The 57,671-nt window shown below is 61.4% G+C and carries 55 protein-coding genes and 2 pseudogenes (2 of these 57 only partly in view); 35 read left to right on the plus strand and 22 right to left on the minus strand.

Annotated features, from left to right (window positions below; translation table 11 throughout):
- From H6851_21010 to H6851_21020, 3 genes are all read left to right on the plus strand, one after another.
- Positions 1–355: the final stretch of a GMC family oxidoreductase N-terminal domain-containing protein gene (locus tag H6851_21010; protein MCB9946088.1), read on the plus strand. Its footprint begins 1,292 nt before the window's first position; the window shows 355 of its 1,647 coding nt (coding positions 1,293–1,647); its start codon lies off the left edge, out of view; it ends in the stop codon at positions 353–355.
- Between the two features lie 102 nt (positions 356–457).
- Positions 458–2,581 carry a hydantoinase/oxoprolinase family protein gene (locus H6851_21015; protein ID MCB9946089.1) on the plus strand — a complete coding sequence of 708 codons (2,124 nt, stop codon included), beginning with the start codon at positions 458–460 and terminating at the stop codon, positions 2,579–2,581.
- Positions 2,574–4,277, plus strand: a complete 1,704-nt coding sequence (locus tag H6851_21020; protein ID MCB9946090.1) for a hydantoinase B/oxoprolinase family protein — start codon at positions 2,574–2,576, stop codon at positions 4,275–4,277. Before H6851_21015 ends, H6851_21020 begins: the two co-directional genes overlap by 8 nt.
- Positions 4,278–4,303: 26 nt before the next feature.
- Here the strand turns inward: H6851_21020 and H6851_21025 are convergent, their stop codons facing one another.
- The 8 genes from H6851_21025 to H6851_21060 form a co-directional block, all read right to left on the minus strand.
- Complete coding sequence (locus H6851_21025) at positions 4,304–5,506, minus strand: hypothetical protein (GenBank protein MCB9946091.1); 1,203 nt, start codon at positions 5,504–5,506, stop codon at positions 4,304–4,306.
- Positions 5,503–6,285 carry an SDR family oxidoreductase gene (locus H6851_21030; GenBank protein ID MCB9946092.1) on the minus strand — a complete coding sequence of 261 codons (783 nt, stop codon included), beginning with the start codon at positions 6,283–6,285 and terminating at the stop codon, positions 5,503–5,505. Before H6851_21030 ends, H6851_21025 begins: the two co-directional genes overlap by 4 nt.
- Positions 6,282–7,277, minus strand: coding sequence for an ABC transporter permease (locus tag H6851_21035; GenBank protein MCB9946093.1), 996 nt, complete (start codon positions 7,275–7,277; stop codon positions 6,282–6,284). The genes H6851_21030 and H6851_21035 overlap by 4 nt, the downstream gene beginning before the upstream one ends.
- A 61-nt stretch (positions 7,278–7,338) precedes the next feature.
- Positions 7,339–8,382, minus strand: coding sequence for a sugar ABC transporter substrate-binding protein (locus H6851_21040; protein MCB9946094.1), 1,044 nt, complete (start codon positions 8,380–8,382; stop codon positions 7,339–7,341).
- A 24-nt stretch (positions 8,383–8,406) separates the two neighbouring features.
- On the minus strand, positions 8,407–9,180 hold the full coding sequence (locus H6851_21045) for a sugar ABC transporter ATP-binding protein (protein MCB9946095.1): 774 nt from the start codon (positions 9,178–9,180) through the stop codon (positions 8,407–8,409).
- The gene (locus H6851_21050; GenBank protein MCB9946096.1) at positions 9,177–10,325 is read right to left on the minus strand and encodes an ROK family transcriptional regulator; all 1,149 of its coding nucleotides are present in this window, start codon (positions 10,323–10,325) and stop codon (positions 9,177–9,179) included. The genes H6851_21045 and H6851_21050 overlap by 4 nt, the downstream gene beginning before the upstream one ends.
- Before the next feature lie 98 nt (positions 10,326–10,423).
- Positions 10,424–11,224 (minus strand): glucosamine-6-phosphate deaminase, encoded by an 801-nt coding sequence (gene nagB / locus H6851_21055; protein ID MCB9946097.1) that lies wholly within the window; start codon positions 11,222–11,224, stop codon positions 10,424–10,426.
- A gap of 46 nt (positions 11,225–11,270) precedes the next feature.
- Positions 11,271–12,071: a GntR family transcriptional regulator gene (locus tag H6851_21060; GenBank protein ID MCB9946098.1), complete on the minus strand. Its 801-nt coding sequence runs from the start codon at positions 12,069–12,071 to the stop codon at positions 11,271–11,273.
- Between the two features lie 145 nt (positions 12,072–12,216).
- Here H6851_21060 and ugpC point away from each other — a divergent pair, with 145 nt between their 5' ends.
- The 9 genes and pseudogenes from ugpC to H6851_21105 all read left to right on the plus strand — a co-directional run bounded on the left by ugpC (position 12,217) and on the right by H6851_21105 (position 20,377).
- Complete coding sequence (ugpC, locus tag H6851_21065; protein MCB9946099.1) at positions 12,217–13,275, plus strand: sn-glycerol-3-phosphate ABC transporter ATP-binding protein UgpC; 1,059 nt, start codon at positions 12,217–12,219, stop codon at positions 13,273–13,275.
- Between the two features lie 89 nt (positions 13,276–13,364).
- On the plus strand, positions 13,365–14,603 hold the full coding sequence (locus tag H6851_21070) for an extracellular solute-binding protein (protein MCB9946100.1): 1,239 nt from the start codon (positions 13,365–13,367) through the stop codon (positions 14,601–14,603).
- 186 nt (positions 14,604–14,789) lie between these two features.
- Complete coding sequence (locus H6851_21075) at positions 14,790–15,749, plus strand: sugar ABC transporter permease (GenBank protein MCB9946101.1); 960 nt, start codon at positions 14,790–14,792, stop codon at positions 15,747–15,749.
- Positions 15,746–16,600, plus strand: a complete 855-nt coding sequence (locus H6851_21080) for a carbohydrate ABC transporter permease (protein MCB9946102.1) — start codon at positions 15,746–15,748, stop codon at positions 16,598–16,600. Before H6851_21075 ends, H6851_21080 begins: the two co-directional genes overlap by 4 nt.
- A complete protein-coding gene (locus tag H6851_21085; GenBank protein MCB9946103.1) occupies positions 16,597–17,271 on the plus strand; it encodes a putative N-acetylmannosamine-6-phosphate 2-epimerase in 675 nt (224 codons plus the stop codon). Before H6851_21080 ends, H6851_21085 begins: the two co-directional genes overlap by 4 nt.
- The gene (locus H6851_21090) at positions 17,268–18,173 is read left to right on the plus strand and encodes an N-acetylglucosamine kinase (GenBank protein ID MCB9946104.1); all 906 of its coding nucleotides are present in this window, start codon (positions 17,268–17,270) and stop codon (positions 18,171–18,173) included. Before H6851_21085 ends, H6851_21090 begins: the two co-directional genes overlap by 4 nt.
- The gene (locus tag H6851_21095) at positions 18,170–19,054 is read left to right on the plus strand and encodes an N-acetylmuramic acid 6-phosphate etherase (protein MCB9946105.1); all 885 of its coding nucleotides are present in this window, start codon (positions 18,170–18,172) and stop codon (positions 19,052–19,054) included. The genes H6851_21090 and H6851_21095 overlap by 4 nt, the downstream gene beginning before the upstream one ends.
- A 235-nt stretch (positions 19,055–19,289) precedes the next feature.
- Positions 19,290–19,691: pseudogene (locus tag H6851_21100) on the plus strand (hypothetical protein).
- Positions 19,688–20,377: an MOSC domain-containing protein gene (locus H6851_21105; GenBank protein MCB9946106.1), complete on the plus strand. Its 690-nt coding sequence runs from the start codon at positions 19,688–19,690 to the stop codon at positions 20,375–20,377. Before H6851_21100 ends, H6851_21105 begins: the two are co-directional and overlap by 4 nt.
- 60 nt (positions 20,378–20,437) lie before the next feature.
- On the opposite strand, the gene H6851_21110 is transcribed toward H6851_21105, so the two are convergent.
- The 4 genes from H6851_21110 to H6851_21125 are packed head-to-tail and all read right to left on the minus strand — an operon-like array spanning position 20,438 to position 22,125.
- A complete protein-coding gene (locus tag H6851_21110; GenBank protein ID MCB9946107.1) occupies positions 20,438–20,845 on the minus strand; it encodes a DUF488 family protein in 408 nt (135 codons plus the stop codon).
- Entirely contained in the window at positions 20,845–21,189 is a 345-nt protein-coding gene (locus tag H6851_21115; GenBank protein ID MCB9946108.1) for a carboxymuconolactone decarboxylase family protein, read from the minus strand. The genes H6851_21110 and H6851_21115 overlap by 1 nt, the downstream gene beginning before the upstream one ends.
- Complete coding sequence (locus tag H6851_21120) at positions 21,182–21,667, minus strand: hemerythrin domain-containing protein (GenBank protein MCB9946109.1); 486 nt, start codon at positions 21,665–21,667, stop codon at positions 21,182–21,184. Before H6851_21120 ends, H6851_21115 begins: the two co-directional genes overlap by 8 nt.
- Positions 21,664–22,125 carry a group III truncated hemoglobin gene (locus tag H6851_21125; protein ID MCB9946110.1) on the minus strand — a complete coding sequence of 154 codons (462 nt, stop codon included), beginning with the start codon at positions 22,123–22,125 and terminating at the stop codon, positions 21,664–21,666. Before H6851_21125 ends, H6851_21120 begins: the two co-directional genes overlap by 4 nt.
- A gap of 86 nt (positions 22,126–22,211) precedes the next feature.
- Here H6851_21125 and H6851_21130 point away from each other — a divergent pair, with 86 nt between their 5' ends.
- From H6851_21130 to H6851_21170, 9 genes are read left to right on the plus strand one after another with little or no spacing between them, the layout of a single operon-like run.
- Positions 22,212–22,628 carry an Rrf2 family transcriptional regulator gene (locus tag H6851_21130; protein MCB9946111.1) on the plus strand — a complete coding sequence of 139 codons (417 nt, stop codon included), beginning with the start codon at positions 22,212–22,214 and terminating at the stop codon, positions 22,626–22,628.
- A 19-nt stretch (positions 22,629–22,647) separates the two neighbouring features.
- Positions 22,648–24,273, plus strand: coding sequence for a cytochrome-c oxidase, cbb3-type subunit I (gene ccoN, locus H6851_21135; GenBank protein ID MCB9946112.1), 1,626 nt, complete (start codon positions 22,648–22,650; stop codon positions 24,271–24,273).
- Positions 24,274–24,277: 4 nt separating this feature from the next.
- Positions 24,278–25,006: a cytochrome-c oxidase, cbb3-type subunit II gene (gene ccoO, locus H6851_21140; protein ID MCB9946113.1), complete on the plus strand. Its 729-nt coding sequence runs from the start codon at positions 24,278–24,280 to the stop codon at positions 25,004–25,006.
- Complete coding sequence (locus H6851_21145; GenBank protein ID MCB9946114.1) at positions 25,003–25,167, plus strand: cbb3-type cytochrome c oxidase subunit 3; 165 nt, start codon at positions 25,003–25,005, stop codon at positions 25,165–25,167. Before ccoO ends, H6851_21145 begins: the two co-directional genes overlap by 4 nt.
- Positions 25,160–26,071, plus strand: a complete 912-nt coding sequence (gene ccoP, locus H6851_21150) for a cytochrome-c oxidase, cbb3-type subunit III (protein MCB9946115.1) — start codon at positions 25,160–25,162, stop codon at positions 26,069–26,071. The genes H6851_21145 and ccoP overlap by 8 nt, the downstream gene beginning before the upstream one ends.
- A complete protein-coding gene (locus tag H6851_21155) occupies positions 26,068–26,226 on the plus strand; it encodes a hypothetical protein (protein MCB9946116.1) in 159 nt (52 codons plus the stop codon). The genes ccoP and H6851_21155 overlap by 4 nt, the downstream gene beginning before the upstream one ends.
- Before the next feature lie 12 nt (positions 26,227–26,238).
- Positions 26,239–27,036 carry a DUF2189 domain-containing protein gene (locus H6851_21160; GenBank protein MCB9946117.1) on the plus strand — a complete coding sequence of 266 codons (798 nt, stop codon included), beginning with the start codon at positions 26,239–26,241 and terminating at the stop codon, positions 27,034–27,036.
- Positions 27,033–27,233, plus strand: coding sequence for a cbb3-type cytochrome oxidase assembly protein CcoS (gene ccoS / locus H6851_21165; protein MCB9946118.1), 201 nt, complete (start codon positions 27,033–27,035; stop codon positions 27,231–27,233). The genes H6851_21160 and ccoS overlap by 4 nt, the downstream gene beginning before the upstream one ends.
- Complete coding sequence (locus H6851_21170; protein MCB9946119.1) at positions 27,193–27,423, plus strand: peroxidase; 231 nt, start codon at positions 27,193–27,195, stop codon at positions 27,421–27,423. Before ccoS ends, H6851_21170 begins: the two co-directional genes overlap by 41 nt.
- On the opposite strand, the pseudogene H6851_21175 reads toward H6851_21170, so the two are convergent.
- Together H6851_21175 and H6851_21180 are read right to left on the minus strand one after the other, a co-directional pair.
- A pseudogene (locus tag H6851_21175) lies at positions 27,351–27,854 on the minus strand (IS6 family transposase). The gene H6851_21170 and the pseudogene H6851_21175 overlap by 73 nt on opposite strands.
- A gap of 4 nt (positions 27,855–27,858) precedes the next feature.
- Positions 27,859–29,106, minus strand: coding sequence for a LacI family DNA-binding transcriptional regulator (locus tag H6851_21180; GenBank protein ID MCB9946120.1), 1,248 nt, complete (start codon positions 29,104–29,106; stop codon positions 27,859–27,861).
- Here H6851_21180 and H6851_21185 point away from each other — a divergent pair.
- From H6851_21185 to H6851_21235, 11 genes are all read left to right on the plus strand, one after another.
- Entirely contained in the window at positions 29,062–31,416 is a 2,355-nt protein-coding gene (locus H6851_21185; GenBank protein MCB9946121.1) for a CoA transferase, read from the plus strand. The genes H6851_21180 and H6851_21185 overlap by 45 nt on opposite strands.
- Positions 31,413–32,213: a MaoC family dehydratase gene (locus H6851_21190; protein MCB9946122.1), complete on the plus strand. Its 801-nt coding sequence runs from the start codon at positions 31,413–31,415 to the stop codon at positions 32,211–32,213. The genes H6851_21185 and H6851_21190 overlap by 4 nt, the downstream gene beginning before the upstream one ends.
- A 115-nt stretch (positions 32,214–32,328) precedes the next feature.
- On the plus strand, positions 32,329–33,492 hold the full coding sequence (locus tag H6851_21195; protein ID MCB9946123.1) for a mandelate racemase/muconate lactonizing enzyme family protein: 1,164 nt from the start codon (positions 32,329–32,331) through the stop codon (positions 33,490–33,492).
- A gap of 53 nt (positions 33,493–33,545) precedes the next feature.
- The gene (locus H6851_21200; GenBank protein MCB9946124.1) at positions 33,546–35,144 is read left to right on the plus strand and encodes an ABC transporter substrate-binding protein; all 1,599 of its coding nucleotides are present in this window, start codon (positions 33,546–33,548) and stop codon (positions 35,142–35,144) included.
- 149 nt (positions 35,145–35,293) lie between these two features.
- On the plus strand, positions 35,294–36,916 hold the full coding sequence (locus H6851_21205) for an ABC transporter substrate-binding protein (protein ID MCB9946125.1): 1,623 nt from the start codon (positions 35,294–35,296) through the stop codon (positions 36,914–36,916).
- A 39-nt stretch (positions 36,917–36,955) separates the two neighbouring features.
- Positions 36,956–39,481, plus strand: a complete 2,526-nt coding sequence (locus tag H6851_21210) for a hypothetical protein (GenBank protein MCB9946126.1) — start codon at positions 36,956–36,958, stop codon at positions 39,479–39,481.
- Between the two features lie 32 nt (positions 39,482–39,513).
- Positions 39,514–40,449 (plus strand): ABC transporter permease, encoded by a 936-nt coding sequence (locus tag H6851_21215; protein ID MCB9946127.1) that lies wholly within the window; start codon positions 39,514–39,516, stop codon positions 40,447–40,449.
- The gene (locus H6851_21220) at positions 40,446–41,363 is read left to right on the plus strand and encodes an ABC transporter permease (GenBank protein ID MCB9946128.1); all 918 of its coding nucleotides are present in this window, start codon (positions 40,446–40,448) and stop codon (positions 41,361–41,363) included. The genes H6851_21215 and H6851_21220 overlap by 4 nt, the downstream gene beginning before the upstream one ends.
- Positions 41,360–42,364: an ABC transporter ATP-binding protein gene (locus H6851_21225; protein ID MCB9946129.1), complete on the plus strand. Its 1,005-nt coding sequence runs from the start codon at positions 41,360–41,362 to the stop codon at positions 42,362–42,364. The genes H6851_21220 and H6851_21225 overlap by 4 nt, the downstream gene beginning before the upstream one ends.
- A complete protein-coding gene (locus H6851_21230; GenBank protein ID MCB9946130.1) occupies positions 42,361–43,362 on the plus strand; it encodes a dipeptide ABC transporter ATP-binding protein in 1,002 nt (333 codons plus the stop codon). Before H6851_21225 ends, H6851_21230 begins: the two co-directional genes overlap by 4 nt.
- A gap of 37 nt (positions 43,363–43,399) precedes the next feature.
- The gene (locus H6851_21235; GenBank protein MCB9946131.1) at positions 43,400–45,586 is read left to right on the plus strand and encodes a Tat pathway signal protein; all 2,187 of its coding nucleotides are present in this window, start codon (positions 43,400–43,402) and stop codon (positions 45,584–45,586) included.
- Between the two features lie 27 nt (positions 45,587–45,613).
- On the opposite strand, the gene H6851_21240 is transcribed toward H6851_21235, so the two are convergent.
- The 8 genes from H6851_21240 to H6851_21275 form a co-directional block, all read right to left on the minus strand.
- Complete coding sequence (locus H6851_21240; GenBank protein MCB9946132.1) at positions 45,614–47,176, minus strand: alpha-N-arabinofuranosidase; 1,563 nt, start codon at positions 47,174–47,176, stop codon at positions 45,614–45,616.
- A 16-nt stretch (positions 47,177–47,192) separates the two neighbouring features.
- Entirely contained in the window at positions 47,193–48,008 is an 816-nt protein-coding gene (locus tag H6851_21245) for an ABC transporter ATP-binding protein (GenBank protein ID MCB9946133.1), read from the minus strand.
- Positions 48,005–49,003 (minus strand): ABC transporter ATP-binding protein, encoded by a 999-nt coding sequence (locus tag H6851_21250; protein MCB9946134.1) that lies wholly within the window; start codon positions 49,001–49,003, stop codon positions 48,005–48,007. Before H6851_21250 ends, H6851_21245 begins: the two co-directional genes overlap by 4 nt.
- On the minus strand, positions 49,000–49,866 hold the full coding sequence (locus H6851_21255) for an ABC transporter permease (GenBank protein ID MCB9946135.1): 867 nt from the start codon (positions 49,864–49,866) through the stop codon (positions 49,000–49,002). The genes H6851_21250 and H6851_21255 overlap by 4 nt, the downstream gene beginning before the upstream one ends.
- Positions 49,867–49,869: 3 nt before the next feature.
- Positions 49,870–50,874 (minus strand): ABC transporter permease, encoded by a 1,005-nt coding sequence (locus H6851_21260; GenBank protein ID MCB9946136.1) that lies wholly within the window; start codon positions 50,872–50,874, stop codon positions 49,870–49,872.
- Positions 50,875–50,950: 76 nt separating this feature from the next.
- A complete protein-coding gene (locus H6851_21265) occupies positions 50,951–52,840 on the minus strand; it encodes an ABC transporter substrate-binding protein (GenBank protein ID MCB9946137.1) in 1,890 nt (629 codons plus the stop codon).
- Positions 52,841–52,958: 118 nt separating this feature from the next.
- A complete protein-coding gene (locus tag H6851_21270) occupies positions 52,959–53,960 on the minus strand; it encodes a helix-turn-helix domain-containing protein (protein ID MCB9946138.1) in 1,002 nt (333 codons plus the stop codon).
- A gap of 474 nt (positions 53,961–54,434) precedes the next feature.
- The gene (locus tag H6851_21275; protein ID MCB9946139.1) at positions 54,435–55,364 is read right to left on the minus strand and encodes a nucleoside hydrolase; all 930 of its coding nucleotides are present in this window, start codon (positions 55,362–55,364) and stop codon (positions 54,435–54,437) included.
- A 178-nt stretch (positions 55,365–55,542) separates the two neighbouring features.
- On the opposite strand from H6851_21275, the gene H6851_21280 reads away from it, so the two are divergent.
- The 3 genes from H6851_21280 to H6851_21290 all read left to right on the plus strand — a co-directional run.
- Positions 55,543–55,881, plus strand: a complete 339-nt coding sequence (locus H6851_21280) for a hypothetical protein (protein MCB9946140.1) — start codon at positions 55,543–55,545, stop codon at positions 55,879–55,881.
- Positions 55,882–55,977: 96 nt separating this feature from the next.
- Entirely contained in the window at positions 55,978–56,985 is a 1,008-nt protein-coding gene (locus H6851_21285) for a LacI family DNA-binding transcriptional regulator (protein ID MCB9946141.1), read from the plus strand.
- A 61-nt stretch (positions 56,986–57,046) separates the two neighbouring features.
- Positions 57,047–57,671: the beginning of a sugar ABC transporter substrate-binding protein gene (locus H6851_21290; protein ID MCB9946142.1), read on the plus strand. 641 nt of this gene lie beyond the right edge of the window; the window shows 625 of its 1,266 coding nt (coding positions 1–625); its start codon is at positions 57,047–57,049; the stop codon falls past the right edge of the window.

The raw sequence follows: 57,671 nt of genomic DNA on the forward strand, positions 1-57,671 counted from the left end.
TCTGGATGAACTCGTCGAGGGAGCAGCGATGCTTCGGCGGATCACCGCGACGGAACCGCTTGCGAGTTCGGTCCGCTGCGAACGGCTGCCCGGCCCGCAGGCCGGTTCGCGCGAGGCCATCGCCGAGGACATCCGTCAGCGTTCGGGCAGCGTGTTCCACCCCTGCGGGACGTGCGCAATGGGATCCGATATCTCAAGAGGTGCGGTGGTCGACGCGAAGTTGCGGGTTCATGGTATCGAAGGCCTGAGAATCGCCGATGCTTCCATATTCCCCAAGATCACATCGGGCAATCTCAACGCACCGGCGATCATGGTCGGCGAGAAGGCCGCCGCGATGATCCTCGAGGATCGTTAACGGGAGACTCTGCGATGAGGACCCGTCTTGCGGGAACAAACCGTTTCCCCGAATTCCGTCGAGGCCGCTAGACTTGCATCCACGATGACATGCGAGGAAGCGATGGCGAACAATGCAATCCGGCTTGGGGTGGATATCGGCGGTACCTTCACCGATGTGGTGCTGGAGGTTTCCGGTACCCGCCACTCGACCAAGGTCCTGACGACCCATTCCGCGCCGGAACACGCCATTGCCGAGGGGATGCACAGGGTCTGCGGAAAGGCAAAGATCACCCCTGCCGCCGTGGATCAGATCATCCATGGAACGACCCTTGCCACCAATGCCCTGATCGAGCGGCGAGGTGCCAGGACCGCGCTCGTTACCACACGCGGCTTTCGCGACGTGATCGAGATGCGTACCGAGAGCCGGTTCGAGCAGTACGACCTCAATCTGGTGCTGCCCGAACCATTGCTCGCGCGCAACCGGCGTTACGTCGTCAGCGAGCGAATGGATGCCAGCGGCAACATTCTCATTCCGCTCGATATCGCTGAAGTCGAAAAGCTGGCCGACCAACTGGCGCAAGCCGGATACGAGAGCATCGCCATCGGTTTATTGCATTCCTATGTCAACGATGCCCATGAAAGGAAAGTTGCCGAGATCCTTGCCCGACGCCTGCCCGGCGCAATGATCTCGCTCTCATCGCAGGTCTCGCCGCAGATGAGGGAATACGAACGTTTCAACACGACCATAGCCAATGCCTACATCAAGCCGCTGATGAAGTCCTATCTGGGTCGTCTGGCCGGGCGTCTGCGGCATGAAGGAGCGGATTGCCCGGTCTTCCTCATGCATTCGGGCGGCGGCATCATCGATATCGATACCGCTGCCGAGTTTCCCGTTCGCCTGGTGGAATCGGGTCCGGCCGGAGGTGCCGTATTCGCCGCCGACATCGCGGCGCGCCACGGCATCGGTAAGGTGCTCAGCTTCGACATGGGTGGCACGACCGCCAAGATCTGTCTCATCAAGAACCATACGCCCAAGACGGCGCGTGTCTTCGAAGTGGCCCGCAGCTATCGCTTCAAGAAGGGGTCGGGCATGCCGATTTCGATCCCGGTGATCGACATGGTCGAGATCGGTGCCGGAGGTGGCAGCCTTGCCCATGTGGACTCGATGAACCAGATCAGGGTCGGCCCGGAGAGTGCAGGTTCGGAGCCGGGGCCTGCGTGCTACGGGCGTGGCGGCAAGCGGCCGGCGGTGACCGATGCCGACCTCCAGCTTGGCAAGCTCGATCCGGAGAATTTCGCTGGCGGGTCTATCAAGCTTCATGCGGAGAATTCGCGGGCGGTTCTGGATCGCGCATTGGGCGAGCCGCTCTCGATGACGACCATGGAGGCCGCCTGGGGGCTGGCGGAGGTGGTGGACGAGAACATGGCCAACGCTGCCCGCATGCACGCGGTCGAAAATGGTGAAGACCTTGCCGAATACACCATGATTGCCTTTGGCGGAGCAGCACCCCTGCATGCCGGACGGCTCTGCGAGAAGCTCGGGATCGATCGCTGCCTGATCCCCGAGGGGGCGGGCGTCGGTTCGGCCATAGGGTTCCTGCGCGCGCCGTTCAGTTTCGAGGCCAGCCGGTCGGTGTTCATGAAGATCGGTGACTTCAGTGCAGAGGTGGTCAAATCGCTGTTTGCAGAAATGGAGGGCGAGGCGAGGCGCTTCGTCCGAGGATGTGATGGCGAGGCGGAAATTCTCACAGAGCACAAGATCTACATGCGATATAGCGGGCAGGGGTGGGAAATTCCCGTTCCGCTGGAACCGGCGCATGTGCGCGATCCCAGAGCGGATACATTCCTGCAGTTGTTCGAACAGGGATATGTCAAACTCTTCGGCCGTTCAGTGGAAGGTCTCGAAGCCGAGATTGCTGTCTGGTCGGTTAATGCCTTTACCTCGCCGGTGGCCGTGACACCGGTAACTGCGGTTTCCGGGGAAGGCATGGCTTCGGCAACGGCGTGTCGGGAACTGTTCGATGCCGCCATGGGCAAGGTCAATGACGCTGCCGTCGTCCCGCGCGAAGGAATGACGGCCGGTCAGCATGTCGACGGTCCTGCAGTAGTCATCGAAGCCGAGACGAGCGTTGTCCTCCCGGCGAGCAGGACGCTCGTCATGCAGGCCGACGGTTGTCTCGACATGCGGGTCAGGAATCCTGCAACGACCCGATCCGCGATCGAAGGGGAGTCCGCTCATGTCTGAGGTTGGCAAGGTCGCCCGACAGGTGATGTGGAACCGGCTCGTTTCCGTGGTCGAGGAACAGGCACAGACGCTCGTGCGGACCTCGTTCTCCACCAGCGTTCGCGAGGCAGGCGATCTTTCGGCGGGCGTATACAACGACATGGGACAGATGCTGGCCCAAGCCGTCACGGGCACACCCGGCCATGTCAATGCGATGGCTGACGCCGTACCCCATTTCATCCGCCGTATCGGCCGCGACAACATTTTCGAAGGCGATGTCTATATCACCAACGATCCGTGGGAAGGTACCGGTCACCTGCATGACATCACGGTGGTAACGCCGTCATTCCACAAGGGCCGGCTGGTGGGGTTCTTTGCCTGCACCGCCCATGTCGTCGACATCGGAGGACGCGGTTTCGGCGCCGATGGCAATTCGGTCTATGAGGAAGGTCTCCACATTCCGATCATGAAGCTGGTGGAGCGCGGCCAGCTCGACCGGACGCTGATCCGCATCGTGCGAGGCAATGTTCGCGAACCGGATCAGCTCGTCGGCGACATCCATGCGCTGGCAACATGCAACGAGGTCGGTCACCGGAGACTGATTGGCATGATCGAAGAATTCGGTCTGGCGGACCTGGATGGAATCAGCGACTTCATCCTCACCAGTTCGCGCCTCGCCACGCTCGAACGGATCAACGCCCTGACTCCGGGCGAGGCCGATGGGCATATGCGCATCGATGGCTATGATCGGCCGATCGACCTGCGGGTCCATCTCAGGATCGAAAAAGACCGGATTCTATGCGACTGGACGGGAACTTCCGGCGTCGACAGGAAGGGCATCAACGTACCGCTGGTCTACACCAAGGCCTATGCCTGCTACGCGTTGAAATGTGCGATTGCCCCCGATATACCGAACAATGCGGCAAGCCTTGAGCCCTTCGAGGTCACGGCTCCCGAGAACACCATCGTCAATGCCCTTCATCCTGCACCCGTGGCCCTGCGCCATGTGATCGGACACATGGTTCCCGATACGGTCTATGATGCTCTCGACAAGCTGCTGCCCGAGACCCTGCCGGCCGAAGGAGCGGGGTGCCTGTGCAATTTCCAGTTGTCGATCCGTCCGCGCAGCGATGCTCCTGCACCGCCCGGGGCGCGGCGAGCGGAAGTGCTTACCTTCAATTCGGGCGGATCGGGTGCGCGGCCGGGATTCGATGGCATGAATGCCACGGCCTTTCCTTCGGGCGTGATGACCATGCCCGTGGAAGCCACCGAGCAGGTCGGGCCGGCGATCATATGGCGCAAGGAGCTGCGGCCGGATTCAGGCGGTGCGGGCCGTCGGCGTGGCGGTCTCGGACAATACATGGTGGTCGGAGTCCGCGAGGGCCATGAGTTCGATCTTCAGGCCATGTTCGACAGGGTCAACCATCCGGCCCGGGGCCGTCGAGGCGGCCATGACGGTGCACCGACAACCATAGCCATGGATGACGGAACGCCGATGAAGGGCAAGGGCAAGCAGTTCGTGGCACACGGGCACAGGGTCGAGATGGCCTTTCCTGGCGGTGCCGGTTACGGTGACCCGTCGCAGCGGCCCCGGGACGATGTGATTCGCGATCTCGCGCAAGGCTACATCACGGCAGAGACTGCGCGTCTCCATTACGGTCTGAGCGACGGGGAAATCGATGAGGTGCTCGCCCGGGCCCATCTCGCCGAGATATGAATGTCCAGTGCCGGCGACGCTCGGCATCAGGCGACAGGACTGTTCCATTTGAGGATCTGCCGTTCCCGATCACGCTTGACCACGCTCCAGCTTCGTTGCAGGCCTGTCCCGTTCCGGCGGAAGTCCTCGACTTCCACCCTTATGGCTTCGGCAACCATGTCCGCCTCGTCGTCATTGAGGTTGCACGGATCGAGATGAAATTCTCCGTGCTCGATCAGGTCGTCGCGGACGATGATGCGTGGCGTGCGGGCTGCGAGCCGGTCGCGCAGTTCCCAGGCGTAAGCCCGTGCAACCTGTGCATCGACCCTCACTCTGATACGTGTCACAGGATTCCCGGTCCAGTCGGCGAGATGTGTCAGGTGGAGACCCGGGACATCGGCAAGAGTTCTCGTCCAATGATCGATCCGGGCATTCTCGTGGTCGCGGTGCGCATCGTGGTCGAGTTGCTCGAAACGTTCAAGGGCAGCCATGGCACCGACGATACCTTCCTTGCCCACCTTCATTGTTCGGGCAATGCCGCGGTGCTGGAGGTAGGCGGCCCGCACGAGATCGGCCGATCCGGCAACAATACCACTGGTAACACCACCGAGGAATTTGTGGCCCGAATGGATGACCAGTGATGCGCCGAGCGCCACGGGCCCCCTGAGATCGTATTCGGCGGCCATGTCGACGATCACCGGAACGGTATGTTGTTGGCAGAGCTCGATGAAGAGGTCGAGTGGCAGTTCGTTTTCACGAACGGTATGGTGTGAAACGACATACATCGCCGCTGCGGCGCCATCTTCGAGCGCTTGTCGAAGATGCCATGTCTCGCATTGTGCAGCCGTACCAATGGGAACCACATGGGCACCAGCCAGGCGAATGGTCTGGTCGACGGGAGCACCATAGTTGACCATATGTCCCATCGGCAGGATGACCCGCCGCTCTCCATCGCACATGGGGAGCTTCTCGATGCGGGCAAGATCGCTCTCGGTGAGGCAGGCGGCCACCGACTGGGTCATTGCCGCAGCCGAACAGGCCGTGACGCAGCCGGCCTGCGCACCTGTCAGGCGGGCAATGATTGCACTGGCCCGGGACTGGAGTTCGTCGATATCGACAAACGAATCGAGAATATGATCGACAAGCTCGCGAATTTCGGCAGGCACACGCGACGCGCCCAGACTGGTCATCGTACCCGAGGCGTTGATGATCCGCGTCAGGTTCCATCGTTCGAACGGGTCGTTCCTCAAGGGGAGGTATCCTGCGGCCCGATGCGGAAATCGGCACCTTCGGGAATGAGCTGGCCTCCGTCGACGACAATGGTCGTTCCGGTCACATAGCTCGCCTCGTCCGAGGCCAGATAGACGAAGGCGTTGGCGACGTCGTGAACCGTTCCAAGCCGACCGAGAGGAATGGCAGCTTCCATGCTGGCAATGTACTCCGGTCCACGGTGAAGCTGGATGGCCTCGGTCATGATGTTGCCGGGTTCGACGCCGTTGACGGTGATGCCGTATTGCGAGAATTCAAGCGCCGCGGCGCGGATGAAACCATTGATGCCCGCCTTGCTGGCCGCGTAATGCCCGTGTCCGGGATTGCACACGCGTGGCCCGGTAATGGACGATGTGAAGAGGATCCGCCCGGACCGCCGGGACTTCATGTGCCGGACGGCGGCCCGTGCGGCATTGAATGCGCCCCGCAGATTGACGCCGAGGACAGTATCCCAGTCCTCCGGCGTCGTCCGTTCGATCAACTGCCATGGATAGATGCCCGCATTCTGCACGACGATATCGAGTTGTCCGTGCATGGAAACGGCCAGGTCAGCAAGTTTGTCGGCTTCGGCGAGACATGAGATGTCACAATGGGCGAATGTGATGCCCAGTTCCCTCGCCGTGGCCTTTCCGGCATCGCTCTCGGTATCGGCAATGATGACGCGCGCGCCTTCCTCGACGAAACGTTCGGCCACACCCCTGCCGATACCGCGCGCGGCACCGAAGATCACAGCCGATTTGCCTTGCAGTCTTCCGGTCATGAAATCTTCTTTCGTATCGTTTGCTTGAACGTGTCGAGCAACACTGCCGCCAGCACCAGGAAGCCATGGATGAGCTGGGTCAGGCTGGCGGGCAGGGCCATGAGGTTGATGGCCGTGTTGATCGAGGAAAGGATCAGCGCACCGGCATAGACGCCGGGCAGGGTGCCCACGCCGCCCTTGAGGCTGACGCCACCGATGACGACGGCGGCGAAGGCGTTGAACAGCAGGCCGATACCCAGATTGGCCGTTGCGCCCGAAGTGCGGATCGCCAGAAGCCATCCTGCGAGGCCGGCAATGGCCCCTGCAAGGATGAAGGCGATGATGAGATAGCGGACGACCGGAATGCCTGCCCGATAGGTCGCGGTCTCGTTGCCGCCGATCATCTTCAGGCGTCGTCCGAACGGTGTCCGCGCGGCGATGAAGGAAAAGGCGAAGAAGCAGGCAATGGCGATCCACGCCGTCAGCGGCAGGCCCAGGAAACGCTGGATGCCGAACCAGCGGATGGCCGGTGCGAGGTCCTGGGCGGAGCGCCCGCCGGATACGGCCAGTACCAGTCCGCGAACCCAGATGTAGGAGGCGAGTGTGATGATGAATGCGCTCATCTTCAGTTTCACGACGAGAAAGCCGTTGATCGCACCGATGGCACCGCCGACGGCCAGTGCGGCCGCCAGCGAGATCGGCACCGCCAGCCACGCGGGCTGGACATCGAGACCAAGACCGATGCCCGCGGAACAGAACAGGATGCCGACGGTCATGGCGGAAAGGGCCGACACCGACTCCACGGACAGGTCCATGTGTCCGGCAATGATCACGAGAGCCAGCCCGATCGACAGGACGCCGAGCACGCTCGATGCTTCAATGATATTGGCGAATATCCCGATCTGGAAATAATTGGGGATGAAGATCGAGAAGACGACAAGAACGAGAAGCAGCATGAACCAGACGAGGTTGTCGAGCGCGAATTCGATCAATCGACGATAACGTGCCGTCATGGATTTGTCCGGGAGTTGCCGGACTCCGGGCATGAAGTCCGGAGTCCGATAGAATTAATTCTTATTTTATCGAAGTAATACTTGCCGTCGGCATCTTCAGGTTTCCCCAGAAGGACGTATCATCGACATTGCCGGCGGTGATGGCCGCTCCGGGGATCTTGATGTTGGGTCCCCAGTCCTCGATCGTCAGTTCCGACTTGAGGCCGAGCACATCGTATTCGCCCGGCTCGATGGTCTCCTTGGCCACGATCTTGTCCATGAACATGGCCACCGCCGCTGCCTGCGCATAGAGTGGCTGTTCGATCTCGACATTCAGCCAGCCCTTGCGGATCAGGTCGAGGCCGACGGGAGCGCCGTTGGAACTCATCATCATGATGTCGCCGGGTTGCTTGCCCGCGGTTTCCAGAGCAGCCACCGCTGCGACGGAAAGGTGTGCCGCGTGGCTGAAGATCAGGTCGATATCGGGATTCGCCACCACCGCATCGGCAACGATGGTCCCGGCATTGCTGGCCTCCCACTGCATGGCCGGCTTGGAGATGATGGTGACCTCGGGAAAGTCCGCCATCTTCTCCTCGAAGCCCTTCTGGATATCGAGCGTGTAGGGATCGCCAGGATCACCAAGCACCTGCAGGATCTTGCCCTTGACGCTGCCATTCCTTTCCGTGAGCAGCCTTTGCGCTTCCCCGGCGGCCAGATGACCGATTTCGATGGTGCCGGCGACCGAAGTGAAATCGGAAGGGGTCGAGGTGATCTGGCGGTCGAACTCGACCACCGGGATACCGGCTGCGCGCGCACTCTCGATGGAAGGCTTGAGGGCATTGAAATCGACGGCCGCCAGAATGACCGCATCGGGACCGAGCGCGATGACATCGTTCATCTGGGTTTGCTGCAGGTCGGTCTTGTTATCGGCGTTGAGCGTTTTCATGTCGTAGCCGACCTGACCCAGAAAGGCCCCGAGCGCGTCGACCGAACCGGTCTGGAATTCGTCGAGCAGGGTCGGTACCAGATAGTAGACCGTACCCTTGGACTGCTGGGCCGATGCCGGCCCGGCCATGCCGACGGCCATGGCAAGCAGTCCCAACATGGACAAGGCAAGACGTCTCATGACGTTGGCTCCTCTGCCGGATGGTCAGTGATCGCCCTCAGCCGGTCCGGCACCGGCATCGGCCTCCCCCGTGATCATGGCGATCACGGCATCGGGTGTCGTCTCATGGGCGGGAACATCGCCAGCCACCACTCCTTGCCGGATGACGATGATCCTGTCAGCGACCTTGAACGCCTGCTGCATGATGTGGGTGATGATGATGACGCCTATTCCACGGCCGGCGACCTGGCGGATCATGTCGAGACCACGACGGGTCTGCTCGACGCCAAGTGCGGCGAACGGTTCATCGAGCAGGACCAGCTTGCCGCCCCAATGGACAAAACGGTTCAGCTCGATGGCCTGGCGTTGCCCGCCGGACAGATGTTCCACATTGGTGCGCAAGGACGGAATGCGGGTTCCCGCATGAGCAAGGGCCGTGCCCACTTCGGCTTCCATCGCCTTCTCGTCAAGCACCGGGATCCCGAGCACGCGCCGGGTCAGTTCCCGCCCCATGAAGAAATTCGCCACGACATCCACGTTGGTGCAGAGGGAAAGGTCCTGATAGACGGTTTCGATTCCCTTCGCCTTGCCTTCGGCCGGTGTCGTGGCGCGGTATTCGCGGCCTTCGAAATACATGCGCCCCGAGCTCGGTTCTTCCCCGCCGGCAATGATCTTGACGAGTGTCGATTTGCCTGCGCCGTTATCTCCGAGAAGGGCTACGACCTCGCCCTTGGCAATGGAGAAACTAATCCCCTTGAGTGCCTGAATGGCACCGAAATTCTTGGTGATCCTGTCGAGCACGAGCAGCGGCTCGCTCATTGCAGCTCTCCTGAATGCCCGCGATGCGTTCTCGAGAAGGCCTTGCCGCCATGTGGTGCAAGCGCTCCATTGACCGCGAGCGCAGCCGCGCCGCGGAGTACCGAGTTTGGACCGCCGTGCGCGACGAGGATACGTGGCACCGTCCGGTCCGGTCGGGCACCAAGGGCATTGCCGACCGATGTTGCCGTGGCCGCTAGTCTGGCGAGCAGCCGTGACGGTGCGATCCCGCCCAGAACGACCGCTTGCGGATCGAACAGGTTCTCGATTGATCGGATTGCACGGGCGAATATGGGCGATATATCGCAGACCCACTCCTCTTCGGGAACATCCCGGCGATGTAACGCTTCCAGCGAGACATAACGCTCCAGGCAGCCACGATTGCCACATGAACATGGCTCGCCGTCGGGAACGACCGGCAGGTGGCCGATTTCGCCGGCATTGCCCCAATGGCCGCGCAGGACTTCACTTCGACGGACCATGGTTCCCCCGAGCCCGTGACCAAAGAAGAGATAGTAGTAATCCTCCAGTTCGGTACCGTAACCGTAGAGCTGCTCATCCATGGCTGCTGCCGCGGTATCGATCTCGATGAAGGCGGGGAGACGGGTGACCTCCTGCAGATGTCGCCGGATGTCGACGTCTGCCCATCCAGCGAGCGTCGTCGAGCCGGTGAAGCTCATCGACTCGACACCGAATGGGCCGGGCACTGCCAGACCGACCCCGAACAGCCAACTGTCGGCGCAACGGGACTTCAGATCGTCGACCAGTTCGCCGATGATGGCGAATGCCTGATCGGGACCGGGCCGGACCGCCGCCCGTCGACCACTGGCGACGATCTCGCCACCGAGATTGACAAGAGCGCCGGAAATTTCGAGGGGAGTGATCTGTATCCCGATGGCATATCCACCAGCCGGGTTCACTCTCAGCCTGGCGGGGGGGACACCCCGCCCGACCGGCGCATCGCGCGACGCCACGAGCAGTCCCTCACGCTGAAGTTCGCGCACGATCGTCGAAACGGTCTGTACCGTCAGTCCGATTTTCGACGCGATCTCCGTTCGCGCAATCGGCCCCTCAAGGCGGATGGTTTCCAGCACGATCCGTCTGTTGAAAGGCCGCCCGACATCCTGGTTGGTCCCTCTCAGCGTCACTCAATTCCTCCCGCTAGGGGAAAGCCTGACATTAATTGATTATTTGGTCAAACGGTTTTCAGAAACCATGCCCCTTGCAAGTTGCAAGGCGCGTCCCGTCAATGACTGGCCAGCGGCAACGGCACGATGGCTTCGCTGCCGGCAGGATGGACGAGTTCGTAGTAGTCGCGCAATTGGAGCGTCGAGGCGGCATCGGGGTCAAGCAGTATGGTGGCACGTGGGTGAAGCTGAAGCACCGAGGCGGGGCAGGCCGCCGACAGCGGCCCCTCGACGGCGGCGGCTACCGCCTGGGCCTTGCCGGTACCGGTGGCCAGCAACATGCAGTACCGTGCTTCCAGGATCGTGCCGATTCCCATGGTCAGCGCAAAAGCGGGGACGGTTTCGTCCTCTGCGAAATAGCATCTGTTGGCCTCGCGGGTACTTGCAGTCAGCGTCTTGATCCGGGTGCGCGAACCGAGGCTGGAGGTAGGCTCGTTGAAACCGATATGTCCATTCCGGCCAATGCCGAGGATCTGCAGATCGATCCCTCCCGCAGCGGCAATGGAGGCTTCATAGCGGCGTGCTTCCTCGTCGGGGTCGGCTGCCTTGCCGTTCGGCAGACAAGTCAGTTGCGCGTCCATGTGCAGGGGCGCGAACAGGCGGGTGCGCATGTAGTGGGCATAAGACGCCGGATGATCGGCATCGATACCCCAGTATTCGTCGAGATTGAAGCTGCGTACCCGGCTGAAATCGGTCTTTTGCGCCAGAGCCATCGACACCAGTCGTTCGTAGACCCGATCCATGGTGCCGCCCGTCGCAAGGCCCAGAACGGCATCCGGTTGTCCGCTGACAGTTCGAAGCAGTTCGGCAGCCATGCAGGTTTCAGCCTCGGCTCTGGTCGGGAAGATCAGCACTTTCATCGACTGTTACCACTTCTTGAATTTCGCTGAAGCGCAGGGATTTCGTTCATTTCAGCTCGCTGACAAAATCGTAGGCGTCGCCGCGATAGAGCGACCGGGTGAGTTCGACGGTCTGCCCCGACGCGAGATAGGAGATGCGTTCGACCTTGAGCACGGCGTCGCCGACGAGGATTTCGAGCAGCTCGGCATCGCGCGGCGTGGCGTTGATCGCCGATATCCGCTGGATAGCCCGTGTCGGCCGCGTACCACGCGAATCCAGCAGCCTGTACAGCGACTGGTCGACCGCTTCCGGATCGGGAAGGACCGAGCCCGGCAGGCTGGACCGCTCGATGGCAATCGGCAGCTTGTCCGCATAACGGATACGGCTCAACCTCGCGACCTGATCGGAAATGGACAATCCCAGCATCATGAGCTCATCATTGGATGGTGCATGCAGACCGCGTGACAACCATCTCGAATGGCAGATCATCCCGCGCCGCGACATGTCCTCGGTGAAGGATGTCAAGTGTCGCAAGGGTTGTTCGAACCTCGACGGGTTGGACGCGACATAGGTGCCGGATCCCTGCTTCTGCACGAGCTGGCCGGCATGAACGAGCGACTGGATGGCCTTGCGGACCGTGACCCGGCTGATACCGGTCGCGCGAGCGAGATCGCGTTCCGAAGGCAGGCTGGATCCGGCCGACAGGGAGCCGGAGGCTATCAGATCCGCGATGCTTTGGGTCAGCTGACGATAGAGCGGGCCCTGGTCGCGGTGGCGGGTCAGTGCGTCGCGAAAGAGTTCACCATCGGCTCCCGGGCCGGTGGTGTCTGTTCGCTGGAAACCATTAGTAGACCTTTCTGATACCATTCCCATCCATCTGTCGTCCTCAGGGAACCAAGACTTGCGCCATTGCAAGGTGTGCATGTTCAGCATGGCATATTAAAGGTATTATAATGGTTTGACAATGGTATGTAATTGGGATAGGCAATCGGCATTGCCGGGGAGAATGCCAATGGCGCGACTGTCGCTGCGCGGAATTCGCAAGGATTTCAGGGACGTACAGGTCCTGCGCGGAATTGATCTCGAAATCGCCGATCGCGAGCTTGTCGTGTTTGTAGGGCCGTCCGGTTGCGGCAAGTCCACCTTGCTGCGCCTCATCGCCGGACTGGACGAAATCACCGCTGGCGAGCTTGCCGTCGATGACAAGCCCATGACGCGGGTGGCCCCGTCCAAGCGCGGCATGGCCATGGTATTCCAGTCCTACGCGCTTTATCCGCACATGGATGTCTACGAGAACATGGCCTTCGGCGTGCGGTTGCAGGGGCTGTCGACAGCCGAGATCGAGGCGCGCATCGCCGATGCGGCGCGCATGCTCAAGCTCGAACCGCTGCTGCGCCGCAAGCCCCGGGAGTTGTCGGGCGGCCAGCGGCAACGCGTGGCGATCGGGCGGGCCCTCGTTCGCAAGCCCGACGTTTTCCTGCTCGACGAACCCCTGAGCAATCTCGATGCGGCCCTTCGCTCGGAAGTCCGGCTGGAAATCGCCAAGTTGCACGAGGAAATCGGCGGCACGATGATCTATGTCACCCATGATCAGGTCGAGGCCATGACGTTGGCTGACCGCATCGTGGTGATGAATGGCGGGATCATTGAACAGGTCGGCACACCGCGCGAACTGTTCGAGCAGCCGGTCAACACCTTCGTCGCGACCTTCATCGGCTCGCCACGCATGACGCTGGTCGAGGCCGAGCGTGATGGGGAACGTTTCGGCGTCGGGGGCAGTGGCTCGATCTTCATACCGAACGCGCCGGAGAGCGGCCGCAAGGTCACGCTCGGCATCCGTCCCGACGGTTTCAGGCTGGTCGGTGACGGTGAAGGCTACACCGCCGATTTCATCTACTCGGAATATCTAGGCAACGATGCTTATATGTATGCTCGGTTGGGCGAGGGTACGCTGGTTTCGGTGCGCATCGATCCTGATGTCGAGATTCGTCCCGATCAGAAACGGGTCCATCTGGCGCCGAGGCTGGACACGATGCATTTCTTCAGCAGCGAAGACGGTCGACGCCTTTGAGATGCGGGCTGCCGACCCCAGCTTGCCCGGCACGATGCATGTCCGGGACAATTTTGCAACAAGTTCAGTCCAAGGTGAAGGAGTACGCGATGTCGAAGATCGTCAGATCAGCCGCGCTCGGCCTTATGGCGGCGGCCGTGGCTTTGCCGGCAATGGCCCAGGAGATCAGCTTCTGGAGCTGGCGGCAGGAGGACAAGCCGGTCTACGAAGAGCTCATCGCTGATTTCGAGGCGGCCAATCCCGGTATCCATGTCCAGTTCCAGGGATATGAGGCGTCCAACTACGCAACCATCCTCTCCACCGCATTGTCGGCGGATCAGGGGCCGGATGCCATGATGGTGCGTGCCTATGGTGCTTTCGAGACCGTGGCGGGGGCGGGCTATCTCATGCCGCTCTCGGAGCGGGAGGTGCCGGGCCTGGCCAACATGCCGCAAGCAGCCGTCAATGCCGAAACCCTGCGTTCCGACGGCAAGGTCTATGGTGTGCCTTTCGCGTCGCAGACCATGCTGATGATCTATAACAAGGCGATCTACGACCAACTCGGATTGGGCGTGCCGCAGACTTGGGATGAACTGCTGGCGAATGCCAAGGCCATCCAGGATGCGGGCATTTTCGCATTCGGCAATGGCACGGCGACGGCCTGGCAGAACGAAACCATCGTTTCGGCCCTGACGTCGTCGATCATCGGTCGCGGTTTCTTCGAGGACATCCAGAACGACAAGACCACCTTCGAGGATCCCCGATTCATCGGCGGTCTTGAGGCCCTGAAGCAGGTCAGTACCTTTTTCCCCACCGGCTTCACCGGGCTCGATTACGCCTCCTCGCAGCAATTGTTTGCTTCGGGCATGGCGGCGATGTTCGCCGGCGGTTCGTTCGAACTGGCGAATTTCAAGAGTCAGAACCCTGATCTCGATCTGGGAATCTTTGCGGCACCTGGGCGTAACGCGGATGACGAGCGCCTGGTGGGGATCTTCTATGATGGTGGATATGCCGGGAATGCCAAGACTGCACATCCCGATGCGGTCAGGAAATTCCTCGCCTATCTCGCCACTCCGGAATTCGGTCAGAAATTTGCAAACGAACTCGGCAATATCTCGCCGATCAAGGGTGTCACGTTCGACAACCCGCTGCTGCAGCAGGTGGCGCAACTCAACGAGCATTCGGTACCCTACGTCATGCTGACCAACTTCCGCTACAAGGAGCCGTCAGGTTCGGTGCTGTTGCAGGCCGAAGTGCAGCGAATGCTGGCGGGAGAGAGTGATCCGGCCCAGGTCGGCAAGGCCGTCACCGAAGGTATCGCGCTGTATCACGAACCTTTCCGCAAGTAATGCAGATGACATGGAGGATGGGTCTGGAAGACCTGTCCTCCATGCCCGGCGACATCTTAGAACACCTTTCGTTCCGGCGCACCGCCTGAACGATCAGAAAATGCGACGAAACGAGGAGACAGAGCCCGCATTCCGATTTCACTAGACAGGAATGCGCTCCCGATTTCGCCGCTTCTGGACGGACCCATGACCCGAAACGCTTCAACGGCAGCGCCACCAGACCGTACATCGCCATTCCGTCTGACCGGTAGAGGTATCTGGATCACCTTCCTGCTCGTTCCGCCGCTGGTCGTGATGAGCCTGTTCGTGATCTATCCGATCGTTTCCGCGCTTACCTATGCATTCTATGACTGGAATGGTCTACGGCGGGAAGGCTTTATCGGGTTCGGTAATTTCTACACTATTTTGTTTGAAGAGCCCTATGCGAGCACCACGCTCAATGCGTTCAAGCACAACATCATCGTGTTCGTGTCGCTGATGATCGTGCAGAACGGCGCCGGCTTCGTCCTGGCCTATGCCTTGTGGCGGGAGTTGCCGGGTGCCCGCATTCACAGGATATCGGTATTCCTTCCTGTGGTTCTTTCGACCGTCATTATCGGCTATCTCTGGAAACTGTTCTTCCACCCGATTTTCGGTGTGGTGAACAAGTCACTGACAGCCATCGGCCTCGGCAGCCTGGCCCAGCCATGGTTGGGCCAGAGCGAAACAGCCCTGGCGGCTCTCATCTTCGTCAATGCCTGGGCCTGGGTGGGATTCCCCACGCTGGTCTTTCTGGCGGGCCTGCAACGTATTCCCGCAGAGATACTTGACGCTGCGCGCATGGAGACCGACAGCGAATGGGTTGTCGTGAAGAAGATCGTCTGGCCGATGATTGCTCCCTCCACAACCGTGGTCTTCATTCTGTTGTTCATCGGCTCGTTCAACTGGTTCGAGCTGCCCTACATCATGGCCGGTCTTGACGGCTCGCCGTTCGGCTCCACCGACGTGCTCGGGCTCGTGTTCTACCGGACCGCGTTCGGCAACCAGTCCGCGGGCGGGCAGGATTTCGGTCTCGGCTCGGCCCTGGCCGTGCTCATGTTCCTGTTCATCGCCGTCATTGCCACCTTCTGGACGCTGCATCTGCGCAAACGGGAGCTCGAAGTATGAGTGCCGCGATCAACGGCCAGAAGGGGCTGTTCGCCACGTTGGGCCGCGACGGGCTGATGCAGGTCATCCTGATTGCCAATACCTTTGTGATGCTGTTTCCGGTCATCATCATGATCTTCTCGGCGTTCAAGACGAATGTGGAGATTTTCCAGAACCCGTTCTCCATTCCGGATTTCGCCAACCTGCAGAACTTCACCGCAATGGCGACGAAAAGCAATTTTCTCCGCTATCTGCTCAATTCGTTCGTCGTGACCGGCGCTTCGATTTTCTGCATCGGTGTTCTAGGTACCATGGCTTCCTATGCCCTCGGTCGCTACCGGTTCGCGGGATCGGGCTTCCTGCTGCTCTTTTTCATGGCCGGGCTGATGTTACCGCTGAAACTCGCGATCATCCCGCTATTCGTGTTGTTCCGCGATCTGGGAATTCTCAACTCACAGCTTTCATTGGTCGCGGTCTACACGGCGATGGGTCTGCCTTCGACCGTGTTCATCATGACCGGGTTCATCCGCACCCTTCCGCGTGACCTCGAAGATGCGGCACGGATGGATGGTGCCAGTGAATTGCGGATCATGTGGAGCGTCATGCTCCCCTTGTGTCGCCCGGCCATGGTCATTGCCGGCATCTACAATCTTGTGCCGATATGGAACGATTTCTTCTTCCCACTGGTATTCATTCAGGATGACAACCTGAAGACGCTCCCGCAAGGGCTCACGACCTTCATCGGCGAGTTCGTCACCGACTGGGGAGTGATGTTCGCCGGCCTTACCCTCGCGGCCGCACCAATCACCATCATCTACATGATCCTGTCCAAGCAGTTCATCAATGGCATGACGTCCGGAGCGGTGAAATGATCGCGCTGCAAAAAGGGGGATTGATCGTCTCCTGTCAGGCCCGTGCGGACAATCCGTTGCATGGGCCTGTGCACATGGCCGCCATGGCCAGGGCTGCCGAGGCGGGCGGTGCTGTGGCCATACGGGCTAACGGCACCGCCGATGTTACTGCTATCCGCAATGCGACCAACTTGCCGGTCATCGGGATCAACAAGCTCTTTCGCGATGGCGAGGAGGTTTATATCACTCCCGATATCGTGGCCGCCGACGCCATCATCGCAACCGGAGCGGAAGTCATCGGTCTCGACTGCACGGACAGGCCGCGTGCCGGCGACGACTGGCAGCTTGTCTTGCGTCATATCTCGAATGCAGGACGATTGACTTTCGCTGATATCTCCAACTTCGAGGAAGGTGTCCGGGCAGCTGATGCCGGAGCGGATTTCGTTGCCACCACGCTCGCCGGTCATACCACGCAAACAAGGAGCGACTTCCCCGTTGCCAATCTGGGATTGATCGAGCAACTGGCTGCCCGTCTGGCCGTGCCGGTGATTGCCGAGGGCATGATCAATACACCACAACTTGCGCGAGCGGCTTTGCTTGCGGGAGCTCACGCAGTGGTGGTAGGTACGATGATCACCAATCCGTGCGCAATTACCCGCGCCTTCGTGGCAGACATGACAGGACTGGCATGACGGAACATTACTATCTTGGTGTTGACATGGGGGGTACAGCTACGCGCTGGGCAGTCGTGGACAGCGTGGGCAATGAGGTCGCGCGGGGCAGGGCTCCCGGCGCCACCGGACTGATCTTCGAGGCTGCCAGCCGTGCCACCTTTGTCGGCACGCTCGAAGCGATGCGCGAAGTCATGCCGGGCCGCATCGATTTTGCCCATTTCGGCATCACCGGAGCAGGGTTTTCCCGACATCGACAGATCGAGCAGCAGATCGAAGATGTCTTCGGGCTTCCCGCGGGATGCTACCATTATTCCAATGACATGCTGCTGGGCTGGCACGCGGCGTTCGGCGGCAGCCGGGGGCATCTGGTGTCATCCGGCACTGGTTCGATTGGCGTCTCGATCGATGCCGATGGCAACGCGACGGTTGTGGGCGGTCGCGGGTTGCTCATCGATGACGGCGGATCGGGCACATGGATCGCCTTGCGCGCGCTCGACAGGCTCTTCAGGGTGATTGACGAACATGGGCAGCCCAAAGGGGCCGAAGTGTTGGCCAGAAATTTGTTTGATGCGATCGGCGGCAGCGACTGGGATGATGTTCGCAGTCACGTCTATGGCAGCGGCCGGGGCAGAATCGGCGAACTCGCGGTAGCTGTGGCTGCTGCCGTCGAGCAGGGTGATACGCATGCGACGGCCATCATCACCGCTGCCGGTGGCGAACTCTGCCGTCTCGCTCGTGCATTGCTGCATCGCTGCGGTCCTGCGAAGATCGCATTTGTCGGAGGCGTGCTCGCGTTGCATCCGCTGATCAGCAAGGAAATCCGGCGCCAGATGGCCGGCGAGGATATCGATTTCCCGCGGATCGATGCTGCGCTTGCAGCAGCACGGATGGCTCGAAGCAAGGGGGAAGCTGTGGCATGATCGCGACGGAAGGTGCGGCATCACGATATACTGCGCTCGAAACGTGGAATACCGGAGAGATGGTTGATACCATGCTGGAAGGACAGCTGGCGGCGATCTCCGCTGTCCATGCCGTGCGTTCCACCATCGCCCGGGCTGTGGATGCAGCGACCGTGCGGCTGGAGCGTGGCGGGCGCCTGTTCTATCTGGGAGCCGGCACGTCCGGCCGCATTGCCACTCTGGATGCCGCCGAACTCATCCCGACCTTCAACTGGCCCGCCGAGCGCGTCATTTCCATCATGGCCGGCGGTGAAAGGGCGTTCACCACTCCTGTGGAGGGGGCGGAAGACGATGAGGACGAAGTCATCCGTGCGCTCACGCACCTTGGCCTGTGCTCGGACGACGTCGTGATCGGCCTTGCCGCATCCGGACGGACCCCCTTTGCCATATCGGGTCTCCGACACGGTCAGGCCAGAGGCGCTCTGACCATCGGCGTGCTGAACAGTCCGGGCGGGCCACTCGCCTCGGTGAGCGACATTGCCATCGAGGTTGACAGTGGCGCCGAAGTTCTTGCCGGATCGACCCGGATGAAGGCGGGAACGGCGCAGAAAGCGGTATTGACCACTCTTTCCACGGGTATTTTCCTGCGCATGGGCTATGTTTACCGGGGGCGCATGGTCGAGATGAAACCAACCAATGAAAAGCTGCACAAGCGTGCGGCGATGATGGTCATGGAGCTCTCCGGATCAAGTCTCGAAGCTGCAAAGCAGGCACTTGCGGCGAGTGACAACTCGATCAAGCTTGCCATCATCATGCTGCGCAGGCAACTCGACATCGACGAAGCCCGTACGTTACTCGAAAAATCCACCGGTCGTCTGCACCTGGCCCTCGAATCCGCATGATCAGCCAGGAAATCGCGTTGGTCATTGCCGCAGCCAGCAAATTGATCCGCGATGCCAAGCCCGCTATCGTGAGAGTGACGTGAAAAGTGGGCGGGAGGGACGAAGCCCAGCCAAATCTCGATCCACGCACCAAAACAGTTCTCGGCAAAACTTCTCAAGGACATTCCCGTGCCGTCCATTTCTCTCATCACCGCGGTCTGGAATCGCGAGGCCACGGTCGTTGACGCCATGCTTAGTCACGAGTCATCCCGATTTCGACGACACACCGCTCTTCGATGAAACCGGGTCTGGCACGACGGACGGCGATGGCGGCGCCTGGCACAGCCATTGGGTCGTGCTTGGCCCCGACGAGGCCTGCGGGTCCGGCGCGCTCAAGGTCATCGACATTCCCGAAGGGACCGCGCCGGCGCTGCCCCTGACCTGGCCGGGCCTGCCGATCCTGATCGATTCTCCCGGTTGGTCGCCGATCTTTGCCGGGCTGACACTGAGCGTGACGGTGCCGTTCGCCGATATCGGCGCGGTAGAGGCGGCGCGCTTCGACGGCGTGACGGCGGCCTTGAGGGTCAACGCCAATGTCCATGCACCGCTGCTCTGCGTGACGGACGTGTTCGACGTGGCTTCGGGAGACGCGGGATGAGGGCATTCCGGATTGCCGAACTGCGCGTTGGCGCGGTCGGGCCGCTGGGCCCGAATGCGATTCCCTCCGGTATTGACAAGACGGCCGTCTCCGGTCCGCTCATGGCCCGGGCCGAAGGGCTTGAGGGCGACGAACAGGGTGATACCCGCCATCACGGTGGCGCGGACAAGGCGCTCCATGCCTATCCCGCCCTGCACTATCCGGCTTGGAAAAACGATCTGCCCGAACGCGCGGCGTGTCTCCGCCCCGGTGCCTTTGGCGAGAACCTGGTGATCGAGGGTGCGACGGAGGACGATCTCTGCCTGTTCGACCGCTATCGGCTGGGCGGCGTGATCGTCGAGGTCAGCCAGACCCGCCAGCCCTGCTGGCGGCTCAACCTGCGCTTCGACCTGCCCGACATGGCGGCCCGGGTGCAGGAAACCGGCCGCACCGGCTGGTATTTCCGCGTCATCTCGGAAGGCCTCATCGCGCCCGGCGACCGGGTGGAGCTGATCGCGCGACCGTGCCGGGACTGGCCGCTCACCCGTGTCTGGCGGCTTCTCTACCGCGATACTTCAGACCATGACGCCCTGACCGCCTTCGCTGCACTTCCGGGTTTGCCGGAAAGCTGGCAGCGCATGGTGGATGCGCGGCTGGCACAAGGGGCGATCGAGGACTGGCGACCGCGCCTCGAAACGCCGGACTGATCACTTCCGGACTCGCAGTCACACGATCGCGGGTGTACAGTAGGGTGTCACGCCAGTCTGTCATGTCTGCCCCTCCCGTTCCAGCCATTGGCGCAGGTAATTGCGCAACACGATGGCGTTGTTATGCGCCTCGTTCTTCGAGGCATAAAGCAGCGTGACGACATCCTCGCGCGCATGTTCGGCAAGTTCGCGGACCAAATCGTCATGGGCGGCAAGCTCCGTCTCATAGCGCGTGGTGAACGCCTGCCACTGATCGGGGTGACCGTGAAACCAGTGCCGCAACTCATCGCTCGGTGCGATCTCCCTGCACCATTGAAATAGCCGGGCGCGGTCCTTCGCCATCCCGCGTGGCCATAGGCGGTCGACCAGTATCCGCTTGCCGTCCGACACGCGTGGCGCGTGATAGATCCGCTTGACGCGGATACGCTCGCCGGGGGCGTCGGGGCCGGACTGCCGTGCCGACCGCATCAGTTGTCCTGCCCGTCCGTGTCGCCGATCATCTCCACCGCCTTCAGCGCATGGGCCCAGGAGGTGCCGGCGCGCATTTCCGTGGCGACCCAGATCGCCTCCATGACCTGTTCGTCCAAGGCGCCCGCGCGCCGGGCCGCCTTGACATGGCCCTCGATGCACCATGGACATTGCGTTACATGCGGGACCGCCACTGCGACAAGCTGCTTGCCGCGCGCATCCAGCGCGCCCTCGGCGAACACCGCCTTGGAAAAGGCGCGGAAAGCATCCTCGGTCTCCGGCGCCAAGGCATGACGCCGCTCGACGAGGTCCTTGGCCGGCCCGGGAAGACGCAGGTCAGACATGGCCTGCGCCAGGGGTCTCGAATTGCGGAAACAACACGTCGTTTTCCAGCCGGATATGGGCTGCGAGATTGTCAAGGAATTCACCGACCCCGGCATAGAGCCGCATCCAGCTTCGGCAGGCGCCGTCCGGCAATGTCAGGCCGTTGGTCAGGTGCCGGATCTGTTCGACCTCTGCCTCGTGGTCGTCGTGATCCGCCCGCATCGCCGCAATCGGGGCGTCCAGCCCCGGTGCCGCGTTGCGAATGGCGGGAAACAGGATCAGTTCCTCCTTCTTCATGTGCACCTCGAGTTCACCGATCATCCGGTGCAGCACCTCGGCCAGCCCTGCAGGAACATCCGCCTGCCCGGCATGGATGGTTTCCACCTTTTCCGACAGTGCCGCCAGTTCGGGCAGCCGGGCGCGGTGTTTGGCATGATACTCGGCCTCGATATAGCGGGTGAGGCCGGCGGGATCTTGCGGGGGTGTCGGTTTGGTCATGTCGGTATCCTTCGGTCAGAGCAGGAACGGGACGGTTCGGGCCTGGCATCCTCGACCGCCATATGCAGCGAGCGTGCGATCCGCTCGGCACGTTCGATGACATGCGCGGCACCCTCGGGCGGGCAGGTCTCGGCCGCGGTTTCGCGGAACAGGGCCAGCCAGCGTTCGAAGTGATTCCAATCCACTGGCAGGGTCACATGGGCCGGCATCGGGGCGCCGTGATAGCGGCCCGTCACCAGCGCGACCGAGGACCAGAAATCCACCATGCGTTCCAGGTGCGGGCCCCAGTCGGAAATCCGGGCGGCGAAGATCGGGCCGAGAACGGCGTCGGCGCGCACCTTGTCGTAGAAGCGATGCACCAGTTCGGTCAGCCTGTCCTCGTTCAGTCCGGTCCGCGCCATGAGCTCGGCGGTTATTCGCGGACGGGCTGTGATGATCTGTGGGTCGGCAGGTGACATGGGGTTCCCGAGAATTTCAACTTGAGTCTCATGCTATCTCTGTTAAATAGGTATTGTAAATACCAATTCGAATCATGCGAGACGCCATGAACCTTACATCCTTCACCGATTACGGGCTTCGCATGCTGATGCGCATGGCGAGCGCCCCCGACCGGGCCTTCTCGACTGCCGTCATGGCCGAGGAATTCAAGCTGTCCCGCAATCACCTGACCAAGATCATGCAGCGGCTGGCGCAGGGCGGCATCGTCGAGACCCGGCGGGGGGCGAACGGTGGCGCCGTCTTGCGCGCCAACCCCGCCGAGATCCGGCTGGGCGACGTCGTGCGGCTGCTCGAACAGGGGCAGGCGCTGGTCGAGTGTTTCGGGCCGGGCGGAGGCGACTGCACGATAGACGGCTGTTGCCGTCTGAAGGCCCGGTTTCGACAGGCAGAGGTCAGGTTCATCGAGGATCTGAACGGCTCGACACTTGCCGATATCGCCCTTCCCGAACGGGTAGCAGCATGACGAAGAAAGGCAGAACAGGATGACCGAAACACTGTCGGTTTCCGAACGCCGGATCGGCATGATCCTGTCGGTCCTGCTGGCCCTGACGGGCCTTGCCATGGCAGCCGCCGCACGCCACGGGGTCATGTCGCTGCACGGGTTCATGGCGCTCGTGCTCGGCCTCGGCCTGGCTTTCCTGCTCGGTGGCGCACTCTATGACCCGGAGTCTCCGGCGGATCGGCTGCGCCATTACGACGATGCGCCGACGCGGTTCGGTATCATCATGACGCTGATCTGGGCGATGATCGGCATGGCCGTAGGCGTGTGGGTTGCGGCGTTGCTCTATTGGCCAGAGGCAACGCCGCTCTGGCCGGCGACCAGTTTCGGCCGTCTGCGCCCCGTACATACAACCGGCATCATCTTCGGTTTTGGTGGCAACGCGCTGATCGCCACCTCATTCCACGTCCTGCAACGCACGTCACGCGCGCGGTTGGCCGATTCCGTCAGCCCCTGGGTCGTGCTGATCGGCTACAACCTGTTTTGCGCCTGGGCCGTCACCGGTTACCTGATGGGATCGACCCAATCCAAGGAATATGCTGAAGCCGAATGGTACGCGGACCTTTGGCTGGTGGTAATCTGGGTCATCTATTTCGCGCTCTACATTCGGACGCTCGCCCGCCGGAACGAGCCGCATATCTATGTCGCCAACTGGTATTATCTGGCCTTCATCCTGGTCGTGGCGATGCTGCATATCGTCAACAATCTCGCATTGCCGGTGCGCTGGACGGCAGCGCAAAGCTTCCCCGTCTGGTCGGGGGTGCAGGATGCGATGGTGCAATGGTGGTATGGCCACAACGCGGTCGCCTTCTTCCTGACCTCCGGGTTCCTGGGGATGCTCTACTATTTCCTGCCGGTGCGGTCGGGGCGGCCGATCTGGTCCTATCGCCTGTCGATCGTCAGTTTCTGGGGCATTACCTTCTTTTACATCTGGGTCGGTTCACACCACCTGCATTACACCGCGCTGCCCTATTGGGCGCAGACGCTGGGGATGACGTTTTCGGTCATGCTGCTGGTGCCGAGCTGGGCCTCGGCGGGCAATGCCATCGCCACGCTGAACGGCGCCTGGCACAAGGTGCGCGACGACGCCACGCTTCGCTTCATGTTCGTTGCCGCCGTGTTCTACGGGCTGTCGACCTTCGAGGGATCTTTCCTTGCCATCCGCCCCGTCAATTCTCTCAGCCACTATACCGACTGGACCGTGGGCCACGTCCATTCCGGCACGCTCGGCTGGGTCGCCATGATCGTCTTCGGCGCAATCTACACGCTCGTTCCCCAGCTCGGCGGCCAGTCCGGGATGGCCTCACCCCGCGCGGTCGAGTGGCATTTCTGGCTCGCCGTCGCCGGCACGCTGGTCTACGTCGTGTCGATGTGGAACGCCGGTATCACCCAGGGGTTGATGTGGCGCACCTATGACGCGAACGGCGCGCTGTCCTACAGCTTCGTCCAGTCGGTTCAGGCGATGGCCCCCTATTACCTGCTGCGCACTATCGGCGGCGGGCTGTTCCTGACCGGAGCGGCGATCTGCGCCTGGAACTGTCGTGCCACGATGCGCGGAGCGGCGGGCCATGCCGCCGACCGGCCTCTTGTCGCGCAGCCGGCGGAGTGAGCCGATGTTGAAACTGCACTACAACCTGGAAAAGATCTCGATGGGGCTGGTGGCGGCAATCATCGCGGCCGCCTCGATCGGTGGAATGGTCGAAATCGCACCGCTCTTCACCATCGACGAGACCGTCGAACTTCCCGATGACCTGCGCCCCAATACCCCGCTGGAACTGGCCGGGCGCGAGATCTACATCCGCGAGGGCTGCTATGCCTGCCACAGCCAAATGGTGCGCAGCCTGGCCGACGAACTGGACCGCTACGGCCCCTATTCGCTGGCCGCGGAAAGTGCCTACGATCACCCGATGCTCTGGGGATCGAAGCGGACCGGCCCGGACCTGGCCCGACTGGGCGGCAAATATTCCGACGACTGGCATGTGGCGCACCTGATCGACCCGCGCAGCATGGTGCCGGCCTCGATCATGCCGTCCTATCCGTGGCTTACGCGAACGCTCGATACGGATTTGTTGTCGGATTCGCTGGCTACGCTGGCCCGTCTCGGCGTGCCCTATGACGCAGGCATGATCGCGTCGGCGGACGCCGATGCACTGGCACAAAGCCGCCCCGACAGCGACGCGGCGGACGAGTTTCAGGAGCGCTACGGCGCGCGGCCCGCGGTCCGTATCTTCGATGGCGATCCGTCGCGACTGACGGAGATGGATGCGCTTGTCGCCTATCTCCAGTCTCTCGGCAGATTGACCGATGCGCCCTATCGTACCCTGGCGGAGGGCAACCAATGACCCATGACATCCTGGTCTATCTGTCCAAGACCGTTGGCCTGATCTGGCTGATGGGGTTGTTTCTGGTTGTGGTCATCCGCGCCTACAGCCCGTCACGGCGCAAGGCATATGACGCCGCCGCCCGGTCCGTACTGCAAGGCGAGAGCGGCCGAGATGAGTAACCCGACCGACCAAAGGCGACTCCCGGGGGCGGATCCGCATACCGGCAACCGCAAGGTCGATCCGGTCACCGGCTACGATACGACCGGCCACGACTGGAACGGTATCACCGAGCTCAATACCGCGTTTCCGAAACTCGTGATCTGGGCGTTGGCGCTGACGTTTCTCTACTCGGTGGCTACCTGGATTCTTCTGCCTGCATGGCCGACCGGGCGCGATTACACGCGCGGGCTGCTGGGGTTGGATCAGGGCGAAGAAGCGGTCGAGGGCTATCGCGAGCTATCCGATGGGCGGCGGCATTGGTTGTCGCGGTTTTCGGATGATAACTTCGATACCTTGCGCTCCGATACGACGCTGATGACGGTCGCGATGCCCGCTGCCGAACGTCTGTTCGCCGATAACTGCGCGGCCTGCCATGGCCTGCTTGGGGGGGGTGGGCCGGGATTTCCGGTCCTGTCGGACAACACGTGGCTCTGGAGTGGCGAACCTGGAGAAATCGCCACGACGATCCGTCACGGTATCAATGCTGAAGACCCCGACACCCGCTACGCCGAAATGCCTGCCTTTGACTGGATGGAACGGCCGGATCGGATCGCGCTTGCCAGATTCGTTGGCGACTTACCGAACGGATCTGCCGATTTTGGGAGCTCTGCCGGCACAGTTTTTGCCGAAAACTGCAGTTCCTGCCATGGCGAGACCGGGGCCGGCGGTCTCGAAATCGGCGCACCGTCCCTCACGGACGAGGCCGTGATCTATGGCCAGGATGCGGAAACGGTGATGCAAATCCTCCGGCGTGGCCGCCACGGCGTGATGCCTGCTTGGGCGGGTCGATTGTCAGATGCCGAAATCAACCTTCTGACCCTCTATGTTTCACAGCTTGGTCAACATGATGGAGGCACGCGATGACGCCGGGCGTTCAAAAGCGGCTGGCGATCGGAGCTGCATTGGCGGCCATCCTGCTGTTCCTCGGTGCGAATGTGCATTTGCTGACCGTTGCCCTGCAATCGCAACCGGAATGCCGCGAAGCTGCGGGTCTGATCCCGGCCAAGCGAGTCTGCTGAAAGGAGAACGGGATGCTGGAACCACTTCCGACCCTTCGCAAACCGGACCGACCTGCTTCACCCCATGCACGCGCCCTGCCGGCATCTTCGGCGTTAGATTGGTTGCAAGCAGGTTGGCGAGATGTGCGAATGGCGCCATGGTCCAGCCTTGCCTATGGTTTGTTCCTGACACTGATATCCTATGCGGTCCTGTGGGTGCTTCATGCGAGCAATCTGTTGTATCTCGCGTTTCCCGCCACTTCAGGGTTCCTGATTGTCGGCCCGTTCCTGGCGATCGGTCTCTACGAGAAGAGTCACATGCACGGAAAGGGCAGGCAAATCGCGTTTCTCGACATGCTGGTATTTCGGCCGGCGTCAGGAGGGCAATTGGCCTATGCGGGCTTGCTGCTGGGCCTTCTCATCTTGTTCTGGCTCAGGGCGGCAGATCTTCTTTATGCACTGTTCTTTGGCCTTTTCCCTTTCCCCGGCGCGGAGGAGGCGCTGACCAATGTGTTGACGACACCCCGGGGATGGGCGCTGATTGCAACAGGCACGCTGGTGGGCGGGCTGTTCGCAGCTTTCGCCTTTGCGATCAGCGTCTTCTCCATTCCCATGCTGGTTTCTCGCAAGACCGATGCACTGACCGCTATGGGGCTGAGCTTTATCCTGACGGTGCAGAACCTGCGCCCCATGTTGGTTTGGGGAATGATTGTTGCCTTTGGATTGGGCTTTTCAGCGGTCACCGGCCTCATTGGACTGATCGTTCTCTTTCCCATTCTCGGTCACGGCACCTGGCACGCCTATCAGGCGATAGCCGGTGATGGGCAATGAGCTTCCTGCTGCTCATACCTCTTTCGATTGGGCTCGGTTTGTTAGGTCTTTGCGCCTTTTTCTGGGCGCTAAGGAACGGACAGTTCGATGACCCTAATGGCGCCGCGTGGCGCATCCTCTTCCCTGATCACCCACTTGAAACAGAAGGAGAATCCGATGGCAAACTGGCTCCCGACACTCAAGACAGCAACCCCTGAAGAGGGCTATGAACTTGCGGTTAAACTTGCACGGGTTGCCGTGAAACTTACCCAGCCCGACGCGGAGGTGCGCGACCGTTTGCGATCGGAATACGCGGAAGCCTTCGCCATTTCGGCTTCGATGATGGTAACAGCCTCGGACAACGCGCAGAGTCCAAGCCCGAAGGCACGCTCGATCATACGAACCTGACCATGAATGTCACCCTGAAGATTGAACATCCGTCCCTGGCCCTTCTTCAGTGCGTGCATGACTTCGAAGCCCTTGATCGTCGCATACGCCGTCTTCCTTTTCTTGAACCCGCGAACCGGGCGGATCAGCTGTTTCAGCTTGCCATGATCCGCCTTGATCACATTGTTCAGGTATTTCACTTGGCGGTGCTCGGTTTCGGGCGGCAGCTTGCCTTCCTTCTTCAACTCGTCAATCGCCGCGCCATAGGCGTTTTTCCATCTCCGGCGCGTAGCGCTAAACCCAGTGATAGGCTGTCGAATGATCAACAGGCATGCCACGCTCGGTCATCATCTCTTCAAGATCGCGCGGTAGCGGACCCCGTACCGGCAGTACCAGCGGACAGCCCACAGCACGACTTCGCCCGGATGATGTCGACCTTTGAAAACGTTCAACTGTTCAGCCCTCGTTCCATGTCCGAGCTGATTCTCCCTGATCAGCGCGACGTTTGCAACAGAGCTGGTCGGAAGATGGCATCGGAACGGCAGTCGATTGCCGTTGGATCAGTTTGCCGGGCAGGGTGACATGCTCAAATGCAGCTGGATCGATGGTCGGATCGGCTATTCGGGCAACGACGGCAGCAACCAGCTCGTCGATGGGCTGTCGATAGGTCGTTAGTGAATAATGCGGCCACGAGGCCATCTCGATATCGTCGAAACCAGCGACCGCAAGGTCGCCGGGCACATCGATCCCCCGCGCCTTGAGCGCATCGATGCCGCCGAGTGCGAGGATGTCGGACGCAAACTGGATAGCGTCGGGCTTGTACTTCAACAGTTCAATTGCAGCTTTCCAGCCCGCCTCATAGGTATAGGCCTCATCCGAGCAGATGCCCGCCAGTGTGAGGCCGCATTCGGCGAGCCGCGTCAGGAAAGCGCCCTGCCGCCCGACGCCGATGGCGGTTTTTGTGAGCCCGGCAACGTAACCGATCCTCTTTCGACCGATCGCATGAAAATGATCCACCGCCGCCCGCGACCCGGCGGTGTTATCGACGCAGATCGTCGTCAGCTCTTCGTTGCTCTGGCGGTTGAGCAGGATGGTCCGCCGACCCTCGCTGGCCCACGCCAGTGCGCGCTCCGAAAGGATCGTCGCCGAGACCACCACGATGGCATCGACGTCGTAGATGTGAATCGCGGCGAGCTGCTCTTCGATCCTCGCGCCCGGCGTGACGTTGAAGAGCAGACTTTGCAGGCCGATCCCCTGCAACTCCTGGGTCAGTTTTTCGATGAGTACCGGGTAGAACGGGTTTCTCATTTCGGAGACGACGATACCGACCATGTTGGTGCGCTTGGTGGCGAGCATCGAAGCGATGGCGTTGGGCTGATATCCGAATTTTTCCGCACCGCTGAGCACACGCGCACGGAGCTTCGCCGAGATGCTGGAGCCCGGCGTGAAGGCGCGTGAGACGGCTGACTGACTCACACCGAGCAGCGCCGCGAGCTGATGCGAGGTGAGCTTCGATTTTCCGCGTGCGAGAGCCGTCATCGTCCTCCTGTCATTTTCGAGTGATCTCGCTGTCAGCGCATATGTACCTTCGTTCCGGACTTGACAACCTCGTGACCGATATTGGATGGATGCCTTTGAATGAATTCGGATGCAAGCAAGATGTCTCAACGAGAGCCAAGCGCGGGCGCCCGGGCGCTCGGACATTTGCTGGTCGCCGACCGGTCTGAAAACCTGGCCGGGCAGTACTGCGGTCGGCTGTTCGCCGACTACGGCGCCCGCGTTATACTGGCTGAACCTCGCGACGGATCGGCCTTGCGGCGGCAGGCACCGTTCGCTGCCGATGGTACCTCGCTGACGTTCCGGCATCTGAACACCGGCAAGGAATCCGTCCTTGAGGCTGGTGCGTCGCTCTGTGCGGCAGCGGATGTCATCCTCCTGGCCGCCGACGATGACGCGGAAGCCTTTGCGGGCGATTATCCGGGTGCGATCGTGGTCGCCATCAGCGATTTCGGCGTCGACGGCCCACTGAAGGATTGGATCGGTTGTGAACTGGTCCATCAGGCCTTGTCCGGGATGATGTACAATAACGGCAAGGCAGGGCGCGAACCGCTTTTCGGCTGCGGCGATCGCAGCGCCATCGTCGCCGGGCTCGCGGCCTATGTTGCAGCGCTGGTCGCGGTCCATGCTCGCGGCGAGGACGGAGCGGGGCAGGTGGTGCGCGTGGACATCGCCGAGGTCGCTGCAACGACCAGTTTTCCCTACATCCTCCAGTATCTCTACAACGGCACCGTGCGTTCGCGGGAGGAACCTTCATCTCTGGCCGGCGAGGCGAGATGCCGCGACAGCTGGATCTGCATATGGCTCTATGCGCACCGCTGGGAAGCTGCGACCGCGACGTTGGGGCTTGAACATCTGCGCGACGATCCGCGCTTCGCCGATCCCCAAATCCGGCGCCGCAACTGGGCAGCACTCTTTGCCGAGATCGGCAACGCGGTCAAAGATCGCGATGCTGCGGATCTGGTCGACCTGCTCCAGAAAGCCCAAATCATCTCGGCTAAGGTCGAGGATCCTTGCAATCTCGCAACCCATCGTCATCTTGCCGAGCGTGGCTATTGGTCGAAGGCAGGAGGGCGGCGGATCCTCGGCGCGCCGTGGCGCCTTGCGGCGACCCCCCGGATCGAGGCGGCCGGCGAACCCGAACCGGGTCGGCACTCGCCTCTCCCTGCGCCACGTGCTGGCGGGGTTCGCCCGGTGCGACCCCTACCGCTCAAGGGGCTTCGTGTAACCGAACTCACCACCGCCTGGTCCGGTCCGATGGCGGGTCGCATCCTCGCCTGGTTCGGTGCCGAGGTCTTCCACGTCGAGGGGCCGAAACGGGTGAATACGTGGAGACTACACCACGAGCGCAAGCAGAACCCGGTGAATTTCCCTGACCTGGATCCGGGTGAGCGGCCATTCGATCGCGCGTTCCTGTTCAATTCGCAGAATGTCAACAAGTCGAGCCTCATCGTCGACATCAAGCAGGATGCGGGACGGGATATCCTTGCGGGTCTCGCAGAGCGAAGCGATGTACTCATCTGCAATTTCCGCCCGGGAACACTGGGAAAATTCGGGCTCGACCATGCGACGCTCGCTCACCGGAATCCTGGTCTGATCGCCTGCGAAATGCCCGCGTTCGGTCGAACCGGACCCATATCCCGCCATGCAGCGCTCGGTCCGATCATGGAGATGGCGACGGGGATGTGCGCGCTCATAGGCTATCCCGGCGGAGCGCCGGAAAATACGGGCCCCTCCTATATGGACCCGGTCGGCGGGCTGAATTCGGCGGCGGCGATCCTGACGGCATTGGTCTGGCGGCAGCGCAGCGGGCTCGGGCAGGACATCGAGGTGCCGCAGGTCGAGGCCGCGATGCATCTCGTAGGAGCGGAGATTCTCGCGGCCATCGAAAGCGGCGTCACGCCACCGCGCTGCGGCAACGCCGTGCCGCACGCTGCACCGCACGGTGCTTTTCCGGCGCGGGGAGACGAGGAGTGGTTGGCCATCGCCTGTTTCGATGAGGGGCATTGGCGATCGCTTTGCGACGCCATCGATCGGCCGGGGTTGAAGGATGACCGGAGGTTTGCGTCGATGGCCGAAAGGCAACGTAACTCCGATGCGCTCCGGGAAGAGATCACCGCCTGGTCCCGCTTGCAGGACAAGCATGAGGCAGCAGCACTGCTGCAGGCTGCCGGCCTGCCGGCAGCACCCGTGCAGAACCCGGCGGATCTGGCGAACAGCGCTTATCTCGCCGCGCGCGGCCATTTCACGGAACTCGATCACCCGGCGGCCGGTCGGCATCGGTATCCGGGGCTGCCCTTCCACCTTTCGGCCTCACCCGGAAGTGCGCGCCACGCCGCGCCCTGCTTCGGCGATGCGAATGCGCGTGTGGTGCAGGAAATTCTCGGGCGGCCCGATGCCGATCTTGCCGAATTGAGGGAGACGGCCGGGCTCGTCGACCGGCCGGCGCCGCTATGACTCTCCCGCGCACCATTGCGATCCTGCAACAACTCGATGACGACCCTCGTTACAGGGGCTCGATCCACGACGCTGAAATCGCGCGGGCGCGAGGATTTCCCGGGGCGCTGGTTCCGGGCGCCTTTCTCTACGGTCACATCTCACGGGTGGCGGTGCAGGAGTGGGGCGCGGACTGGATCGCGCGCGGGGCCATGGGTGTGAAGTTCCGCAGACCGGTCTACGACGGCGATCGGCTGCTGCTCAGTGCGGCGGCGGTCGACGGTGGGACTGGTCGTGCGGCAGTGGAGATCGAACGAGATGGCGGTGAGGTGGTCGCCACAGGCTGGATCGCGCCGCCGGAGGATAGACCGCCGCCGGTCGCGAGCCTCGATCGGCAGTCGATAAACGCGGACGGTGTGCCCGAACGTCTTGCGGTGGACGCAGGCGGCATGCACGTTGGTATGACTTTCGCGAGTGTCCCGCGACCTCTTCTCGCCGGCGAGATCGAGGCATCGGCCCGCGCATTCGCCGAAACCGAAACCCTGTACGACGAACTCGGGGTCGCGCATTCCGGTTGCCTTATGCGCATCGTCATGAGTGACAGCTACACCCCTTTCCGCTTTCCGGCGGCGGTCATTCTAGCAGGGGTGGAGGCGTGGCACTTTATGCCCGTGCGCAAGGGAGCGATGATCGAAACGCGCGGTCGCGTCGTCGCGGCGGAGGAGCGCGCCGGCCGATACAGCTTCACCGCCGAGGAGTGTCTGCTGGCCGACGGTGCCATGGCCGCGCGGTTCCTTAGACGAACGGTATATGCATGAAGCCGAGAGCGAGGGTTCAAGTTTTTCTTGAATGCGGATGCAAATGCTGATTTCCTCGTGACTAGCGGCGAATTCGCGGCCGGAAGGTCGCTCACGGTCTTGGGGAGGACGTGACGTGCAGAAATCTGAAGCGTGCGGCGTGACGGAAGTATCGTCGGGGTACATCAGCGACAGGATCGCTTCGGTCGAGGCGTTTCAGGTCTGTTGGCGTCCGGGCGATCCGCCAGGAAGGCGCACCGCTTTTGTCCGGGTGCGCACGGAGGGCGGGATCGTTGGTCATGGTGAGGCATCGCCGATGATGGGCGGCGAGCACAGCCTTCTCGTCGTGCGCGACTTCGCCGCGAGTCTCAAGGGCGCCGACCCTTTCGACCAGGCGGTGATCCAGGACCGCCTCCTGCACCGCTACATCAAGCTCGGTCCGGAAGGGGCGGTGACTGGCGCCTTGGCGGCGCTCGATATCGCCTTGTGGGATATCAAGGGCAAGATCGCCGGATTGCCGATCTACAAGCTTCTCGGCGGAGCTTGGCGAACGAGCCTGCCGTTTTATGCCTCCATCGGCGGCCAGGCGGAACGCAGCGTGGACGAAGTCGTCCGCACCGTGCAAAAGCGTCTGGAGTCGGAAAAGCCGGCTGCGATAAAGATCCGCTGGGACGGCGACCGAACGCGCCAAGACTACGACATCGCGGGCGATATCGCCAAGGCGAGGGCGGTGCGCAAGTTGGTCGGCGACGACTTCCCGCTGGCCTTCGATGCCAACAACCAATATTCCATCGGCGGTGCCATCCGGGTCGGTCGCTCGCTCGAGGATCTGGGCTACATCTGGTTCGAGGAGCCCGTGCAGCATTACGACGTTCGCGCAATGGGCGAGGTGGCGCAACGGCTCGACATCACTGTTTCGGCAGCGGAGCAGACCTATACAACCCAGGCGCTGGTAGATCTCATCGAGGCGGGCGTGCGTATGGTCCAGCCCGACATCGTAAAAATGGGCGGTATCACCGGGCTGATGCAGTGCGCTGCGGTCTGCTTTGCGCATGGAGTCGAGCTGGTGCCGCACCAGACCCAGCCGGGTATCGGTCATGTCGCCAATCTGCACGTGCTCGCCACGCTGATGCACAACACCAAGCCCGCCGAGTTTGCCGATCCTGACGACCGAATGCACGCGGGCTTCGAAAATCCGCTTATTCCCCGGGACGGCCGGTTCGATCTTCCGGAAGGGCCGGGGTTGGGGCTGCGTATCAAGGACGACGAGCTGGATCGCCGGCGCACAACGCCGGCTTGAGTGAGGATCGCTCGACCCGGAGCGGGTCGGATGCCACAAGGGGAGGATTGAGAATGTCAATGAAGAGACGCGAGTTCATGGGTCGAATCGCCACGACAGCGCTTCTGGCCTCGGCTCCACCCTTCGCGGCGATGGCGCAGGGCGCCGATGTCCTGCGGATTGGGATCGCGGCCAAGGGGCCGCGCTACTTCGATCCCAATCTGACGACCCAAGGTGGTGACAATTGGGCCAATGAACAGGCCTTCGAACAACTTGTACGCCCCGCGGACGGCCAGTTCGCGCTGACGCCCGAGGAATATCACCCAACTCTCGCTACGGAATGGTCGGTTTCCGACGACGCCAAGGTGTGGACATTCAAGCTGCGCGAGGGCGTGCAGTTTCACAAGGGCTATGGGGAAATGACCTCGGACGACGTGGTCTATTCCTTCGAACGCGCGCTCAAGGATGGCACCAACAAGGCCAACCTTGCGAACATCGAGAGTGTCACCGCCGATGGACCCTACTCCGTCGTCATTCGACTTAAGGCACCCGACGTCAATTTCCTCGGTACCGGCGCCTTTGACAAGACCACGGTCGTGGTCTCGAAAAAGGCTGCCGAGGAGAAGGGCGAGTCCTTCGCCAACGATGCTATCGGCACCGGCCCCTATCAGCTTGATAAGTTTGACACGAACTGGGGTGTCGCACTCGTCCGTTTCGACGATTACTGGGACAAGGAGCATATCGCGAAGATCCCGCGCGTCGAGTGCGTCTATATCGCCGACACCACGGCCCGTACGCTGGCGCTCCTGTCGAAGGACGTCGACATGATCGAGGCGGTGCGTGCGCCCGGTTGGGTTGATTCGATGAAATCCCAGGATCCTACTCTGCTCATCGACATGACGGTGCCGGGCTCCTTCAACACGCTGCACGTCAACCTGACCCGCCCGCCCTTCGACAATCTCAAGGTGCGGCAGGCGTTGATGTTCGCTCTGGATCGCAATGCGGTGGCGCAGGCGCTCGCTCCCATGGGTGGCACGATGTACGGGCTGCAGCCCGATTTCTTCCCGGCGGGCCTTACCATCGCGGACGTGCCGGAAGATCTCCAATACAGCTACGATCCCGAGCGGGCCAAGGCGCTTCTTGCTGAGGCGGGTTTTCCCGACGGCTTCGAGTTCGAATCGAATATCTCGCAGCGCGAGGACTATTCGTCGACCATGCTGATCGTGCAGGAGCAGATCCGCAAATCCGGCTTCAACATGAAGCTGAAGGTGATGGATCATACCGCCTATCACGCCGCCAACCGTTCCGATCAGAACACGCTGGCGATGCACTCCTCGAGCTATCCGCCTATTCCGACGCTAATCTATTTCCAGCAATTGTCATCGGGAGCAGAGGTGAAGGCCGACGGCAGTGGCGGCGGCAATTACAGCCATTATGGCGTGGCGATGCCGGGAATCGACGGCCTGCTGGCCAAGGCGCTGGCTTCGACGACCTACAAGGATTATCTCGACTACTGCAACCAGATCGAGCTCCAGATTCTGCGGGATCTGCCATTGATCGGTCTCTCGAGCCTGTCGTTCACGGTGGCGCGCAATGCCAATGTCGATCTCGGCTATCCGGTCGAGAGCGGCTATGCCCGCTGGCGCTTCCACAGGGCGACAAAGACTTCCTGACCCATTGTGTCCGGGTAACCCGGCGAGATCGCGGCGACGAGCGTTGCCATGGTTTCGCCGTCCATGCCCGGGCAGGAGTGATAGGCCGCGATGCGGCCCGTGGCGGTGAACTCTTTGTAAAAGAGAGAAACCTGAGGGAGGAGACAGGAATGACATTTTCACGACGGGGATTCATGGGGCGCAGCGGTACGGTTGCCCTGGGCTTTGGCTATGGCGTTTCATTCGGCATGCAGGCAGCCGTCGCCGCGGAAGGTACCGATACCTTGCGGATGGCGCTTTCGGCGCGCGGTCTGCGCACTATTGACCCGGCGCGCTCCATTCAGGGTGCCGACGAATGGGCGATCATCCACATCTTTGACACTCTGGTCGAGGTACCGCTTGGACGATTTCCGCAGGCGCCGGATGAGGTGCAGCCATCGCTCGCGGAGAGCTGGTCGGCCAATGAGGACAGTACGATCTGGACCTTCAAGCTCCGTCCGGGCGTGAAGTTCCAGAAAGGCTATGGCGAGATGACGTCCGCCGATGTGGCCTTCTCGTTCAATCGTCTGCTCAACCCCGACGAACTCGGTGTGCGCACCGCACTCTGGCAAAACCTTGCCAGCGTCGGGGCGCCGGATGATCATACTTTCGTGATGCATCTCAAGCAGCCCGACCCGCTCTGGACGATGGGCCCGATGTTGCACCATTCCGCCTCGACGGTCTCGCGCAAGGCCTTTGAGGAGAAGGGCGCGGAGGCCTTCGAGAAGGACCCGGTCGGGACCGGACCGTACCAGCTTGTCAACGTCGCTGAAGATCCGAGCGAGGGCGTGCTCATGGAGGTCAACCCCGATTACTGGGGTCCCAAGCCGAACATTCCGCTTTTCCAGGTGCGCTACATCGCCGACACGACCGCTCGGACTCTGGCTCTGCTCTCCGGCGATATCCAGATGATGGAAGGCGTCCGTGCGCCGGGCTGGGTGCCCTCGATCCAGACGCAGGCTCCCGATCTGCATTTCGACGTGGCGAGCCCCGGATCGTTCTTCACCATTTCGTTCAACCTCACGGTCAAGCCGTTCGACGATGTGCGTGTCCGCCAGGCCTGCGCCTACCTCATCGACCGCGACCAGATCGCACAGGCGATGGCGCCGATTTCGAAGCGGACCTTCGGCATGAATCCGCCGGCATTTCCGGGAGGCTTCAACGAGGACACCATTCCCGCCGACGTCGCCTACAGACTCGATATCCAAAAGGCGAAGGCGCTTCTCGCCGAGGCTGGCCATCCGGACGGGTTCCAATTCTCCGCCTATACCTCACAGCGCGAGGATTATTCCTCGATCATGCTGATGATCCAGCAGCTTCTGCGGGCAGGTGGCATTGACATGCAGCTCGAGATGAAGGATCACACCGCATTCCATGCGGACCAAGCGACGGGGACCAACACGATCTTCCAGCGGTCCGCCGCCTATCCGCCGGTGCCGACGCTCGCGATCAGCGAACAGTTGACTGCTGCCAACGAGGTCAAGGCCGATGGCACGGGCGGTCCGAACTTCTCGCATTACGGTGTCGTCATTCCGGGCATCGACGACATGCTGAAGGAAGCGATGGCGGAGCCGGAGCTCGATCAGCGCATCACCAAGGTGCAGGACATCGAAATGAAGTTCCTGACCGACATGCCGTTGCTGCCTGTGGTGACCAACGGTTACCTGATCGTACGGGCGGCTAACGTCGATCTCGGTTACAATCTCGAATCCGGCTACGCACACTGGCGCCTGACAAAAGCCACCATCGGTTGACGCCCGCGTTCCGTCATCCTCCAACCGTCCAGGCCCGTCATGATCCAATATTCCAACTTGCGCCTTGCCGATCCAGGCGGGCTCGCTGTGAGCGGTGCTCCCGCATGGGCAATAGAAGAACTCGTCGCAACGCTTTACAGACGGCGTCTGGATACCAGGGCCGAGATTACGATCGAGCTTCCAGACGGGGGGCTCCTCAATGGGCCCGAGAGTTTCGGGCTTTGGCGCGACGGTGATCGCATTCGTGTCCAAGGCAACGACGCGAGGGGGCTCGCCTATGCGTTGAGCGAACTTGCGGATCGCGCAGCATATGCCGAGGGCACGGATCCGTTTGCCGGGCCTTTTCCCTGTATCGAGAAGCCCACAGCGCGGATTCGTTCGATCAGCCGGCTGTTCTGTTCCGAAGAAGAGGATAATGGCTGGTTCCATGATCGCCAGGGCTGGCGCGATTATCTTTCGATGCTGGCCTCGAACAGGTTCAATCGCTTCTCGCTCGCGCTCGGTTTCGGCTACAATTATCCCTATCACAATCCATGGATTCGCGACGTCTACTTCTACTTTCCCTATCCTTATCTGCTCGATCTGCCGGACTATGGGATAGGCGTGCGCGAGCTTTCAGCCGACGAGCGCGAATGGAATCTAGAGATGCTCAAATTCATTGGGCGCGAAGCATCTCGACGCGGGCTCGACTTTCAGCTTGCGCTCTGGACGCAGCGCTACGACTTCGATGACGTTCCCGACGCCAATTACACGGTCGAGGGCGTGACGCGCGAGAATCTTGCACCCTATTGCCGTGATGCCATCACACGGCTTCTGCTCGAGGTGCCGCAGATCACCGGCCTGACATTTCGCGTCCATGTCGAGGGCGGCATTCCCGAGGGCGATTACGGCTTCTGGGAACAGGCGTTCGAGGGTGTTGCCAGAGCCGGCCGACCGGTTGAGATCGACATGCATGGAAAGGGGCTCGACCATCAGATGCTGGCGCTCGCCCGCGAGTCGGGCATGCCGATCGCAGCCTCGCCGAAATATATGGGCGAGCATATGGGCCTCGCCTACCACCAGTGCTCGATCCGCGAGAGGGAATATCCGCCCGATGAGGCGCAGAGCGGCCGCAAGAAATTCTCTGAGGGCAGTCGCAGGTTTCTGCGGTACAGCTACGGCGATCTTCTGCGAAAGGACAAGGATTACAGCGTGTTCTACCGGATCTGGGCCGGTACGCAGCGTGTCCTGCTCTGGGGCGATCCGGCTATGGCGGCCGGCTATGGCCGGCTCTCGATGTTCGCCGGCAGCGATGGGGTGGAGTGGTGCGAGCCGCTGAGTTTCAAGGGTCGCATGGGTACGGGTGTGCCCGGCCAGCGGTTCAACTACCAGCCACAAGGGCTCGCGCCCCGGCGCGACTGGGAAAAATATCTCTATCAGTATCGTGTCTGGGGCAGGGGTCTCTACAACCCCGATGGACCCAGGGATGGCTGGATGCGGTATTTGCGCTTTACCACCGGCGATGCCGCCGAAGCCTGCGAGCGCGGGCTGGCGGCAGCAAGCCGGGTTCTGCCGCTGGTTTCGCTCACTCACGCGCCCTCGGCCTCGAACAATCATTACTGGCCGGAGATCTATACCAATCTCGGCCTGTTCGACGGCGCCGGCGGTCTGGCCTATGTGGCGGACATGGACGGGCCGGTACGGTTCGGCAACGCGCCCACTTTCGACAGCGAGCTTTTCGCCACGGCACGGGAATGGGTGGCAGCCCTGCTCGAGGGTCGGGAGGAGTACCGCTACACCCCGCTCGATGTCGCCCACTGGCTGACACGGCTTGCGGCGACATGCCATTCGGCACGGAGCGAGATCGGGAGTTCCGCCGGTGCGATGCGCCCGGAGATGAGGCGGATCGCCATCGATATTGAGATCTGCGCCGGGCTCGCCGGGTTCTTCGCCGAAAAGCAGCGCGCGGCAGTCTGGGCGGAACTGATGATCGCCACACGGGCAACAGCGCTGATCGAACCCGTCCTAGATCATGCGCGTCGCGCGGTTGCGGCCTGGGACCGGATCGCCGATCTCTCCCGTGACATCTATGCCGACGATCTGACCTATGGCCCGCAGGCCTGGCTGCGTGGCTCCTGGCAGTCGCGGCAGGCCGAGATGCGTGGTGAACTGGGCGATCTGGAGGCGCAGCGATCGCTCGGTCGCACCGAAAGTCTCGTCCTTGCGGCGGAAGGTAAGCGGGCGGCGGCTGCCATTCGCGCCTGGCGGCCGCTGCGCCAAGCTGGAGGCATTGACGCGCCAGCGACCTTCCGCCGGGGTGAGGCACTGGAGCTGCGCTGGCGGGGTGACGCCGATGCGCCGCCACGGTTGCATTACCGCGTTGCCGACCAGTCGCAGCGTTGGCGTGAGATTGTCATGACGCAGGACGGCGAGGATCATGTCGCCACGGTGCCGGCCGACGATCTCGACACCGATTTTCACCTGCAGTTCTTCATTTCGCTGGCTTGTGCGGGCGAACGCCGCCTTGCGCCGGGTCTGGATGACGATCTGTCCAATCAGCCCTACATTCTGGTGCTACAGGCGTGAAGACTCTTGGCCCATGTGGAGAGGGGGGCGTCATGTTCCACTACATCGTGATCCGTCTTCTCGACGCCATTCCGACGGTTCTGCTCGTTCTCACTCTGGTTTTTCTCGCCATGCGCATTCTGCCCGGCGATCCGGCCATCGCTGCGCTGGGCGATATGGCTACCGCCGAGCAACTCGAAGCGTTTCGCGAGAAGATGGGCCTCAACGAGCCCATCCTGATGCAGTACGTCAATTTCATCATCAACATGGTGACACTCGATTTCGGTCATTCGCTGATCAATGGTCGGGAGGTCATCGACCTTATCGCCTACAACCTGCCCTATACGATCGAACTGACGATCACCTCGGTTGTGCTTGGTGTCATCATCGGCATCCCGTTCGGAGTCTGGGCGGCGACGAACGCCAATGGCTGGCCCGATTCCGCGATGCGCGGTTATTCGCTGATCGGCTACGCCGTGCCGGACTTCTATCTCGGCGCCCTCTTGCTGATCACCTTCTCATTGAACCTGCATTGGTTCCCGATCAATGGCGGAGGCGACGGGTTCGTCGACCGGATGTATCATGTCTTCCTGCCGGCGATCACATTGGCCTTCATCAAATCGGCCTTTCTCGGCCGGCTCACCCGTACGGCACTTCTGGAGGTGCTGGGCCGCGACTATGTGCGCACCGCACGCGCCAAAGGGGCGCCCGAGCCGCGGGTTGTCTATCGGCACGGATTGCGCAACGCCCTTCTGCCGCTGACGACGGGCCTCGGTCTTTCCACTCTCTCGGCGCTGTCGGGCTCGGTCGCCGTCGAGTTGGTGTTCAACCGGCCAGGGCTCGGCAAGCTGCTCATCTCGGCTATCGCCGAACGGGATTATGCGGTCATCCAGGCGGGGGTGACGGTGTTCGCGCTCTTTGTGGTGGCGATCAATCTGATGATGGATCTGATCTATGTCATCGTCGATCCAAGGATACGGGTGAAATGATCGATAGTTCCGACCCTGCCCTCGATCTGCCTTTGGTTCGTGAAACCTGGATCGAACCGCTGGTCGCACCGCCGGTGTCGACGTTTGCCAAGCTCCAGCGGGTGGTGTTTGAACGGCCGTCGACTATCGTCGCCATGATCGTGGTCCTGCTGTTCGTCGTTACCGCCGTGTTCGCCCCGCTGATCGCGCCCTTCGATCCGCTTGCACAGTCGATCCTTTCGGTAAACCAGCGTCCATCCACCGAGCACCTGCTCGGGACTGACGGCTTCGGCCGCGATGTCGTCTCGCGCCTGATCTACGGCTCGCGCAATTCGCTGATCTTCGGTTTTGTCTCGCCGGTGCTGGCGGCTATCTTCGGCACGATACTGGGTGTCTGCGCCGGATATTTCGGCGGTATGGCCGACCGGATCATATCGCGTGTCATCGACCTTCTTTTGGCCTTCCCGGAGTTGCTGCTCGCGATCCTGATCGCCGCCGTCCTGGGCGGTGGTTTCTGGAATATCGTCGCCGTGCTCACCGTCGCTTTCACGCCCGGATTTGCCCGCGTCGCCCGTGCCTCGACCCTTTCCGTAAAGCAGGAGCCCTATATCGAGGCGGCCATTGCCGTGGGCGTTCGCACGCCATTGCTCATCCTGCGCCATGTGATACCGAACATAGCCGCGCCCATCGTGGTGCTGATCACGCTCTGGATCGCTTCGGCGATCCGGCTCGAGGCCTCGCTGAGCTTCCTCGGCATCGGCACGCAGCCGCCCAATCCGAGTTGGGGAAACATCATCAAGGAGGGACTCAATAACCTTTTCGGCTCGCCGTGGCCCATCATCGGCGCAGGCGCGCTCATCACGCTGGTCGTGCTTTCGTTCAACCTGATCGGTGATGCCTTGCGCGACGTGCTCGACCCGGAAACCTCGGCATGATCGTGCCCCTTTTGAAGATTTCCAATCTGTCGGTGGAATTCGGCAAGCGTGGCCGCACAGTTCGCGTCATTCGCGACGTCAACTTCGAAATGGGCCAGGGCGAGGCTGTGGGCCTTGTGGGAGAGTCGGGTTCCGGCAAGTCCGTCACCTCGCTTGCGACGATGCGTCTCCTGCCGCGCCATCTCGCGCGTATCGCCACAGGTCGCATCGAGTTCGATGGCCGAAACCTGCTCGAAATTCCCGATGGCGAGATGTGCGGCATCCGCGGCCGCGACATCGCAATGATCTTCCAGGAGCCCATGTCTTCGCTGAATCCGGTGATGACCATCGGCGACCAGATCGCCGAGGCGCTGCTGCTGCACGGCTGGGATGACCGGACGAAGCGGCAGGAACGCACGCTCGAGATGCTGCGGCTGGTGGGCATTCCCAATCCGGAGGGCCGCATCGGCGCCTATCCGCACCAGTTCTCCGGTGGCATGCGCCAGCGGGTGATGATCGCCATGGCGCTCGCCTGCTCGCCACGCCTGCTGATCGCCGACGAACCGACGACAGCGCTCGATGTGACCATCCAGGCGCAGGTCCTGGAACTGATGAAGAAGATTCGGCGCGAGATCGGCACCGCGATCCTGCTCATCTCCCACGACCTCGGCGTGATTGCCGATGTCTGCGAGCGCGTGATTGTGATGTATGCTGGCAGGGTTGTCGAGATCGGCGACATCCGCAGCATTCTCTACAAACCCGCACATCCCTATACGCGCGGACTTCTGAAAAGCGTGCCGCGAAAGGATGACGAGCGCGAACGATTATTCCAGATCCCCGGAACCGTGCCGATGGCCGGCTCTGTCACCGAAGGATGTCCGTTCCGTGACCGCTGCGAAAGTGCCATCGGCCGCTGCGCCACCCTGACGCCTCCGATGTTCGGCTTCGGTCCGGGGCATGGCGCCGCGTGCTGGGTGACGGCGCGGACCGAGGGCGCGGAATTGCAGGAAGCCATGCCATGAGCGTGCTCATCGATATCATCGATCTGGGCAAGACGTTCGGCGGATCGGCCGGGATGCTCTCGGGGAGATCGGATGCGGTGCGGGCGGTCGACGGCGTCAGTTTCGGCATCGAGGCGGGCGAGACCCTGGCACTGGTCGGCGAATCCGGTTGCGGCAAATCCACCCTCGGCCGCCTGATCCTGCGCCTGATCAAGGCGAGCAAGGGCCGGGTCATGTTCGAAGGCAGCGACATTCTCAAGGCCTCGCCCGGAGAGATGCGCGCCCTGCGCCAGAAGCTGCAAATGATCTTCCAGGATCCTTATGGATCGCTTTCGCCGCGTCGCACCATTGCGCAGATCATCGCTGAACCGCTTGAAGTCTACGGGCTTGTTCCTTCCTCGCGGCAACGTCGTGACCGGGTAGCGGAACTCCTGCACAAGGTCGGTCTGCCGCCTGCCTTCATGGACCGGCTGCCGCGCAATTTCTCGGGCGGGCAACGCCAACGCATCGGCATTGCCCGGGCGATCGCGCTCAATCCGGCGTTCATTGTCGCCGACGAGCCGGTTTCAGCGCTAGATGTCTCGATCCAAGCGCAGGTGATCAATCTCATGCAGGATCTCCAGCGCGACGCCGGTTTCTCGTATCTCTTCATCGCCCATGACCTGGCCGTTGTCCGCCATATCGCCGACAGGGTGGTGGTGATGTATCTCGGACGGATCGTCGAGATTGGACCGAAGCGGCAGGTCTATTCTGCGCCGCATCATCCCTACACCCAGGCCCTGCTTTCGGCGGCGCCGCAACCCGAGCTGGATGGTGGCAGCGGGCGGATCGTTCTCGAGGGCGACGTGCCGAGCCCCACCGACGTACCGCCCGGCTGCTCGTTTCACACCCGCTGTCCGATCGCTCAGGACGTCTGCCGGCGTGAACGCCCGCTACTCGCCGGCATTGGCGCGGACGACCACGCCGCCGCATGCCATTTCGCCAAACCGAACCCCATTCCGCTCAGCCCTGCCGTTTGACGCCACCTGCCTTTGCCTGACTGAAAGGACCTTGCCTGTGACGACGACCCCCTGGTATCGGACAACGTTGCGTTGGGCGCAGACGAATCTGACAGAGATCGATCCGTCGCGATATGACAACGCGTTCTGGCGGCAGCATTGGCGCAAGACGCGGGTACAGGGTGTCATCGTCAATGCCGGGGGCATCGTCGCATACTACCCGTCGAAGTTTCCCCTCCACCATCGTGCCGAGTATCTGGTCGACCGCGATCTGTACGGCGAGATCGTCGCCGATGCGCGAGAGGAGGGCCTCACTGTCATTGCCCGGATGGATTCCAACCGCGTCGCCCTGGATTTCGCCGAAACGCATCCCGAATGGATCTGCCGCAAGGCGGATGGCAGCCCTTGGATGCAGGCCAACAAATACATCACCTGCATCAATTCTGCCTATTACGCCGAATATCTGCCCGACGTGATGACCGAGATCATCGAACGCTCTTCACCTGACGGTTTCGCCGATAATTCATGGGCCGGCCTGCCGCGCAGCCGGATCTGTCATTGCGACAATTGCCGCAAAGGGATCGCTGCCGAAGGCGGTACCCTGCCGGCCGTTGTCGACTGGAACGATCCGGTCTATCGTGACTGGATCGCTTGGAATTACCGCCGCCGCACCTGGCTTTGGGAGCATAACAACGCCGTTACGACCGCCGTGGGCGGGCCCGATTGTCGGTGGATGGGCATGATTTCGGGCGAAATTCTCAATAACTGCAACCGTTTCATCGATCTCAAGGAAATTCTTTCCCGGTCCGAGATTGTTATGCTGGATCACCAGCGCCGTACACCGAAAGACGGGTTCGAGCAGAATACCGAGGTCGGAAAGCGCCTGCATGGCCTGTTCGGCTGGGAGAAGCTCATCCCTGAATCCACGCCGCAATATCAGCTCGGCTCGCCTGCGTTCCGGCATGCCTCGATGCCGCCGGCAGAAGTGTTGCTCTGGGCATCGGCCGGGTTCGCTGGCGGTATCCAGCCTTGGTGGCACCATATCGGTGCCAATCACGACGACAGGCGGCAATACCGCACCGCCGAGGCCATCTTCGGCTGGCACGAGGCCAACGAGGATATTCTCTTCGACCGTACCCCGATCGCGCGTGTGGGTGTGGTCTGGAGCCAGGCCAATCATGACCTTTTCGGCCGTGACCGTGCCGAGGAGTTGACGCACGCGCCCTATCGCGGGTCGACGCGCGCTCTGTCGCGCGCCGGCATCGACTGGCTTCCCGTCGAGCTGTCGACGATTGCAGGCAGCGGCGATCGGTTCGATGTGCTGTTGCTACCCAATATCGGCTGCCTGTCGAAAAACGATGCCGAAACACTTCGCGCGTTCGCCGCCCGTGGCGGGGCACTGGTGATCACCGGCGAGACCGGCGCCTGCGACGGCGATGGCGCACGGCGTTCTACACCGGCGCTCGCCGATCTCTTCGGTCTTGTCCCCGACGGGGCTGCGATGGGTGAGATCGGCGATCCCGAGCTCGATATCGAACGACCGCTGCGTCACTCATATCTGCGTCTCACGCCGGAACTCAGGGCCGTAACCTATGGTCCGCACGATCCCGCCGCACCGGAGGCGACGAGCCAGCGACATCCGGTTCTGGCCGGGTTCGATGAGGCCGACACCCTGCCGTTTGGCGGCTTTCTGCCGCACATGCGGGTTGAGAATGGCGCCGAGGTTCTGGCAACCTGGGTGCCCGAGTTTCCGATCTATCCACCCGAGACCTCGTGGATGCGCCAGCCCTCGAGCGACATTCCCGCGATCGTGGCAAGCGACGCGTTGGCAGACGCAGGCGGGCGCGGTGTCTGGTTTCTGGCGGATATCGATCGCTGCTACGGCCGCGAGGGCTCGTTCGAGCATGCCGATCTCCTGGCCAACGCCGTTCGCTGGGCGCTCGCCGACCGCGACGACGCTCGGATCGAGGGCGGAACGGGCCTCGTCGCGTTGACGGGATATACCCAGGGTTCGCGCCGCATTCTGCATCTCACGAGCCGTGTGGTTACTGCCCCGGTGCCCGGCCGGCAGGATGCGCTGGTGCCGCTCGGCCCGATCGATGTCCGTCTGCGCTGGAACGACGCCTCAATACCGCCGGTGGCCTTGCGTGTATCGCTCGCGGACCCGCAGGTGCAGCGCGACGGCGAATGGCTGCGTGTGCGTGTGCCGCGAATGGAGGCACACGAGATCGTCGTCGTAGGCTGAGCAGTAGCGGATTGACGGGCCTGCCTGTCAAGCGCCGGGCCGGTCAGGGAGTTTCAGTCGCACGATGTTCCACGAAGCCGGAGACAGCCGCAGAGAGATGCGGCCGTTGTCTATAGTGACACCCTCCAGCTTTCCGGGACGGATACGATCCGGGGCGGTCATCGTATTGACGGCGTCGAGATCGTCGTCACGCATTTCGAGCGCGCTTTCGAGTTCGAGGCCGGCGAACCCGCGTGCATCGACCGAAAGGGCGAGTTCCTCGCTCAGATGCCGGTTCAGCAGGAACAGGTTGAGCATGTTGTTCCGGGTATCATGGACGGCCGCCGCCTTGAGATAAGACACATCATGAATAGGAAAGGAAAGATCCTCGTCGCGGGTCGGATCGTAATAGCGGGTGTCGTAGGTGGGTGAGGTTACTGCAAGGCGCAGGACCTCGCCCCGGCCATAGTTCGAAAAATGTGCGAATGGGTGGAAGATCGTCTGCCGCCAGGCCGGCCCGCCGGTTTCGGTCAGGATCGGCGCGATGGCGTTGACCAGCTGGGCGAGGCAGGCACACGTCACCCGGTCTGCATGGTTCAAAAGCGAGATGACCGCACCGCCGAAGGCGAGCGCATCCTGCATGTTGTACACTTCCTCGAGGATCGGCGGTGCCACCGGCCAGCCTTCCTTGACGCGGTTGGCGGTGCCGCGGCGGGTACGATACCAGACATTCCACTCATCGAAACTGAGCTGGATACGCTTTTTCGAGCGTCTCTTGGCTGCCACCGCGTCGGCAATGGCGACGACCTCCTCAATGAAGCTGTCCATGAGATCCGGGCTTGCCAGGAAGGCGGCCGTATCCTCGGCATAGTTGTTGAGATAGGTATGCAGCGAGATGTACTCGACATGATCGAAGCAGTGCTCGAGGACCGTCTGTTCCCAGGCGCCATAGGTCGCCATGCGGCGCGAGGAGGAACCGCAGGCGGCGAGCTCAAGCGTGGGATCGATCCAGCGCATCATCTTGGCGGCCTCGACGGCGATCCGGCCATATTCATCGGCGGTCTTGGCCTCCATCTGCCAGGGGCCATCCATTTCGTTGCCCAGGCACCAGAACTTGACGCCGTGCGGTTGCTCCCAGCCGTGCCTGCGGCGCAGATCGGAGTAGTAGGTGCCAGCGGGGTGGTTGCAGTATTCGACCATGTTGCGCGCGGCATCGCCGCCACGGGTGCCCAGGTTGACCGCCAGCATGGGCTCGATGCCGGTGACCTTGCACCAGTCGATGAATTCATTGGTGCCGAACCGGTTACTCTCGGTCGACATCCATGCGAGATCGAGCCGGCTCGGACGGTTTTCGACGGGACCTACACCGTCTTCCCAGTTGTAGCCAGAGACGAAATTGCCGCCCGGATAACGCATCACCGTGGGCGCCAGTTCCCTGACCAGTTCCATGACATCGCCGCGGAAGCCTCTCGCATCGGCAGTCGGATGGCCCGGCTCCCAGATGCCGCCATAGATGCAACGCCCGAGATGTTCGATGAACGCACCGAACAGACGCGGATGGGTTGTGCCGATGGTAAAGTCCTTGTCGAACATCAAGGTGGCCTGGGGCATGATGCTGGTCTCCGGTTCAAAAATGCGATGCGCCCGGCTCGGGCGCCAGTACGGCGTCCTTGAGGCGGATGGCATAAGGGTGGGTCGGGGCATCCAGAACGGTGCGGGCGTTGCCGCTTTCCACGACTTTGCCCGCCTGCATGATGATCAGTCGGTCGCTGATGTAGTAGGCGGTGGCGAGATCGTGGGTGATGTAGATGATCGAAACGCCGAGTTCGTCGCGGAGGCTTCTGAAGAGGTTGACGATGGACATCCGCAACGAGGCATCGACCATCGAAACGGGCTCGTCGGCGACAATCAGATGAGGCTCGGAAACGAGGGCCCGGGCAACCGCGATGCGCTGGAGCTGCCCGCCCGACAGTTCGTGCGGGAAGCGTCCCTTGACCTCGGCGAGTGTCAGTCCGACCTTATTCAGGGCCATGTCGGCCGCGCGCTCGATGGCTGGCCGGCCGCGGGCGCCGAGAAAGCGCCGGGCGGAGTTGAAGAGGTAGCGATCGACTTTCTTGAGCGGATTGAATGCTTCGAACGGATTTTGAAAGATCGGCTGCACCCGCTTCATGAAGGCCAGCCGGTCGGCACGGCTCCTGACGGCGGCGAGATCCCGGCCCTCGAAGACGATGCGGCCGTCGGTCGGCTCAATCATACCGAGGATCATGCGCGCCAGGGTGGATTTGCCGCTGCCGGATTCGCCGATGACGGTGAAGATTTGCGCCTCGCCGGAAGGAAGTGAGAAATCCACATTGTCGACCGCACGGACCAGGCGCCGCGAGAACAGCCCGGTACCGGCAAAGGTCTTGCCGACATGCTCGACGGAAAGCAGCGGCGCGGTCATGTCGGGGCTGCCTTGTCGGCAGCGAAGCAGGCGACACGCTGGTCGACCCCGCTTACTGCCGCCATCGGCGGAACCTCTCGCCGGCAGATATCCATCGCAAGGGGGCAGCGTGGATGGAATCGACATCCGGGGGGCGGGTCGGCGAGGCTGGGCGGGGATCCATCAAGGCCTTTGCGTTCATGGGTATCGCCGATGCGCGGCAGGCTTGAGGTCAGGTGCCGGGTATAGGGATGGCGCGGGCTTTTGAAGATACTGACCACAGCTCCTTCCTCAACCAGCCGCCCGGCATACATGATGCCGAGCCGGTCGCACAGATTGGCATGGACCGACATGTCGTGGGTCACGAACAGGATGGACGACCCGATCTCGCGCTGGACCTGTCGGATCATGCCGAGGACGCTTTGCTGCACGACCACATCGAGCGCTGTGGTGGGTTCGTCGGCGATGATGAATTCCGGACGGCAGACCGTGGCGAGCGCGATCGTCACCCGCTGGCGCATGCCGCCCGAAAGCTCGTGCGGGAAGCTATCGAGCACGCCAGGCTGGAGATGCAGCCGCGCCAGATGGTTGCGCACCGTTTCCAGAAATGCCGGCATGGGCTGGCCGATATGACGCTGCGCGAAATCGACGAAGCTATGGCGGATCCGGCGGACCGGATTGAGCACGTTCATCGAGCCCTGCATGATGTAGGAGAGGTGCTTCCAGCGCAACGCTTCCAGATCGTCGGTGCCGCCACCATAGAGGTTGACCGAGGCACCGGCGAAGCGGAAGCGGATTGCGCCCGCCTTGACGAAGAGGGGCGGTCTGATGGCTGCGGCAATGGTCTTGATGAGCGTGGTCTTGCCTGAGCTGCTCTCGCCCGCGAGCCCGTAGATCTCGTTCTGTCGGATGACGAATGAGACGTCGTCGACGGCGCGTACCTCACGGCTGACGCCGAACTGACCGACTTCGTAATAGGCCTTGAGATTTTCGACGCTGAGCACGGGATCGCTCATGAGCCGCCCCCCTTGAGTCTGGAGAGCCGGCTCCTGGGATCGATGAATTCATTGATCGAGACAGCCAAAAGGAACAGGCCGATGAAGGTCATCACCACAAGGATTACCGGAAAGGCCAGCCACCACCAGATGCCGGCGACCATCGCCGTGTGCTGGTTGGCCCAGTAGATCATGACGCCGATCGACGGCGTGTTGATGTTGGTGAAGCCCAGAACGGAGAGGGTGACCTCGAGTCCGATCGACCAGTTCATGTTGTTCAGTGTGGTCGAGAAGACGATCGGTAGGACATAGGGCAGATGCTCCTGGGTGATGATCCGGGTCGTGCTCATGCCCGAAAACACGCTCTGCTCGGTGAATTCTCGCGTCCGTAAACTCATCGCGACCGAACGGATCAGTCGTGCGTCGTAAGCCCAGCCCAGGCAGGCCATGACCAACGCCAGCGTACCCCAGGTCATCGAATCTCGCATGACAAAATAGAACAGGACCAGGATCGGAAAGAGCGGTATCACGATGAAGGTGTCGTTGATCGACATCAGCACGCGATCGGTCCAGCCGCCCAGATAGCCCGAGGCCAATCCGATGATCAGCGACAGGATACGGCTCAGCAACGCGACCGAAAGACCGAAAAGAAGTGTGTTCCGGATGGCAAAGGTGAGCTGCCAGAACGTATCCTGACCGCGCGAGGTCGTCCCCATCCAGTAGGTCGCCGAGGGTGGCAGGTCGGGCGGAACGACATAGATCAGATCGGGGGGATAGGGCGAGAACAGCGAGGAGATCGACATGGCGATGACGATGCCGATCAAAACGAATCCGATGAGAAATTCTCGGTTGGTGAGCAACAGGTCGCGAATGATGCGCAGCATGGCCTAGCTCACCTTCACGCGAGGATCGATGAGCGGGTAGATCAGATCGATCGCAAGAACCGCTGCCGAGACTGCGAGGATCGAGACGGTGGTCACTCCGAGGACGAGACTGTAATCGCCGGCATGCACGGCATCGACCAGAAGCTTGCCGACGCCGGGATAGCCGAAGACCTCCTCGGTGATGATCGCACCGTTGAAGATGGCGCCAAGAGACATGGCCAGTCCGGTGAACTGGGGGCCGAGCGCATTGCGCATGACATAGGCAAAGAGGATGCGGTTCCTGTCGACACCACCGAGTTCGGCATAGGTGACGTAGTCATCGGTGACGATATTGGAGACGAGCGCACGCATGCCCATGAACCAGCTGCCGATGCCGACCAGAATGAGCGACAGGGCGGGCAGAAAGGAATGCTGGATCACACTCCAGATGAACGGCAGATTGAAGCCCGTGGCCAGATTCATCTGGGAGCCGCCGCCCAGCGGAAAGATCGGGATTAGGTAGGCGAACAGCACCAGCAAGACGAAGGCCACGATGTAATAGGGGATCGGGTGCAGTCCCATGGCGATAACCCCCACCACCTTCAGGCTGCGGTTATCACGATAGTAACCGGCCAGTCCGCCAAGGATGTTGCCAAGCACCCACGAGATCAGAGTCGCGACCAGCAACAGGCCGATAGTCCAGGGCATCGCGCGACCGATGAGTTCGGATACCGGTGTCGGAAAGGCCGACAATGACGGGCCGAAATCGCCCCTGAGGATACGCCCCCAATAGTTCAGGTACTGTTCAAAAATGTGGCCCTGGGTTCCGTAAAGCTCCTGAAGCGACGCACGCAGCATTGCGATCGCCTCGGGGCTGGTGCTGCCATAGGCCGCCGCCGCCGAAACCGTGGTCTCGACCGGATCGATCGGCGTTGCATGGGTCACAAAGAAGGTGATGCTGATGCCGATGAAGACGACGAGTACAAACTGGCCCAGCCGCCTGATAAGATAGCCGCCATAGGATGACATATGCAATGGCCCGGTCGGACTGGATGCGGGAAAGGTGGCCGGCGCTTGGAACGCGCGCCGGCCGGTTCTCGGGCTGTTACTGCGCCTGCGGGCGCAGTTTCACCATCATGTAGCGAGAGTTGGCCCAGTTTGGCACCGGGTTGGTATACGGGTTGTCCGCTGTCGGATAGCCTGTCCAGTACTCGGTGTCCGTAACGGTGAACACGTTATAAGACATGAGCGGAATGATCGGCATCTCCTTGACCATCAGCTTGACATATTCCCGGCCCAGTTCCAGCGAACGCGGATCGTCGAACGCGACCTTGCGCATGTCCTCGATGATCCGGTCAAGCTCGGGATTCTGCCAGCGCTGCCAGTTGCGTGGAGGTTGCGGCGTGCCTTGCTTGGCAATGAAATCAGAATGCCAGCTGTCGAGGAAGAATGCGAGATCGGGAATGCCGCCGAAAGTCTCCACGCTCCAGGAGATGATTGCCTCGAAATCGCCGGTATTGCGCCGGGTCGTCAAGGTGCCCTCGGCAAGCTCGGTGGAGGCGTCGATGCCGAACTGCTTCCATTGCTGGGTGATCATGGTTCCCGCGCGGGTCATGACCGGCCTGCTCTCTCCCTCGACCACGAGTTTGATCTTGAACGGCTCGCCTTCCGGCGTCATCCACTGATCGCCCTGCTTGCTGTAGCCTGCCCGCTCAAGCAGTTCGGCTGCCGCCTCCGGATCGGGCTTCCACCAGCCGAGGCCAAAGGAGCTGCGGATGGTCTCGGGATCGCTCGGCACCTGATCGCCCATCGATGGCCGAAGCATGTCGGCAATCTGCTGACTGACCGTGGGGTCATAGGGCTTGATGACGCGTTTGCCGGTGTCGATCTCAAACTCGCTGAGCCATGCCTCCATGGGCTTGTGATAGTCTTCGGGATGCGTGCCCGTCGGCGGAACGGCGATCGCGGAGATCGTGGCTGCACCTCGGTAGGAGGCCATCGAAACCGCCTTCATGTCGATCAGCAACGTCAGCGCCCATCGGACATCGCGATCCTTGAACTTGGGGTTCTGCGCGTTGAAGATGATAGCCGGCAGGGTGGGATCGGGATGGGCATAGGGGAAGCCGTCGAACCAGCCCTGGGAGGTATCGGATTCCCGGGCCAGGGTGAACATGCCTTCGGGCGCCACGTCGTGGATGACGTCTAGCTCGTGATTGAGCTGGGCGATGACGCGTTTGTCTGGCGGGCCAGGATCGGTGTACGCGACATAGGTGGGGCCGGGTTCGCCAAAGCGCGCAAGGGTCGTGTTCTGCCAGTCGTCGCGCTTCTTCCAGATGAACCACTTGCCGTTCTCGTCATAGTTCTCAAGCGTGTATGCGCCCAGCGATAGCGGCGGATTGAAGTCGAACTTCAGAACATCATCGACTGTCTCGAATATATGCTTTGGCATGATCCACATGGCATTCCAGCGCACCGTGAAAAGTACATGGAAGCGTGAATTGGATTTCTTGAGCTTGAAATGAACGATGGTCGGATCAACTGCCTCGACGCTCTCGACGTTCACCTGTACCGGCGCGCTCCAGTAAAGCCCGTCGGTGTTCAAGTGGGTCTGGACCGTGAAAACAACATCGTCCGCAGTGAACGGCGTGCCGTCACTCCAGGTAATGCCGTCACGCAGTTTCACCGTCATCTCGGTGAAGTCGTCATTGTATATGGGTGGTTCGGAGGCCAGAGAATTGTCCCAAGCGCCATCGATGCCATGGTCGGGATCGATGTACCAGAGCGTGTCCATGGCGAGCTGTTGAAGTCCGGTGGAACGCCCTCCGGCATTGACTGACCAATAGTTGAACCAGCCGGGGTTTTTGATGGTGCCCTCAGGGTTCTCGACAATTAGCGTCTGCTCGCGCGGCAGGTTGGAGATGATGCCTTGCGCCAGAGCACTCGTACTGAACATCGCGGCCGCAAAAGCAACCGCAAGCCATCGCTTGCCGGTCATGGTACCTCCCTAGGCTTGGCCGCAGTGATCTGCGACATTTTGGACTGTTGATAGACTAGTTTGAACGGATCCCACGGGTCAATTATTAAGTGATATATATCAAAAGATGCGATATAGTTTAATCGGCCAGCAGGAGACGCATCACCAGATCCTGATCGTGATCGCCGAAGCCGCGACCGAAGATGTTGATTCCGCCCGGATGCTCGGCTCCGTCCCGGATTCCGATCTTGAACCGGATGGAGTGGTGGGCATGCAGTTCCAGGTGGCTCAACGTGATCGCGGACAAGGGTTCCCCGTCGAGGTAGCTTCCCGAATCGTCGATCGTCCATCGGGTCAGCCGTCCGTACTGTGATCCCTCCAGTTTCCACCAGCCCGGTGTCAACCGTCCCCTCTTGTCTCCGAAGTCGCCGGGAGAAGTCCAGGTGCCGATCTGGATGTCATTGATCCAGACCGACACGTCCGATGGCCAGTTCGGATTGGTTCCGGGAACCTCGGAACTGAGCTCCATGCTGAATTCTAGAGTGGTGACGGGTCGGCCGACGATGCGAGCATTGTTGGGGAATTTGTACTCAAGAAAACCGCGACCAAACCAGATCAGGCTCGTTTGCATACGACGAGGATCGAGGAACAGGTCGGGGACATCGAGGACGCCAATGATACCCTGTTGAGAACAAAGCCCGCACGGCGCGCTGACCTGATAAGCCGTGTAAAGCCCGAGTGGCATCTCGACGATGATCTCATTGTTTTTCCGTTCGCCCTTCTCATCAAGACAAATGATGATCTCATCAAAGCGGCTAGCGCATAATTTCTGCTGTCCTTTACGCGCTTTGATTGTTCGCTTGTCGATAAGGCCGGCGTGATCGAGAATGTTCACATTTGTCGCAACTGTCGATTGCGGCAGCTCCAGTGCCGCGCAGATCTCGTTAACATTTAGCTCACCTCGACCACGCAACAATCGCAGGATACGCACGCGCACTGGAGACGACAGAGCGTGCATGACACGGGCATTTTCTTCGGGATCGACGGTCAGAAAACGTCTTGCTAATTTTGTCTGAATAATCAACACCTCTGCATGAGTCGTAATTGTGAACTGATGCGGTGGATGCCCCACCGACGGCATCTTGTATGCGATGACGTGTGTGGATGCCCCCGTGTTTGGCAAGTGTTATCTTCAATTTTTGCAACCGGTGCAAAAGCCTGGGCGGTTAGGCTTTGGTGGCGGTGACGAGCTGGGCGAGCGGTGGGATTTCTGTCGCGTATGGCACGGCGAGTCGGCAGCCGAGGAGCTGGAATGTGACCCGGCATCGAACTTTAACCCCTTTCGGCGTCCAATCGCGACCCCGCATCAAAGTCATTTCCGTAATTAATATCAAGGCTTTGTTGTCGATTGGTCGGGGTCCGATTTCTGCGCCAATAGTGGGGGGCATTCCGGCTGCCGATCCACAGCGCATCGGTGCATGAAGACTGAACCAGGCCCGCGAGATGGCCCGCGAACAGTTCGAGCGTGCCCGCGAGGTTCTGGACGGCCTGGTGGAGCGGGTGAAGGAGGCGGGCCAGAATGGTCCGCCCAACAAAAACGGGCGCCTGAGGCCGCTCAAGCCTTGCCGGCCGGAAACGCCTTTTGCAGCTTGACGAAGAAATCCTTCAGGATCGCGTCACGGTCGATACGATAGACATAGCGCATCAGATGACGCCCGCGCCCGTTGCTCCAGGTGGGGATCTCGGTCAGGATCGGGGTCGGGATCAGCGCGCTGGGGCACCAGTCCGGGTTCAGGAGCCAGGCGACGGGGGCCATGTCCCAGATTTCCTTGCTCCAGCCCATCCGGTCGTCGGAATATTCCTTGTAGCGCTGCGCCAGGAAACGGCCGATCTCGCCATGAGGTTCAACATAGCGTTCGATTTCCGGGACGGTGCTGTGCAAATGCGACACCACGCCCATACACGGCAGCATGACTACCGCTGCGCCGCTGTCGAACAGGACCTGCGCACCACCAACATCCTGCCTGAGGTTGAATTCGCGGGTGTCGGGCCAATCCAGCGCGTGCCCGCCAAGCCAGACCACCACGATCCGGTCCAGGATATCGGGCGCTTTCAGGATTGCCGAGGCGACATTACTGATTGCGGCGATGGCGATGACATAGAGTGGATCCTGCGGGCTGGAGATGCGCGCGCGGCGGATCAGGTCGTCAACTGCCTCGCCCTCACGCGCCACTTTTTCCGGGCCGACATAGTCGCGCACTCCGCGCAGGGCAAAGCCTTCCGGCGAGCGACCCATCCGTTCGAGCAACCGCAGGATTTCGTCGTGGCTCAGTTCCATCCCGTGCCCGGCGCTTTCCGAGCGGTGATTGTGAAACGGCGCTGCATAGATCGCTTCCGTCTGGATCCTGTCGGAGGAAAGCAGAAGCTGGACTATCGCGAACTGGTCGTCGATCTCGTTAAAGGTATCTGTATCGAGCGCAGCCCTCAGCTTGTTCTTTGGCGGCTCAAGTAATTTCAATCGCTGCATTTCGTCAGGTCTTGCCATTTCTCTGATCTCCAATTCTGAACTCAAGGCCGCCGCATGGTGTTTCCGAATTCTCCGTCGAAGACATGAATATTGTCAGTGGTTCTATCCAGTCCAATCGCCTGGCCGGGACAAAGAAGCTGCATTCCGCCCAGAACTACGACAATGGCTCGTCACGCGGATCGACAAGGATATGGGCTTGCGACCTCGCTGGCTCCACCTGAACGACGGTGCCTACAGCCTTGCCTGCTCCGAACGCTTCAGATGTTCCCGACGCAAGCCGATCTCGATCCGTCCCCTGTCTGTCACCTACGTGTTCTTCGGCAAGGCCAATGTGGTTGCACCCTTTTCCAGGACCGCCTCCCGGTCCTTGATACGGGCAGCCATGAAATTCATCGAGGGTGATGGTGATGTCGATGCCGTGCATTATCTCGATCAGTCCATGCGACTTGCGGAGATCGACAAGATCAACGGTGCCCATCCACGGCTCCCCTCCGCTACGGCGCCCTTCCTATTTCCGATTGCCACCTTGCGCTGACTTCAGCAAACTGTATCGGAACTCGTGTGCAGAATATGACTTCAATGTGGATGGTCAAGACCGGTTATGGCTTCTATGGGCAAGCAGAAGACACAGGTGAGGTCAATTGACGTGGCGCGACTGGCCGGGGTCAGCCGGTCCGCGGTGTCGCGAAGCTATACCCCCGGGGCCTATGTTTCCGATGAAACCCGGCGCAAGGTCCTGGAGGCGGCGGAAGCGCTTGGATACCACCCGAACGCACTTGCCCGCAGCCTGATCACCAGGCGGACGGGTATCATCGGCATCGTTTCCACGGATCTCGACAATCCGTTCTACGCGGCGCTGTTGCAGGCACTGAGCATGAGGTTTCAAGCGGAGGGACTGGCGCCGCTGCTGCTCTTTGGCGACGAGACAAGCACCGATCGCCAGATCACCCAGCTTCTTTCCTATCAGGTTGATGCGCTGGTGATGACCAATGCGACCCTGTCTTCGGCGATGGCGGCTCGTTTCGCGCGGATCGACAAGCCTGTGGTGGCGATCAACCGCTACATGGCGCAGGAAGAAATTACGTCGATCACCAGCGACAACCATGAAGCCGCGGGGCAGGTGGCGGACCACTTCGTTTCCCTGGGATGCCGGCGAATCGCCTTCCTGGCGGGAAAGCCGGACGCCTCGTCCAGCCGCGACCGGGAGGCAGGATTTATGCGCCGCCTCGCGCAGCTTGGTCATCCGCTGATCGCGCATGACGTGGGGAATTATCATCACCTGGGCGGGGTCGAGGCGGCACGGCGCCTGTTGCGGCGCGAGGTCAGGCCGGATGCTATTTTTTGTGCCAACGACCTGATGGCCTTTGGTGTGATGGATGTCGCGCGGGGCGAGTTTGGATTGAGAATCCCGCAGGATCTGAAGGTATGCGGCTTTGACAATTCCGGCATGGCAAGCTGGCCCGCCTACGATTTGACGACCGTCGATCAAGGTATGGAAACGATGGTCGAGACTACTGTCCAGCATATCCGCGACTGTCTTGCAGGACAATTGCCCAGCACCCGGCATCTCGAGGTCGCCGGGCGCGTCATCATCCGCGGATCGACCGATGAAAGGGTCTGCGCTGGATTGTGCGATTGACAGCCGTCGCCAACCAACTACCCTGCACACTTGTGCAGATCAATCAGGAGGGGAGGAATTCATGAAAAGTCTCGGCTTGCCTCTGAAAGCGGCCTTGGCGTGTCTGGCACTGTCTGCCGGGGGTGCCTCGGCGCAGCAAGTCACGCTCAATTTCCTCAGTGCGCAGCGTGATGAGGTTGTGGCACCAATGATCGAAGGGTTCGAAAAGGCAAACCCGGACATCAAGGTCATCCACCAATCGGTCCCGTTCAATGACCTGAATGCGGCAACCGAATCGCGAATCGGCCAAGGCGATACCAGCATCGATCTGATTCATGCGGATACGCCGCGTATCCCCGCCTTCGCCTCGCAGGGATACCTTCTCAATCTCGATGATCGCCGTGCAGAGATCGAGAAGGCTGCGCCAAATGCGGTCGACATCGAGCAACTGAGCTGGAACGGCAGCCTTTATGCCTATCCGATGTGGAATTCCACGCAGTTGATGTTCTACAACAAGGATCTGCTACAAAATGCCGGTATTTCGCTGCCGAGCGGGAATCCTGCCGAGCGGGTGACCTGGGCGGAACTGCTGGATGCGGCAGCCAAGGCGCAGGCCGGCGGTGCCAAATGGGGCATGACCTTCCAGCAGGTCGACCGTTACTATCAGCTCCAGATGCTCTTTGAATCGAAGGGGGCGGGATCGGGCC

The organism is Geminicoccaceae bacterium (genome assembly GCA_020638465.1).
Lineage (GTDB): Bacteria > Pseudomonadota > Alphaproteobacteria > Geminicoccales > Geminicoccaceae > JAGREO01.

Excerpts from the sequence above, each read along its gene's own strand:
- H6851_21080 (MCB9946102.1), top strand. The coding sequence starts at position 15,746 with ATGAGTGCCGCGATCAACGGCCAGAAGGGGCTGTTCGCCACGTTGGGC.
- H6851_21170 (MCB9946119.1), top strand. The coding sequence starts at position 27,193 with ATGGCAAACTGGCTCCCGACACTCAAGACAGCAACCCCTGAAGAGGGC.
- H6851_21255 (MCB9946135.1), bottom strand. The coding sequence starts at position 49,866 with ATGCTGCGCATCATTCGCGACCTGTTGCTCACCAACCGAGAATTTCTC.
- H6851_21060 (MCB9946098.1), bottom strand. The coding sequence starts at position 12,071 with ATGGTATCAGAAAGGTCTACTAATGGTTTCCAGCGAACAGACACCACC.
- H6851_21015 (MCB9946089.1), top strand. The coding sequence starts at position 458 with ATGGCGAACAATGCAATCCGGCTTGGGGTGGATATCGGCGGTACCTTC.
- ugpC (MCB9946099.1), top strand. The coding sequence starts at position 12,217 with ATGGCGCGACTGTCGCTGCGCGGAATTCGCAAGGATTTCAGGGACGTA.
- H6851_21145 (MCB9946114.1), top strand. The coding sequence starts at position 25,003 with ATGACCCATGACATCCTGGTCTATCTGTCCAAGACCGTTGGCCTGATC.
- H6851_21035 (MCB9946093.1), bottom strand. The coding sequence starts at position 7,277 with ATGACGGCACGTTATCGTCGATTGATCGAATTCGCGCTCGACAACCTC.
- H6851_21020 (MCB9946090.1), top strand. The coding sequence starts at position 2,574 with ATGTCTGAGGTTGGCAAGGTCGCCCGACAGGTGATGTGGAACCGGCTC.
- H6851_21215 (MCB9946127.1), top strand. The coding sequence starts at position 39,514 with ATGTTCCACTACATCGTGATCCGTCTTCTCGACGCCATTCCGACGGTT.
- H6851_21040 (MCB9946094.1), bottom strand. The coding sequence starts at position 8,382 with ATGAGACGTCTTGCCTTGTCCATGTTGGGACTGCTTGCCATGGCCGTC.
- H6851_21085 (MCB9946103.1), top strand. The coding sequence starts at position 16,597 with ATGATCGCGCTGCAAAAAGGGGGATTGATCGTCTCCTGTCAGGCCCGT.
- H6851_21185 (MCB9946121.1), top strand. The coding sequence starts at position 29,062 with ATGTCTCAACGAGAGCCAAGCGCGGGCGCCCGGGCGCTCGGACATTTG.
- H6851_21250 (MCB9946134.1), bottom strand. The coding sequence starts at position 49,003 with ATGAGCGATCCCGTGCTCAGCGTCGAAAATCTCAAGGCCTATTACGAA.
- ccoO (MCB9946113.1), top strand. The coding sequence starts at position 24,278 with ATGTTGAAACTGCACTACAACCTGGAAAAGATCTCGATGGGGCTGGTG.
- H6851_21190 (MCB9946122.1), top strand. The coding sequence starts at position 31,413 with ATGACTCTCCCGCGCACCATTGCGATCCTGCAACAACTCGATGACGAC.
- H6851_21220 (MCB9946128.1), top strand. The coding sequence starts at position 40,446 with ATGATCGATAGTTCCGACCCTGCCCTCGATCTGCCTTTGGTTCGTGAA.
- H6851_21045 (MCB9946095.1), bottom strand. The coding sequence starts at position 9,180 with ATGAGCGAGCCGCTGCTCGTGCTCGACAGGATCACCAAGAATTTCGGT.
- H6851_21120 (MCB9946109.1), bottom strand. The coding sequence starts at position 21,667 with ATGACCAAACCGACACCCCCGCAAGATCCCGCCGGCCTCACCCGCTAT.
- H6851_21095 (MCB9946105.1), top strand. The coding sequence starts at position 18,170 with ATGATCGCGACGGAAGGTGCGGCATCACGATATACTGCGCTCGAAACG.
- H6851_21260 (MCB9946136.1), bottom strand. The coding sequence starts at position 50,874 with ATGTCATCCTATGGCGGCTATCTTATCAGGCGGCTGGGCCAGTTTGTA.
- H6851_21240 (MCB9946132.1), bottom strand. The coding sequence starts at position 47,176 with ATGCCCCAGGCCACCTTGATGTTCGACAAGGACTTTACCATCGGCACA.
- H6851_21245 (MCB9946133.1), bottom strand. The coding sequence starts at position 48,008 with ATGACCGCGCCGCTGCTTTCCGTCGAGCATGTCGGCAAGACCTTTGCC.
- H6851_21155 (MCB9946116.1), top strand. The coding sequence starts at position 26,068 with ATGACGCCGGGCGTTCAAAAGCGGCTGGCGATCGGAGCTGCATTGGCG.
- H6851_21160 (MCB9946117.1), top strand. The coding sequence starts at position 26,239 with ATGCTGGAACCACTTCCGACCCTTCGCAAACCGGACCGACCTGCTTCA.
- H6851_21130 (MCB9946111.1), top strand. The coding sequence starts at position 22,212 with ATGAACCTTACATCCTTCACCGATTACGGGCTTCGCATGCTGATGCGC.
- H6851_21075 (MCB9946101.1), top strand. The coding sequence starts at position 14,790 with ATGACCCGAAACGCTTCAACGGCAGCGCCACCAGACCGTACATCGCCA.
- H6851_21230 (MCB9946130.1), top strand. The coding sequence starts at position 42,361 with ATGAGCGTGCTCATCGATATCATCGATCTGGGCAAGACGTTCGGCGGA.
- H6851_21110 (MCB9946107.1), bottom strand. The coding sequence starts at position 20,845 with ATGCGGTCGGCACGGCAGTCCGGCCCCGACGCCCCCGGCGAGCGTATC.
- ccoS (MCB9946118.1), top strand. The coding sequence starts at position 27,033 with ATGAGCTTCCTGCTGCTCATACCTCTTTCGATTGGGCTCGGTTTGTTA.
- H6851_21225 (MCB9946129.1), top strand. The coding sequence starts at position 41,360 with ATGATCGTGCCCCTTTTGAAGATTTCCAATCTGTCGGTGGAATTCGGC.
- H6851_21265 (MCB9946137.1), bottom strand. The coding sequence starts at position 52,840 with ATGACCGGCAAGCGATGGCTTGCGGTTGCTTTTGCGGCCGCGATGTTC.
- H6851_21030 (MCB9946092.1), bottom strand. The coding sequence starts at position 6,285 with ATGACCGGAAGACTGCAAGGCAAATCGGCTGTGATCTTCGGTGCCGCG.
- H6851_21200 (MCB9946124.1), top strand. The coding sequence starts at position 33,546 with ATGTCAATGAAGAGACGCGAGTTCATGGGTCGAATCGCCACGACAGCG.
- ccoP (MCB9946115.1), top strand. The coding sequence starts at position 25,160 with ATGAGTAACCCGACCGACCAAAGGCGACTCCCGGGGGCGGATCCGCAT.
- H6851_21205 (MCB9946125.1), top strand. The coding sequence starts at position 35,294 with ATGACATTTTCACGACGGGGATTCATGGGGCGCAGCGGTACGGTTGCC.
- H6851_21180 (MCB9946120.1), bottom strand. The coding sequence starts at position 29,106 with ATGTCCGAGCGCCCGGGCGCCCGCGCTTGGCTCTCGTTGAGACATCTT.
- nagB (MCB9946097.1), bottom strand. The coding sequence starts at position 11,224 with ATGAAAGTGCTGATCTTCCCGACCAGAGCCGAGGCTGAAACCTGCATG.
- H6851_21070 (MCB9946100.1), top strand. The coding sequence starts at position 13,365 with ATGTCGAAGATCGTCAGATCAGCCGCGCTCGGCCTTATGGCGGCGGCC.
- ccoN (MCB9946112.1), top strand. The coding sequence starts at position 22,648 with ATGACCGAAACACTGTCGGTTTCCGAACGCCGGATCGGCATGATCCTG.
- H6851_21105 (MCB9946106.1), top strand. The coding sequence starts at position 19,688 with ATGAGGGCATTCCGGATTGCCGAACTGCGCGTTGGCGCGGTCGGGCCG.
- H6851_21210 (MCB9946126.1), top strand. The coding sequence starts at position 36,956 with ATGATCCAATATTCCAACTTGCGCCTTGCCGATCCAGGCGGGCTCGCT.
- H6851_21115 (MCB9946108.1), bottom strand. The coding sequence starts at position 21,189 with ATGTCTGACCTGCGTCTTCCCGGGCCGGCCAAGGACCTCGTCGAGCGG.
- H6851_21090 (MCB9946104.1), top strand. The coding sequence starts at position 17,268 with ATGACGGAACATTACTATCTTGGTGTTGACATGGGGGGTACAGCTACG.
- H6851_21270 (MCB9946138.1), bottom strand. The coding sequence starts at position 53,960 with ATGCCGTCGGTGGGGCATCCACCGCATCAGTTCACAATTACGACTCAT.
- H6851_21275 (MCB9946139.1), bottom strand. The coding sequence starts at position 55,364 with ATGGCAAGACCTGACGAAATGCAGCGATTGAAATTACTTGAGCCGCCA.
- H6851_21125 (MCB9946110.1), bottom strand. The coding sequence starts at position 22,125 with ATGTCACCTGCCGACCCACAGATCATCACAGCCCGTCCGCGAATAACC.